This is a genomic window from Shewanella sp. 10N.261.52.F9 (assembly GCF_041471165.1).
Taxonomy (GTDB): Bacteria; Pseudomonadota; Gammaproteobacteria; order Enterobacterales; family Shewanellaceae; genus Shewanella; species Shewanella marinintestina.
Window position 1 is genome coordinate 1 of record NZ_JBFRNX010000023.1, and the last position, 49,545, is coordinate 49,545.

Here is a 49,545-nt window from a genome sequence, read left to right on the forward strand (position 1 = left end):
AATTAAATACTGTTTAAATACACAGCTAAAGTTTCTGTATCACCTATAATATATAGGCTCCGTGTTTTTTATGACACGATAACAGCTTATTATCCTGCGTCTCGGATAAATCCCTGCACTTTATTAATTTACGTCAAAACTAGCAACGTAACTCATTGATGTAAACGAGTTGATCTGCAAGGTTAAGCAAAATTTGAATTTTCCATAGCGCAAAACAGTGCAGAACATTTATAGGGTCTCTTGTTAGCTGAAGGCGAAAAGCTAACTAGCTGATAAGCAATTGCTATTTCAGATGTTAAAAATTTATCGATGCAGTTATTTCACTTTCTAGCATCGATAAACCTACCTGATTTATCAAACTCATTATACCTGTATAGGGTTACAGTTATTTTTGCATCAAAGTTCGGAGCGAATTAGAGACAGATAATAAACTAACCCTATAGCCTTTACTCCGAATCACCAGAATGATGCTTGCCTAATCTAGTGCAGATGCGGCTACGAGCTTCGGTTTCTGGGGTGAAACCGCAGAGCGCATAGGGAAACTTTCAGTTATAAAGAAGTACAGCGTCTCGCTGCCGTATCTGCACATCCGCCCGCGGCGGGCGATTAATAACTCAAGAGCATCAATTTGATACTCACAACCATATAACACCGAGTAAAACAAAAGGTAAATCTGCCTTCATTCCAAGGCTAATCAATTTTGGGGCAAAAGCGTGTTTCAAGCTGGCCTAGTGGATGTCCACAAATGGCACAGATACCGACTTTAGCAACTAAATATCTACTACGTTTAGTCCCTGATAGTGATAGAATCGCCGCTTCAGAATTACCGAGAAACAAGGTATTTATAAAAATGTATATCCATCATGTTAACGGCATCGACTGGCTAGTGATTACAGCTTTTGAAGAACTGAAAACTTTATTTATCGAAGAAGCTGGTGTGATCCCCTTCAGCTTCTCTACCGCCAGCGAATTGAACCTTATTGATCAAGCCAAGCGCACTTATGGATATTTGCCTACACTCAGCGGCGTAATCACTGATACCGGCACCTTTCAAAGCCAAAATAACGAAGAAGATTTGAACCCGCAGCTTGCCTGCATAGTTGAGGGGCGTGGTCGGGTATTTATCTATCACGGCGGCTTTGTGGCTTTTGTGGATGAAGAGCAAACCTTTATTACCCAAATGGGCTGAAAATCACTCAGTAAGTTGAAAGGCATCCATAGCGGTTCATCTGCTAGCGTTTCGCTTTTTAACTTTGATTCGTTGTAATCCATGGCACGCTAATAAACAAAGGTCAACTTATCTCAGGACGAGACTCCTCCAGACACAAAAAAGCCCGATTGCTCGGGCTTTTATTTTATCGTTCAAGGTGCAAAGGTTAATTAACCTTCAATACCTTTGCTCGCTAGGAACTCGTCGTAAGTGCCTTTGAAATCATTCACGCCATTTGGTGTGATTTCAAGGATACGGTTCGCTAGTGATGATACGAATGCACGGTCATGACTGACGAACAATAATGTACCTTCGTACATTTCAAGAGCGTTGTTTAATGACTCGATTGATTCCATATCCATGTGGTTGGTTGGTTCATCAAGTAATAGGATGTTTGGCTTTTGCATAATTAGCTTACCAAACAACATGCGACCCTTCTCACCACCAGAAAGTACTTTTACAGACTTCTTGATGTCGTCAGAACCAAACAGCATACGACCTAAGTAACCACGAACGGATTGGTCGTCATCTTCTGGTTTGCGCCACTGGCTCATCCACTCAAACAATGTCATGTCGTTAGCAAAGTCTGACTCGTGATCCTGTGCGTAATAACCAATCGCTGAGTTTTCAGACCATTGGATGGTACCGCTGTCTTGTGGGATATCGTGTACTAACGTACGTAGCAGCGTAGTTTTACCCACACCGTTATCACCCAAAATAGCGATACGCTCGCCCACTTCAGCAATAATGTTAAGATCTTTAAATAGGTTATGATCAAAACCTTTAGACAAGTCTTCAACCACTAATGCGTTACGGAACAATTTCTTCTCTTGTTCGAAACGAATGAACGGGTTAACACGGCTAGATGCTTTGATTTCGTCCAGTTTGATCTTGTCGATTAGCTTAGCGCGTGATGTTGCTTGCTTAGCTTTCGATGCGTTAGCAGAGAAACGTGCAACGAAGCCTTGAAGCTCAGCAATTTGTGCCTTCTTCTTAGCGTTGTCAGACATCAAACGCTCACGAGACTGCTGTGCAGCCATCATATATTCATCATAGTTACCAGGGAATACACGGATATCACCGTAATCCAAGTCAGCCATATGAGTACAAACAGAGTTCAAGAAATATCTATCGTGCGAGATGATAATCATGGTGCTGTTACGTTGGTTTAGCATCTCTTGTAACCAACGAATGGTGTCGATGTCCAAGTTGTTGGTTGGTTCGTCAAGAAGCAGTACATCTGGATCTGAGAACAATGCCTGAGCCAAAAGTACACGTAACTTAAAGCCTGGCGCGATTTCGCTCATTAAACCAAAGTGTTGTTCAACACCGATGCCTACGCCCATTAGTAATTCGCCAGCGCGAGATTCTGCGGTGTAACCGTCCATCTCAGCGAATTCCATCTCGAGATCAGCAACCTTGATACCGTCTTCTTCAGACATTTCAGGTAGCGAGTAGATACGGTCGCGCTCTTGCTTCACTTTCCAAAGTTCAGCGTGGCCCATAATTACGGTATCAACTACGTTGAACTCTTCGTAACCAAATTGGTTCTGGCTCAACTTACCTAAACGCTCGTTCACGTCTAATGAAACGTTACCAGCTGTAGGCTCTAAATCACCAGCAAGGATCTTCATGAAGGTTGATTTACCACAACCGTTAGCGCCGATCAGACCGTATCTGTTTCCGCCGCCAAACTTAATTGAGATGTTTTCAAACAGTGGCTTAGCGCCAAACTGCATGGTGATATTAGCTGTAGTAATCAAAGTGACAATTCCGCTTTTGGTTATATGATTAACGTCATCATAGATAAAACAAAAACCAGTAAATCAGTACCAAGTTTTACTCGCTACCAACCTACTGGCCGAAGGTTGACGCCATCGAGCGCCAAGCCTGTAAAATTAAGCGCGATACTATAGCATTTTAGCCTAATTTATCAACTGTCAAAGGCGCATTGAGATGACATTTTAGTGAATTAAACGGTATACCCTCGCCAGTCATATACAGAACAGTATAGTTAGCTAAAATTTCTCGTCCGTTTAACAGCCAGTTGAGTATAAATGTTACAGCTTAACCCTACGTAAGCGATTGGCATTCGTCACTACAGTAAGTGAAGATAGTGCCATCGCTGCGCCCGCAACAACTGGGCTTAACAGCATGCCCGTAAAAGGGAACAGTAACCCTGCTGCCACAGGAATACCCAAGGTGTTATAAATAAACGCGCCAAATAAGTTTTGCTTAATGTTACTCATGCTGGCTTTAGCTAACGCTAAGCTGTCATTTATCACCATCAATCGCGATGACAATAAGGTAAAGTCAGCGCTTTCAATGGCTATATCCGTCCCCGAGCCCATAGCAAAGCCCACATCTGCACTGACCAGCGCTGGCGCATCGTTGATACCATCGCCAACCATCGCCACCACCTCACCCGCTTGTTGTAACTCAAGCACCTTAGCTTGCTTTTGCTCTGGTAATACATTGGCAACCACTGTATCAATACCGACATTTTCCGCTACTGCGTTAGCAGTAATTTGGTTATCGCCGGTAAGCATCACCACTTTTAAACCTTTGGCTTTCATGGCGCGAATAGCCTCTGCCGCATCGGTTTTTATTGGATCGGCAATCGCCATTATCGCAACCAACTGTTTATCTACAGCGACAAATATGGGTGTTTTTGCTTGGCTTGCAAGCTCTGCACTTAGCTGCTCGCAATCTGCCGATTCACCAATGTGCAATTGCTGCATTAAACTTAAATTGCCTACGCTGTATTGCTGACCATTAACTTGGCCGCTAATGCCCATGCCTTGGTAATTAGTAAAGTGCTCCGGTTCGACCAATACTAGACCATCATTTTTGGCTCTACTGATAATAGCGCTAGCAAGTGGGTGCTCTGAGTGTTGCTCTAAAGAGGCGACATTCTTAAGCAACTGATTCTTAGCTAATTGGTTTTTTTCCACTAACGCCGACTCGTTTGAAAGCGAATCATTTAACATCGAGTCATCTAACATCAGAATATCGGTTAGCTCTGGCGCACCCTGAGTCACCGTGCCAGTCTTATCAAGTACCACAGTAGTCACTTTACTCGCGGTTTGCAGCGCTTCGCCATTACGCACTAACACGCCTAATTGCGCTGCGCGGCCAACCGATACCATAATCGACATAGGCGTTGCTAAGCCCAATGCACACGGGCAAGCAATAATTAATACGCTAGTTAATACCACTAATGCGTGCGATAGTGCGGGCTCTGGACCAAAGTGATACCAAACCAACGAGCTAATAATTGCAATCATCACCACAACTGGTACAAAGTAGGCTGAGATTTTGTCAGTTAAACGCCCTATCGGCATTTTAGATATTTGCGCTTGCTGCACTAACTCAATAATTTTTGCCAGCTTAGTATCAGTTGCTTTAGCTGTTACCTTGTAAATCAAGCTACCGTTAGCATTAACCGTACCGGCATTGACTTTATCACCTTGCGCTTTAGCAACAGGAACGGGCTCTCCGGTTAACATAGACTCATTAATTAATGTCTGACCGCTTTCAACTTCACCATCGAGCGCAACTCGATCACCTGGGCGTAAACGCAATCTGTCACCTAACTTTAGCTGTTCAATAGCAACTTCTTCATCACCATTGTCAGAAATGCGTATAGCAGTGCTTGCTTGTAGCCCAAGCAGTGCTTGTACTGCTTCACTGGTTTTACCGCGAGCGCGCAGCTCTAATGCATGGCCTAAGTTAATTAAACCTAAAATCATTACGCTGGCTTCAAAATACACATGGCGGGTGTCAGCGGGGAACCACTGCGGCGCCACAACCACCATCATCGAATATATCCATGCTGCACTTGTACCCAGTGCGATTAAAGTATCCATATTGGCGCTTTTGGCTTTAATTGCGCGCCACATACCTTGATAAAAATGGCGACCCGTTAGTAGCATAACCAACAGCGTTATTGCCCCCACGGCGCCCCAAGCCCATTGCTGAGTTTGGTTATTCACCATCATCTCACCGCCTAAAAGGCCCCACAGCATTAAAGGAACACCAAGCCCTAAACCGACTGCAGCTTGGATCATACGAAGGCGATACTCTTTAGCTTCATCCGCAGCTTTTTGCTCCACAGCCACTTTGGCATCAATCACTAACTCACCATCAAAACCAACACTTTTAATGATCTCAATTGCAGTGTCAGTAGCAATATCACCCGACACCAGCACCAACTTATCGGCAAGGTTCACCGTGGCCGATACTGATTTAGCCGATTGACCAAATGCTTTCTCAATCTTAGCTACGCAACTGGCGCAGCCCATTTTAGGTACATACAGATTGAAGTTAGCCATTAGATTTTCCTTAAATAATTGGTTTTACATACCAAACCAAATAGTAAGCGCTCGCCTTGCTACTAACGTTGAGTCAGCCAGCATCCAGACGCTGTGCCTTATTGGTTAAGATATAAAAGGCTTTAACTGTATAAGATAGATTTATGCTAATGTCTCCCATTAGGGGAGAGTCAAACTACAATTAGATTTGATTGAGGAAAATGTGATGAAGATAGGCGAAGTAGCTAAATTAACAGGGCTTTCAGTTAAGAGTATTCGTTATTACCACGATATTGGCTTAGTGGTCGGGCAACGGGGCGATAATGGTTACCGTGAATACACCCAAAAAGCAGTTGAATCATTAGAGTTTATTCAGCACTGCCGCGCCTTAGGTTTCACCTTAGATGATAGTAAGGCGCTACTTGAACTACAAAATAATACCGCTCGTAACGCGGCAGATGTAAAAGCGTTAGCAGAGCATCATTTACAAGACATTGAAACCCGTATAACCCAGTTAAGTACACTCAAGGCACAACTAGGCGCACTAATCCATGACTGCCAAGGCGGCAATCAGCCTAATTGCGCGATTTTAAGCGGTTTAAGTAAGCATACCTGCACGAAATGCTGAACCTGCAAGACCAGCCACTTACCGACGACGCAAGTTTTCAATATTCTCAATCGCTAAAGCCGGCATGCTGCCAGCTGGTGTAAAACCAAAAACTTGTCCATAGAAAGACAACTCTGCCTCCAAAGCCTTTTTCTTACTTTCCGGTGTAACACGATTGGCTGCATCATCATTAAAGGCAAGATAAGCCACCGGTATGCCTTTGCTTTTTGCCGCTTGGTAAATAATCAAAGATTGCTCGGCAGGAATAAGTGAATCTTTTACCCCCTGAATCAACAACAACGGTTCATTAACGCCTTTAAGGTTTGCCATAGCTGAACGCTCGCGGAAATTCTCAGCACTGCCGAGCAAACGCAATAAGTAATATGACTCAAACTTGTGTGAATGGCGTTTAAACTCTTCCATATCACTAATACCAGAATAGCTAACGCCTGCACCAAACGTGCTGTAATTTGCCACAGCAGATAACGCAGTAAAGCCACCTGCACGGTTTCCTCTGATAGCTAGCTTTCGTCCATCTACATCGCCGCGATTAACCAAGAAGCCAGCAGCTCTAACGGCGTCTTCAACGTCTGACTTGCCCCAATTACCATACAAGCTATTGCGGTAGTCTCGGCCAAAACCAGTACTGCCTCGATAATTAACATCAAACACCGCAAAACCGCGGCTAGTCCAATATTGAATATCACGCCTAAATGCGCGGCTTGCTTTAGCAGTAGGACCTGCGTGCATCATCAAGACCAAAGGCGGTTCACTGTTTTGTGGCCCTTGAAAGTTTGGGTTTTGCGGCGAATATAAATAACCATGCGCAGTTTGCTTACTCGCAGTTTTAAAACTGACTCCCTGAGCTCTAGAGATATAATTAGGGTCCATTACCGGTAAGGTTGGCGAATAAACTAACTGGGCTGAGCGGCCTTTTATTTTATAAATACCTTTCTCTGGCGTTTCCTTAGCTCCAACAAATAGCACCTCATTTTGATACTCTGTTACATAGGAAATATCAGCGAAGTCAACAGCGATCCCTTCAGTTACACCGCTATGAGTATCAATGCGAATAAGTTGAGATAAGCCATCATGACTATAGCTTGCGATTAAGCTGTGTTCGTTTTCAAAAGCATAATTAGCTTGGCCTAATTGCCAATCTGCATTGGCGAATTCAGCTTGTTTCTCTAACACTAACTCTGGTTCCAATTGCGGGTCTAAACGATATAGATTCCACCAGTTATTAAAGTCAGCCACAAAATACAGTTGCCCAGTTGGACTAAACAACGGCTGAGTAATTGAACCTTGCTTTGGCATGGCTATTTTTCTTGAGTTAACAATAGCGCCCTTAGCATCTAAATCTGCTAGCCAAAGATCTGTATTATCCCAAGGCATATTCGGATGTTCCCATGATACCCATGCCAATTGAGTTTGATCCGGTGATAATACAGGTTTGCCATAAAAGTCTGCACCACTAACTAAACTCTCGCCTTCGTCCGCATAACTTAAATTAACGCCAACTAAACTGTTTATCGGCTCGCCGTTACCACGATGGTCTTCTCGAACGCAGATTAAGCGTGAGGCTTTAGGGTTAGAGATACAACCAGCATGGCGTGTACCATTAGGCGTTAAAGCAAAAGGGGCTTGATTTGGGGCGATACGATAGAGGATCTGATCAGAAAATTTAGTCGCAAATAAACTATGGCCTATAGCGGCATAAGGAGCGCCGCCATATTCATGCACTCTACTGCGAATATTGAAGTTTGACGAAACAACTTTATTAACACTACCATCAAGGTCTAGACGGTACACGCCCATTTTTCCCTCATTGTTAGCGTTGGATTGCACAAAATAAATACCCTGTGATGTAGCGCGCACATGGCTAATATCATCAGAAAGATCATAAACATCTTCAGGCGTTACCGGAGAGGCCCAACTACCATACTCCGCGATCACTTTCCCATCGATAGGTTTTTGTGGGGCAAGGATTTCATTTTGCTTTGGTGCGTCATCACACCCAACAAGAGTAAGTACACAGACCAAAATGTATATTGCCGACTTAAGCCCTTTCATGACGCCTCTTAAACATGATTTAATCGAGTTGATAACTGACTAATTTTATTATAACTACACTATAAACTTAAGACTTCAATCTGTGCACGCGCTACTTGCGTGACCATTTATTGGTAAACCAGCGAACAACAGCCAATTGCTGATGTTTAGTTAAGCCAAAATAAATACAAACCCAAGGTGATAGTAAAATATACCAAGGGATGGCCGCCGTGCTTCTACCTGTAAACATTAAATAAAAAAAACCAAAATAGATCACCAGCAGGCCGATGCAACCTACAACTAGCATCATTAATCTCGTCGCCTTTTCCAGCTTATCCATTTTGTTCCCATATTCCTTTTATAATGAAGCTATTATGACCTAATGCTAAAGCATTATTCAAACCCTACGTAACATCCATAAAAAAACGGGCAAAAGCCCGTTTTTCATAACCCAATATTCAACCTAATTACAGACGAATACCGCCGTCGATCTCGAATACGCGGCCGTTTACATAATCATTTTCGATAATAAAACGTACTGTAGAAGCAATCTCTCCGGCTTGACCTAAACGTCCAACTGGAACCATTTTTTCTAAACGCTCAAGCGCTTCTGGCTTCATCGCGGCTGTCATTTCAGTTTCAATTACGCCCGGTGCGACTGCTGCGCTACGAATGTTGTAACGCGCTAGCTCTTTGGCCCAACCGACACTCATTGCCGCTACGCCCGCTTTTGACGCAGCATAGTTTGACTGGCCCATATTACCGGCTTTAGCAAGACTCGAAATATTAATAATCACGCCTTGTTGGCCAGTTTCAATCATAGCGGCTGCGGCTTCACGACCACACAAGAATGAACCTGTAAGGTTTACGTTAATCACTGACTGGAATTGGTCAAACGACATACGATCATATACTTGACCTTCTTTTGCTTTAAGCAATAAGCCGTCACGTAAAATGCCTGCATTGTTTACCAAAACATTAACCTGACCAAAATCTTCTTTAATAAATTGGAAAGTGGCAAATACATCTTCTTCATCGGTAATATCAACCGCGTAACCTTGCACTTCGGTCGTTGCGCCAATGTTTGCACAGGCTTTTTCCAACTTCTCTTGGTCAACATCGATAAGTGCTAACTTAGCTCCTGCCGCCGCTAAATCTTCCGCCATCGCGTAACCTAGCCCACCAGCACCGCCAGTAATAACAACAACCTTATCTTTTAAATCCATTGGAACACCCTTTATTTATTCTGTTCTGAATTAGCAAATTGCTCAAAAATACTTGAAAAATCACGCTTACCGTTACCTTGCTTAGCATGATTAACATAAAGACTACGCGCCAGCGCGCCCATCGGTGTACTTGAATTAGATAACAGCGCCGCCTCTTGCGACAAGCCTAAATCCTTCACCATCAAGTCGACCATAAAGCCACCTTGGTAATCATTTGATGACGGCACCGCTCCCATCACATCAGGACACGGATTATATTTATCCAATGTCCAATTGCCACCACTGCTTACCTTCATAATGTCAGATAGCACTTTCGGATCAAGCCCATGATCGATACCCATCTGCAATGACTCTGAGGTGGCGACCATTAATACCGACAGCAGCATATTATTACATATTTTAGCGACTTGCCCAGCACCAGCACCACCTGCATGGAAGATATTACCGCCCATGGCATTTAGTGCGCCTTGCGCTTGCTCAAATGCGTTATCACTGCCGCCACAAATAAAGGTTAACGTTCCCGCTGCGGCGCCTGCAGTGCCGCCCGAAACCGGCGCATCGATAAACTCTAACCCTTTATCTGCTGCATGCTTTGCTACAAAACGCGCACTGTCGGCGTCAATCGTTGAGCAGTCAATCAATAATGTGCCCGGTGCAACGACATCAATTAAGCCTTTGCTCGAGTCATCAGTTACATATAGACCGCGCACATGCTTGCCCGCAGGTAACATAGTCACCACTATGTCTGCACCCGCAGCAGCGCCACATGCACTTGTTGCCGTCAATGCGCCTTGATCGGCAAGTGACTGCATTGCCGCAGGCACTAAATCAAATACTTTTACGGTAAAACCTGCTTTAATCAGGTTGAGCGCCATTGGTCCGCCCATGTTTCCTAAACCAATAAATGCAACTGTACTCATGTTTCACTCCCGCTCACGTTTGTGAGTGTTTTATTCCCTGTTACGGCTAGTACCACTCACCGTTAGCGTTTACTTTGAAGCTAAGCTAAACCTGCTCAACAAATTACACTGTTAGTCCAGGTCTGTTAGTGCAAATCCTTTAGTGGATGCCCATCATCCCAAGGCGATAGCATTAGCGATTGCGCAAAGCCTTCAGGAATTGATGCGACGTCGCTAAACTGCCATTGTGGATTACGGTCTTTATCGATCAGTAAAGCACGCACGCCCTCGCTAAAGTCAGCTTTGGCGCAGCAATTCACACTTAAACCAAGCTCTAACTTAAAACACTCAGCTAAGCTTAAGTCCTGACTTATTTGGGATTGCAAATGCACTAAGTTCAAGCTTATCGGGCTGCCTGTTAGCATGGTCTTTAACGCTTTAGCTAACCAAGGGTTGGCTTCTAACGTGCTTGGCTCAATTTGACTGACATTTACTAACACCTCATTGAGTGAACCTGTCATCAACTCATCTATTAATGGCTGATTTTGCTCAAGTACGCTATCAGAAGCTGGAGCCGCACATGCCGCACTCATGGTACTTAACATGTCACTAAGCAGTTGATGGTTTGCATCTTGGCTAGCGCCCCAAGGCAATAATGTGAGTTGCTCAAATAATGCCGCTTTATCATCGCTATTAAGATAGTGATTACCGATATCCACATACAAAGCGTCGGCTCCAGACATGTTATAGGCCGTCATACCTAAAAACAGACCACTTTTACCTGGCATACGATTTAAGAAATAACTGCCACCAACATCAGGATATAAACCGATAGTCACTTCAGGCATAGCAATACGAGAGCGCTCGGTGACGATACGATGGCTAGCACCAATCATTAGCCCTAAACCGCCGCCCATAACAATGCCATCGCCCCAGACTAAAACTGGTTTACCAAAAGTGTGCAGTAGATAATCTAGCTCATACTCTTGTTTAAAAAACTCTGTGGCAGCAGCGGTGATCTCACCCGGCGTTGTTATTGATGCTTGGTAAATGGCGCGTACATCACCACCGGCGCAAAAGGCTTTTTCACCCGCACCATCAAGCACTACAGCAGCAATGTTGTCATCACGTTGCCAAGCATTAAGTTGAGCCGATAATGCCTGAACCATGTTAAGGTTTAGTGCATTAAGGGCCTTTTCAATGTTCAGTGTCGCAACCCCAACTTGCTTTCCAGAGTCGGAGGTCAGCGTACTAAACAGCACTTGCTCACTGTTTACTTGCATATTCTCGGCACTCATTAGCCATTCTTCCAATTAGCTTTGCGTTTGTTCAAAAAGGCATTCACCCCTTCAGCTTGATCTTCGGTATCAAATAGCTCAACAAACAATTGGCGCTCTAATGGCAACGCCTCGGCTCTTGGCATCGTGCGGCCAGCCTGCACTAATGTTTTACACGCTTTAACGCTGCTTGGGCTTTGATTTGCTACTTTTTCTGCAAGACTCATTGCCGCATTAAAGGCGTTCCCTTGTTCAACCACTTCTTCCACTAAACCGATTTTTTCTGCTTTTTCAGCAGTGATGCGCTCACCGCACAAAATCATACGTTTCGCCCAACCCTCGCCCACTAGCGCAGTTAAGTTTTGTGTGCCACCAGCGCAAGGCAATAAACCAACGGTAGCTTCAGGCAATGCAAGTTGTGCTTGTTCTTCACATATACGTAGGTCACAAGCTAAAGCCACTTCTAAACCACCACCCATGGCGTAGCCATTAATTGCCGCAATTGACACACCTCTGAACGCACTTAAGGTTTCAAAAGCTTCACCAAAATAGCGTGCCATCTCGGCTGCGTTTTGCTTATCACCATCGGCAAATAACTTAAGATCTGCACCGGCTGAGAAAAACTTTTGCCCCTCACCAGTGATCACTAACGCGTAAACATCTTTGTTTTCGTTTAGCGTTAATACCTTATGTTTTAACTCTTGTAGGCTTTGGGCTGTCCAAGTATTGGCTGGCGGGTTATTCATGCTGATCACTGCGGTATTGCCAACGATACGCTCGATTAATAAAGATGGTTGTTGGTTTGACATGGTAACTCCCTATACAAATCTGAAATCATTTAACACTGGCCGACAAAGCCACGTTTAGAATACGTCGATACAGTGCGCTTATAAGATGGCGCCAGCATTTTCATCTAACAAACGGCGCGAAATAATCAAACGCATGATTTCGTTAGTTCCTTCTAAAATTTGGTGTACTCGCACATCACGTACGTGGCGCTCTAATGGATACTCTCGAATGTAGCCGTATCCGCCGTGAATTTGCAGCGCTTCATCACACACTTTAAAGCCGATATCAGTCGCAAAACGTTTAGCCATTGCACAATAAGCCGTAGCCTCTGGATCTTGCTCATCTAACTTAAATGCCGCTAAACGCACCAACTGACGCGCTGCAACCAACTCGGTTGCCATATCGGCAAGTTTAAATTGTAGTGCCTGAAATGCCGCTAAAGGCTTACCAAATTGCTTACGCTCGTTCATATATTGAGTGGCACGTTCAAGCGCTGCTTGCGCAGTTCCAATTGAACAAGTGGCGATGTTAATGCGTCCGCCATCGAGTCCCTTCATAGCAAAGGTAAAACCTTGACCTTCTTCACCGAGTAAATACGCCACTGGAACGCGCACATTTTCAAAGGTGATTTGACGTGTAGGCTGGGCATTCCAACCCATTTTATCTTCTGCTTTACCGTAGATAATGCCTGCGGCATCTGCGGGAACGGCAATCGCTGAAATGCCTTTTGGTCCTGCTTCACCTGTGCGGCACATCACCACTAGCATCTCTGTTGCACCAGCACCTGAGATAAACACTTTAGAGCCAGAGATCACATACTCATCCCCCTCGCGAACGGCTTTGGTTTGCAGCGATGCAGCGTCGCTACCAGCGCCTGGCTCAGTTAAGCAATATGAGGCAAGCTTTTCACCCGTGGTTAGTGACTCTGACCACTCTTGGCGCAATACTTCAGAGCCAAAGCTTGTGATCATCCACGTTGCCATATTGTGGATAGTTAACATCGCTGTTGTTGCGGTGCACCCCATAGATAACTGCTCAAAAATAATCGATGAATCTAAGCGTGATAATCCCATTCCGCCCTCAGATTCTGGTGAATATAGAGAGCAAAAACCAAGCTCACCAGCTTTTTGAATCACATCTTTTGGAAAGTGATGCTCTTCATCCCACTTAGCAGCAAATGGCGCTAGCTCCTCTGTCGCAAACTGCTGAGCCAAATCGGCGAATTGACGTTGGTCTTCATTAAGATTGAAATCCATCTGGGTACTCCTATTTGTTCTGTCTCTTGCCTTAACGCTGTATTGAAAATTAAGGCTCTGGGTCATTTATAGCGCGCCTTTTAAAATAGCCGCTGACCTCTATTCGTTATTGATTCTTATTGAATTAGCTTGTTGTATTAACTTTTGCAGTAATGAAAATCTGCATTTTAATCAGCGTTGCCACCCAACTAGGGTGGCAACAGCCGTGATTACTTGAGGTCAATAGTCATGTTAGGCGCTGACGCCACGGCAATATCAGACTCGAACCAGCGTGCTGTAATGGTTTTGGTTTCAGTGTAAAAACGCACCGCTTGCTTACCGTAAGCATGTTGGTCGCCATAGAAACTACCTTTCCAACCCGTGAACGAGAAGAAAGGTAATGGCACAGGAATTGGCACGTTAATGCCCACTTGGCCCACTTCAATTTCGTGCTGATATTTACGTGCAGCTGCGCCACTGGCGGTAAAGATAGAAGTACCATTGCCGTATGGGCTGTCGTTGACTATCGCAATCGCTTCTTCTAGCGTTTCAGCATTCATGCAGCAAAGCACTGGGCCAAAAATTTCTTCTTTATAAATGCTCATATCGGTTGTGACTTTGTCGAACATGGTTGGACCAACCCAGTTACCCGACTCATATCCTTCAACGGTAAAATCAGTACCATCGAGTAAGCAATCAGCGCCTTCTTGCTTACCTTGAGCAATCAAACTAACAACGCGCTGTTTTGCTGCAGGGCTAATTACCGGACCATAAGCGGCGTCTTTATCGTTCCAAAGACCCGGTTTAACTTTGGCAATAGCTTCTTTTAATTCTGGGATCCACTCTTTTGCGGCGCCAACAAATACCGCTACAGACAGTGCCATACAGCGCTGACCCGCCGCGCCTACCGATGCGCCAACTAGGTTATTAATCACTTGCTGTTTATTAGCGTCTGGCATAATTACGCAGTGATTTTTAGCCCCCGCAAAAGCTTGTACACGCTTTAAGTTATCGGTACCGATTTTGTAGATATACTGACCAACATTCACCGAACCGACAAATGAGATGGCTTTGATATCAGGGTGAGTCAATAAGATATCGACAGCAGTTTTATCACCATGCACCAGTTGCACCACACCTTTTGGCGCGCCCGCTTGTTCGAACAATTCAATTAAACGCTGCGGCGTCATTGGATCTTGCTCTGACGGCTTAAGAACGAATGTGTTACCGCAAGCAATCGCTAACGGGAACATCCAAAGTGGGATCATCGCCGGGAAGTTAAACGGAGTAATACCAGCGCACACTCCAAGTGGCTGAGTATAGCTGTAGGTGTCGATAGAACGCGCTACGTTTTCAACGGTTTCGCCCATCATCATAGATGCGATATTACAAGCGTGCTCTGCCACTTCAATACCACGCCAAACATCCCCTTTTGCATCATCAAATGTTTTACCGGTTTCTTGCGCTAGAATGGTGGCGATTTCGTCATGATGCTCTTTTAAAAGGTGCTGATACTTAAGCATGACACGCGCACGCTCTGAAACAGGCACTTCTTTCCAGCTTTGAAACGCGGTTTTAGCACTAGCTATAGCACTGAGCACTTCAGCTTCGTTCGCGGCATTTACAACGGCAATGGTTTCGTTGTTCGCTGGGTTGGTCACGGCTATTTGCTTGTCGCCTTGGCCCAATATCCATTCGCCATTGATGTAATGCTTCACTTGAGTTGTCATATTGCTTCCTATTTCGGCAAGGCCAGTGATGGCGTTTGCAAAATGATGGACCTGCTTGGCCTGATTTTTATGTGGCTATAACTGCCTCGGCTTGATACAGATCCGGTCTTGTTGATTACTATTACTGTCTTTAACGATTAGCTATTAACCATTACCGTTAGTTAACTAGGTGGTTAAAGCTCAATCGCCATTGCTGTCGCTTCGCCGCCGCCAATACAAAGTGATGCTACGCCGCGCTTAAGCCCACGTGCTTTAAGGGCATAAATCAACGTCACCAGTAAACGAGCACCCGAGCAACCAATAGGATGGCCAAGTGCACATGCGCCGCCATTTACATTAACTTTGTTAGCATCGAGTCCAAGCTCGGAAATCGCGAGCATAGTGACCATGGCAAAGGCTTCATTGATTTCATACAAATCAACGTCTTCTTTAGTCCAGCTCACTTTATCTAACAGTTTGTTCATCGCACCAACTGGCGCAGTGGTAAACATAGAAGGCTCTTGCGCGTGGGTAGTGTGCCCTTTGATTGTGGCCATCACATTTAGACCTAGCTCTGTGGCTTGGGCACGAGTCATTAGCATTAATGCAGCTGCGCCATCTGAAATTGAGCTTGAATTAGCTGCAGTAATGGTACCGTCTTTAGCAAATGCTGGACGTAATGTAGGAATTTTATCTGGGCGTGCATTACCTGGTTGCTCATCGATATCAACCACAACATCACCACGTCGATTAGCTACTGTGACCGGGGTGATTTCATCGCTAAATGCACCGCTATTAATGGCATTATTGGCTTTTTCAAGTGAGCTTAATGCAAAGCTGTCCATCTGCTCGCGTGTCAGGTTAAAGTCATCTGCTGTATTTTGCGCAAACGTACCCATTGCACCGCCGGTGTAGGCATCTTCAAGACCATCGAGGAACATGTGGTCTAGTACTTTACCGTGCCCCATACGCATGCCACCACGCGCTTTATCGAGTAAATACGGTGCTTGGCTCATGCTTTCCATACCACCCGCAACCACAACGTTGGCGCTGCCCGCTTTAATTAAATCGTGGGCTAACATGACGGTTTTCATACCTGAACCACACACCTTATTAACAGTGGTTGCGCCAACCGATAATGGCAACTCTGCACCTAATGTCGCTTGGCGTGCTGGTGCTTGTCCTAAACCTGCTGGGAGTACACACCCCATCAAGACTTCATCTACCTGCTCACCGGCTAGACCACTTTGCTGCATTAAGCCTTTAATTGCTGTCGCAGCGAGTTTTGGTGAAGCAACCGTTGATAACGCGCCCTGGAATCCACCCATTGGTGTGCGCTTTGCGGCAACAATAACAATATCTTGATCTAACTGAACTGAACTCATAATGACTCCGGTAATACGCTAGTTAACCTTTATTAGAATTCATCCAAAGCTGCGCTAGTTGTAGGGTTTAGCGGCTTCGTTTAGTAACGATTCAGAGGTTATCGCCTAGCTAATATAAATGTGATCTTGCTCAATATTTACCACTCTGACGTTTACGCTAACGTAAAGCAAGTGCCCATTGGTCAAATATCTACCAAAGTATGAGCCGAAGTTGTCACTTAAAATTTACAAGTAGCAAATCAAGCAAACAGACTAAAAGCCAAAACTAAAAAGCGTAAACCAGAAAGATTAAGCGGTTTTTTCGTTGTTAGTTTGCCTTAGGTTTAAACATAAATATTTTTAGCTAAAATAAAGAACTTAAAATAGAAACAATAAATATTTATTACACGTAAAATTGCGCACGCTAATTTACTTAAGCCTTACAAAAGCTTTCAATTAAACACAAAATAACCAATATAAGTGCCAGCCTAAACATGGCAAAAAGAACAAATCATCAATTTACAATCAAGTTCAACATAAAAAGTGACCAAACCAGATAGTTATTACATATTAAAATCTTTAAATTACCGTTTTTACAAAATTAAAAACTTAAATCCAGTTTGGTGAACACCATCAAGGAAAAAAACATTTAGAAAAGGCTAAATATGCTCGCCAGAGTTATTTGAATCAAGGGACAGAATATGAATAGCCAAAAGGGAAAACTCTTATATATAGTATCGACAAATCAAGCTTGGAAAGAGGTTGTATTGGCCATTCTTGCTTCAGGATTTGATTCAAAAACAATTGTTGAAACTAAAAATACAGATAACCTTTGGGATCTATCGTCTGAATCTATTGTGATAGTCGATAAATCTAGCTTAGCGCCCCCGCTACTATCAGATATATCCCCACCTCAACGTGGAGGCCACTGGCTTATTGTCAACGCTGGCGCTGCTGATGAGGCAAACATCTCTAGCATTATATCTTTAGGATTCTCAGGATTAATCACCACTGAATTCACTCTAGAGATGCTCACTCGTGCTATACGCACCATCCAGAAAAACCAACTATGGTTTAGCCGTGATGCTATGTCTCTAGCATTAAAGGTTCTAGTACAATCAGCGGATAACTGCCAAAACTCATTAAATGACTTGGGGGCTAAATACACGCTTTCATGTAGAGAGAAACAGGTGTTTTTCCACCTTTTGAATGGCAGCAGTAATAAAGAAATCGCCAATCAACTGCACCTTAGCCCTAGTACAATTAAATGCCATGTATCAAGTATCTTATTAAAGACAGGCAAACGTAGCCGGTCACAAATAAACATGCTTTTAATGGATACAGAAAATAATAACCAAACCAGAATCAATTAACCCCAGTCTAAATTAGTTAATTGACTAAGAACTAACCTAGCTAGGTCTAAATTAGTTCTCCAATAACGATTAACTAGCCCATTGGTCGATACTAATACTACCTCTAAATGTATATCTTTTATTCGTCAAAACATAATTCATAATCCATTGGAGAATAAAATGAAAACTTTAGTTGGTGGTGTAGCGGTAGCTTTACTTTTTTCTGCTGGTGTAGCTGCAAATAATTGGTCAAGCAACCCTGACGAACATCCGGACGGCGCAACACAATTTTATGTAAACCTAACGGGCGAAATTCCACAGCGCTGTTATATGCATTCAACACAAGATCGTTCTATTGAGTTAGATGTAAAAACTCCATATGAAGCAGCAAGTGAGTTCAAATTCCAAGCTTGGTGTAATAACGATAACTCAAAAGGCACGTTAGTCGTTGGCGCACAAGCATTTAAAAATAGCAATGGCGTTGATGTAATCCCTCTTGAAGTCTCATTTAATGGTACTTCTGGCACCATTGACGCGAAAAATAACGCCAATAATAGCCATGCGATTGAAGTCGGTATGAATGTGAGCAATAGCACCGATGGCCGTTTAAGTGCAGACAAAACTCTAAAAATTAAGCCTGTGATTAATGGCTGGGAAAAAGCTGGTGAATACCAAACGTCAATGTACGTAGCGCTTTACCCAAGATAAATAATGATTGTTTTGTTGTGATTTATAGCGACACGGGGCCTTTGGCCCCACTTGAGGACTTATGCGGATTTTCTTCTTTCTAATACTTTTTCTATCCCATCCAATGGCCTATGCCTTTGAACTATTTCCTATGGTGAGTTTTTTTTCACCACAAGGCAGTAAGAGTGAGCAGTTTTTTCAAGTTAATAACACCACAGAGCAAGCTTTACCGTTAGAGGTTTTTGTTAAACAAAGACAAGTCTCAACTGGCGATAGAGAGCAACTTGCCGACACTGAGGATTTCTTTGTCTTTCCTCCACAAGTACTTATTCCACCCAAAAGTACTCAGATGGTCAAAGTAAAATATATCGGCAACTTAGTCGACACCGCCCAATCCTACCGTGTTGTCTTTAGCCAACTACCTATTAAGGATGATGTAGAGCAAAGCAGTATCAAGATGTTATTTCAAATCGGTGCTTTAGTGTTTGTTTCGCCAGATAATGTGTTTAACACAATAAGTGCTGATATTAATTATCAAGGTAATATTCCGACGTCGATGAAGCTTGCTAATACAGGGGACGGCATTGTTATTATTCCGCAGCTGTCGTTTGAAGTAAAAAGCGAGCAGGCTACACACAATTGGAAATGGCAAGATATTCAACACCTCTTGCAACAACAATATTTAGTACCTGGTGAATCGGTTGATATTGCTATGGACACTTTGCTCTCGCCAAAGGACAGCCAAGCAAAGGTGGATATAAAGGAAAACCGGTGACAAGCGTTAGCTCATCACTGCCATTATGGCTAAGTTTTTCAGTTGCATTGCTTCTCCCTATAAAGTCTTTTGCAATGAGCTTCTCGTTACCTCTCGAAATTGAAGGCCGAGAGATTGGAACTATACCGGTAAACCTAAATGGCACTGAAGTCGAATCGGTTTCGTTTAATTCTTTAAAGTCATTGCTTGGCCGTAGAATTACCGATGAGATTTGGCGAAGTTTATCCATACCCAATGAAAACGATAAGCAGATGGTTGCTCTCAGCCTCTTAGCAGAAAAAGGCTTAGATGTAACCTTTAACTCTTCGACTTTAACCTTAGATCTGAAAATTTCGCCTGAAGCTTTTGGCCAATATGACGTCGACTTCAGTGATCAGTTCAACTCCTTTGTCCCCTCAAAAAGTGGCAGTTTTAGCTGGCTTAACAGCATTAATTTTACCCATACTGAAAGCTGGGAGCCAAAGACAAGCAGTCGCTTCTCAACCGCTGACTGGCTGGCACAGATGAACTTTGGTGGCGCAAATGGACTCAATGTGACACTGGCCAACCACCTCGAAGCCTCAGATAACGATACAAATCTCTTACGAGGAGAATGGACCGCTTTTTACGATAGGCCCAGCGCTCCATTTCGAGTCGCAATGGGTGATGTTGAGTCTGGAGCGAGTGCTTCTGGTCACCTTTCAAGTACCAGTTTAGGTGGCTTTTCAATAAAAAGTGATTATGCACAATTACAACCCGATCGGGTTATCGGTCCTAATAATAATCAGGAGTTAATCCTTAAAGAAAGTGCCGAGGTTGAAATCACTGTAAACGGACAAATCATTTTCAGTGGCCGCCAAGAAGCCGGTCGCTTTAACCTCAATAATTTGCCAATGACCAATGGCGCCAATGACATTATCGTAAATGTCACCTATCTATCAGGAAAGACTGAACGATTTGTATTTAGCCAGTTTTATAACAATAAGCTACTAAACGAGGACATGCTCGATTTCGGATTGACCGCAGGTGCGCCCTCAATCTATGCAGAAAATGGTGTCGAGTATTTAGATACTTGGACTGTGATTGGCTTCGCTGAATATGGCGTGTCGTCTTGGTTAACACTTGGCATTAACGGCGCTGTAGCACAGTACGGTCAAATCTTAGGTGCAACGGCCACATTTGGTTCCTCTTGGGGCAACCTTTCTAGCCGCTTATCCTTTAGCAACCTCGAAGATACAGGTATAGGCAATGTGGTCTCCTTTACATTTGAAAGCACTGTTGCTGGTAATTCTAACAACGCACCAAATCTTAGATTAAGTGCTGACTTTTCAGACTCATTTACTTCAACTCCTTGGGATAAAGAAATTTTAGCAACCTCATATGAACGCTATTTAGCCAATTACGTATGGGTGATTAATAACGCATGGGACACCACGATTTCAGGATCGTATTACAAAGATACCCATGACGTTGAACAGAGCAATATGTCAATGACTATGAACTGGAGGCTAGGCGACTGGACTTTAGGCTCTGGTGTTAACTATAACGACAACAACACCTATGAAAATGCAGATATTGAGTACTTTATCACCCTTGATTGGAGACGCTCAAATACCCAAAATAAACCTAATTTAGCTGCAAACTATCATAGTGTGAATAACTATGCTCGGCTAGAGGCAAGTAAAACCAGTAACGATAGAGTCGGTAGTTTTGGCTACAGAGCAAAGGCTGAGTACGAAGATGGGCGCGATAGCCAAAATGCTCAGTTCGATTACACAGCAAACCGCCTCAGAGTCGAAGTTGAAGTAGAGCGAAATAACAGTAACACCAACGCCAATAGCGAGGCATCCTATTCAGCGTCAATAAGAGGAAATACAGCTATTGGCCTTGTTGATGGGCAAGTAGGCTGGGGACGTGCGCAAGACGGACCATTTATTATCTCGAAACTGCATCCCTCATTATCACAACAGCAAGTCATGCTTGGTATAGATCAAAAACATGACTATGAAGCCTCTGGCACTTCAATGATAGGCGCGCTCTTATCACTGGATGTACCTTATATTGACAATGTTATAGATCTTAATGTGCCAGATGCGCCCATTGGTTATGACTGGGGCGAAAGCCGATTAACCGTTTCACCTGGCGCCACGACCGGCCACTTTTTCATGATTGGTTCAAATAGCTCATATACCGCAAAGGGTATATTAAAAGCGAGCAACGGTGAGCCGATATCATACCTGCAAGGCACTATTTCGGGTGAAGGGATCAGCTTACCTTTCTTCACCAATAAATCTGGTCGGTTCTATATCCAAGGTATAGGTCCGGGCGAATATGTCATAACGATTTCGAGTGACAATTTTAAGCCTAGTACTTTGGTCATTGACCAGGTCGATAGTCATTTAATCGAACTAGGTACACTCAACATCACGTGTATTAAGGAGAACTGCGATGAAAGTTTGTAGCTTCAAAAATAAGATCTTAATGCTGGCGATATCTTGCATTGTTTTTGCTAATGTATCGCATGCACAATCTGATGAAGGCTCAGCTATATGTGATGGAAACTGGCATATAGAGTTAAAAACACAATCTGCGACTTCAGAAAAAAAAGGGCAACGCGGAGTGTGGATCCCAGGCACAATTTATCTTGATAGAGCATTAGTATTATGTGCTAAAGAAGTTGTGATAAAACAGCCAAAAGGTGGCGAGCCTCAACTTCGTGGAACTACGTCACTACATAGATATGAGCTAAAAAACACTTCACGCCAGTCAATCGATACAACTGGCAGAAACAACTATGTTTTGCCTGTATTAGGTCAACGAAAAATCAATTTATGGGCCTATATACCAAATGGATATGATTTTTATCCTGGCGCTTATCAAGGCATATTAGATGTTGAACTTAAGAGCGATATCGATACCATTATATCGACGAGTAGCTACTCTTTTAACTATCAAGTTTCCCCTTATGTTCATGCCAAAATAGCCAATAGCAATGATAGTTGGTTACCCGCTACAGGCACGTCTGTGAGAGTGGACCTAGGCAATTTAACCCAACAAAACCGTAAAGAGCTGCCGCTTTTTATTGAGAGCAATAGCTATGTCGGCGTATCAATGTCATCTTTGAACAATGGTCACCTTGTTAACGTCACCAATAAGAAAAACAAGGTACCCTATCAACTCTTGTTTAGAGGCCAACAAGTTAACCTAATTAACGAGGCAGAATTTAACATCAACAATCGCCTTTTAAATGGTCAAAAAATGCCGATATCGTTTCAAAACACCCCAAAGCCTTTTGCAAGAGCCGGTTATTATGAAGATATTATTACCATTAATTTATTCGCTAAGTAGCCCTTTATAGCAAAGGAATGATAAAAGGCGTTGAGCTATCGCTATGTTCAATGCCTTGTAAAAGCGTGAATATATAAAACACTAATAATCAAAATCTTAAACTAGGCTTCAGCGAATAATACACATTAAAAAATGCCAATATTTAACAATTATATTGGCATTTGTTTTATCCGGCATTAGCCCAACGGCTCCTCTATGATTCCCAAGGTGTGATACCACTCATGTCATCAAGATTATAAGGTGTTAGCTGGTAAACATAATAGTTAAGCCAATTACTAACCAGCAAACTACCATGGCTATGCCAACGAGCTATAGGTGCTTTATTTGGGTCGTTATCCGTAAAGTAATTCAGTGGGATTTTAGGGTTTAGCCCTTGAGCTAAATCCCTTAAGAACTCATCTTTTAAGGTCGACTTTTGATATTCAGGGTGGCCCATTACAAACAAGTTTCGATTACTTTTACTTAGCACCATATAGGCACCAGCAGTATCGGATTCAGTTAATACCTGTAATTGTGGATGAGCGCGTAGATTCTCAACATCCATCTCTGCAAAACGCGAATGCGGGGCAAAAAACTCATCATCAAAACCGCGCAATAAAGGATAATGCTCAGTCGTACGTTTATGGGTAAATACACCTGAACGTTTTGTCGTCAGCAATTTTCGATTTAAACCATATAAATGGTACAAAGCAGCGTGAGCAGCCCAACATAAGAAAAGCACAGAGGTGACATGTAACTGTGACCAATCGATAATTTCGCGAATGTGATCCCAATAAGAGACGTCTTCAAACTCGACTTGGCCAAGTGGTGCTCCCGTTATAATCAAGCCGTCATAGTTTTTATGGCGAACTTGTTCAAAGTCGCGATAAAAATTGTTCATGTGATCAATCGATACATGCTTAGATTCTTTATCATGAATACGTAGCAAATCAACATCAACCTGCAGCGGGGTATTACCTAAAAGACGTAGCAGCTGAGTTTCGGTTTCAATCTTGTTAGGCATTAAATTAAGAATTAATACCTTCATAGGACGAATATCTTGATTCGCAGCCCGAGTTTCAGACATAACGAAGATATTCTCAGATTCCAAGATTTCTGCCGCTGGCAGGTTATCGGGAATTTTGACCGGCATAACAACGCGCCTCTTTTCTAATATGACAACCGATCAGAAAGAGGCGCAAAGCATACACTAAGGTGTTGCGGAGTTAGTGCGCCACTTTCTGCACTAAAACTGACATGGGCTTGCTTGAGTCCAAATCAATTCGGTAAGACTGTGTATTAATGAACATCAATTTATCGTCAAGGCTGATACGTGCACCAATGCTGTAGGTATGGCCGTCTTCAAACTGATCTCTGTTAATTAAAAACTGAAAAGGTGTCGGTGTACTGACGTCGTTTCTTTCAAACTCAGCAATCACTTCAGCGGGTGCATCTGCTAACGAAACATCCTGAACTTGCACTGTAATCACTGCATTTTCAGGTAGCATTATGCGCTCCTTGTACCAAACCTCACCTTGGATCTCCACCACTGCATTTGATGTTGCACAACCAGTCAACATGCTTGCTGCTACCGCTAAAGGTAATAAAGGTTTTAACCACTGTTTCATTTTTATGCTCCTAATAATACATCAAGACTTCTAGAAGTCTATATGTCTGAACTTGAAATTTTTGCAGTTAACTATCAAATTTTTAATGCTGCCAAATTATGTTAGTAACTGATTTTATAAAGTTGACGAAATTAACAAAAATTTTAACTACCGTCGGATTAATCGCTCGGGAGTAAAATGCATTCTCACTATCCGTGTCACAGCAACGGACAATTAATCTTGTTCTAATACACTTATCTTTCTATGATAAGTTACCTATTCGAAGTCGAATACCCATATGACACAAGCAACTGCAATAATTGTGGGCGCTAGCTCATTACTTAGCCGTGAAATTGCAAAACAACTTGCAGATGAAGGCGTTGAACTGGCCCTACTAGCACAAGATCCACAATCTCTTACTGAGTTTAGTCAATCCTTGCCAACTAAAGCGCAAGTATTTCCATTGCAAATTGACGACCCACAGGCAGTAATAGCGAGCCTAAATGCCGTTTGGCACTCTTTAGGTGGCGCTCATTTGATCTTAGTGAATACAGGTTTAACTCATTACGATCCTGAACTGCCTTGGCAACCAGAGCAAGATATCATCACAGTTAATGTGCAAGGCTTTTCTGCCGTTTGCAATACGGCTTTTAGGCTATTTCGCGATCAAGGCTATGGCCAACTTGCGGCGATCAACTCTATTGCAGGGCTACGTGGTGGTCCGAGTGTGGCCTATCACGCATCAAAAGCTTTTGCGCAAAACTATCTTGAAGGTCTAAGCATGCACGCCCAGCGTTTAAAGCTGCCGATCACCATTACAGATATTCAATTAGGTATGCTTGATAAAGCTGCTATGCAGCAAAACCGCTTATGGTTGTCGCCACCAGCTGTGGTGGCAAGTCAGGTCATTAAGGCGATGAAAGCCGGTAAACGCAAAGCTTATGTCACTAAGCGTTGGCGGTTAGTTGCTTGGTTAACCAAAGCGCTACCTGAGTTTGTTTATAATACTCGCCACTGGAAAACCAAAGAGCAAAAGAAAGCTGAACGCGCAGCTAAGAAAGAATCTAAATAAGCTTAATTAAAAAGCTTAAGCGTAAAAAAGGAGCCAATAGGCTCCTTTTTTCATGGGTGGGAAATGCCCAACTTAACGAAAAATTAGAATGTATAACCCACGCTCACCATGTAAACCCAAGGGTCGATATCTGTTTCAACCTTTTGAGCATCCCCTAAATAGTTGAACTTAACATCAGTGCTAATCTGCGCATACCAAACAGAAGCATTAACTAACCAACTATCGTTAATTTGATAATCTAGGCCAACTTGCGCTGCAACGCCCCACGAATTCGTCATGCTTAAATCCGTTAATGCACCACCTAAATCGTTTGTAAATTCATTATCAAAGAAGTTAGTGAAGTTAACACCAGCGCCAATGTATGGACGTAGTTTTGAGTTCGCATCGCCAAAATAATACTGAGCAACTAGGGTTGGTGGCAAGTGCTTAGTTTCAGCAATCTTACCCACGCCATCTAATGATACGTCATGGCTGAATGGTGTTGCAGCTAATAGCTCGATACCAATGTTGTCAGTGAGCATATAGCCAAAATTCAAGCCTAACTGAGTGTTGTCACCAACACTGAATTCACCCAAACCTAAAACATCTTGGCTAGATTCATTTGGTGCAACCACTACGGCACCAGCGCGAACAATAATGTCGCCTGCTTGGTGAGCTGATACAGAAGAGGCAAAACCAGTAGTGAGAAGGGCGGTGGCGATCAAGCTAGAAACGATTTTTTTGTTCATCATACTACTCCATTAATACAACACTTAACGCTGTCTTTGTTTTCAATTTCCTTACATTTGCGTGCATCCTGCCAGATATGAGAGCCTGAAAAATTGATCCAAATCAAACTCAACTACGGATACCTACTTAGGTGTAGATTAAACCGATCCAGATCACACTAATTAAACATATATTGATATCGCACCTTTTATATTCGTGACCAATGCACACCTTGATCACTTAACCAGCAAGCTACACATTCTCAAAAGCCAACAATTATTTAACGCAAAGTTGACCTGTGATGAAAGTCGTTGCCTATATTGCAAACCGTATTTAAGGAAGGTTTACTACCGCCACAAAGTCGTCAACGAAGGCAGTTTTAGCTGATAAGACTGATTAAGTAGATCGTCGTCTTACTGACAGTCTATTAAACAGACACTACTCGAGTTTTTAATTAAAACATGACTGTCTGCGTTAGTCTGAAGGTTAAAAATAGACTTTAGCTATAAGACTCGGATAGGTATTAGCCTTGGGAGTGGAGCTTCCTTCTTGAGCTGGTCAGTCTGACTAGTGGCATACTTATACCTATACTTAGCTAGATGGCTGCAAATAAACTCATAAAAGTATGGATTTAACCAGAGAAAAACTGAGCTTATTTGCTTGGGATAGCGATTATCGATGAATCATAGCTAAGGTAGGTAGCTAGATAACTAAACTAGTCACACACAAAAAAGCGGCAATTAAGCGGATTTTTATGTGTTAGATCTAAAACCTATTTTCTGCTTTTGGGTTTCAGTAAGTGAAATCCCATAAATGTAATAATGCTTCCTAGTAAAAGGGACTTCCGATAGACATACCAATGAATGTTTGTGGATCCAAAGAACTCACCTTCCCTGCGACTGGAATCTAACTCAAAGGTTGCCACTGCGTTTATACTTAGGTCGATTTTTCGCTGTCCGGCCTATGAGAGCCATCAATTCAACCTTAAGCAATTCAACCTTAAGCATTGAGGCATATATTGGCTCATTTCAATACATAGCCGATATATCCAACCGCTTATAATATCGAGGAGGAAGCTTAGTCAGACTCTTTTAGTAAAATCGATTAGCTAAAAATATACTAAATGAGTAAAACACATTTACCATCGAAACAAATAGTAGCATGACTTAAGAAATGGTTTTTTTTAGGCGATAAATATATTGAAAACAGCCACAATGGCTGCGACTAAACTCACTAAAGCTTCAACGGTTTTTAAGGCTAATGGTCTACTGCCACTTTCATTGCTAAAGATAAAGAAAATATAGTATTCTTCATTTCGATTGAAAAATTAACACTTAGCTAAAAACCAATTAATTCAATTGCTTATATGTTTTGGCAAACTGTAAATCACCAAACAAATAACTTAAAACAAAGCAAAACTATCGCCACCACAATTAGGCCAAACCAACCAAGAACCCGAGTCACGATTTCCGGCGATTTATGGTTAAAGTGTGGAAATAAAATAGCAGCAAGAGAAACGATAGGAACCAAACCATACAACTGTCCCATATGAGTCGATGTACCATTGGGAAAAGGCGGAATAAACAAGTAAGTAAGCAGATAAAGACTATAAGCCAAAATAGCTAAGTAAGCCTCTCGAGCAGGCGTTTCACTTTTATCAAAGCTAAAGTAACAGCTAAGCAGTGTGATAAATAGAATGACGCTAATCAAGCTAATCTTCTCCATTATAAGTGGGCTAAATGCTATTTTAAATTTAGATTATTTATAAACGTTTACGTTAAGAAAACCTTTTTACAGGCGAGCTGAATTCAGGTTTCTATGAACTACGAGCATTTAAAGAGGCGTTTTACGATACTTATAAATAGCAATACAGAGAAAGATTAAAAGCGATATCAAAAAAGCAATACTCCCAAACACATCTCGATCAAAGGCGTTATAAATCAGGCCTAAAGACATCACTATCGCCCCAATAAAATAATCTCTCGAACTTGATAGTAACTTTGTTTTCATTGGTGATTCCTTTCATCAAAAAAACTATATTAACACCTATGACTTGAAAAGAATTTTAAATACTATTCAAGTCATATAACGGTTTACTTCAAATTACATGCACCAGTTATTAGGCATTCACAATATCCGACTGAATTCCTCAAACTTACTTGATTAAGTTCAATGGGGCATCTTTAGCATATTTATGCGAGATAGGATCGGTGATCACGATAGTATCGCCACGAAGCATATAGTTACCACCATGTAAATCCATCACTCCGTGGTCATCAATGAAGCTCAATACATCGAACAAGGTTTTCAGCAGCGCCGCATGGTCGTCAATCACTTCATCATCTATCACCACTGGCTTACGCTCGTTTGAGCTCATATAAAAATGTGGCCGCGGCGCTTGGATCTGCTCAACAAACTCATCGGCAGATTGCACTTGATCATTAAAAGGCTTTTTGGGGTCAGCAAATGGTAAGGTCATGGTGCGTAATGTCCCCCACAACTTACCAAAATCATCATTATGAAAATGGCTTGGTCGAGTCGGCTCGCTGCCATCATCACTAATATCGTCTAGCCGTTCTATCACATAAAAACGCACGACACGGCCACTGCTGAGCTCAATGGTGTCTTCACGGTGAATAGTGGGGACGTGTGGATTGTCTTGGTTCTCCGGGCGCATACACCAGCGGGCGAATAAGTAGTAACCATCAATTTTACTGCTACATACCTTTACCACTTTATCTGGCTCACCGGGTACTTCATACACTTCGGCGTAGATCCCGGTAGCGATTAAATCAAGATCAGTAAAGCGCTCAAGATATATCGATATATCATCGACTCGGTGGATCTCCTCTGCGGTTGCCAACTCTTTAATTTCTTTTATCGCATCAAGATATGGATCCATCGATTAAACCACCATTTACAGCAAGAACAAATTGAAGAAGTCCCTATGGCAAGCGATAAAAAAGCCGCAAACAAGATCGTAACCGACTTTGTTTTCGATGCTATTTAATTAAAACCGTATGCTCATAAGTTCATCACTAGCCATTATCTCGCAGCTTTGGGTAGGTTTGCAACCATCCCTTTTGCGCCAACCTATGCTCGAACAACGCACGCTTAGCTTTGGGGTTGTGTTGTAATGACAGGTCAAACAAACAATTAAAATCAAACGGAGTATGCAAAACTAATTGCGTTGCCATTCCAGACACTGATGCTGGTATTGGGTTGCTTACTGATGATAAATATACGCCGCTGACTCCAATGGCGGTTTGCTTTTCAGGCCAGTAGCTCATGGCATTAAGGCTAGAGCTATATTGTTGATGACCATTGCGTAAATGCATTCTGGCTTGATTTTTCACTGACCATGGATAGATCGGAGCAATACGCTTTAACTCCGCTTCAATAGCTTTATCACGCTCAATAGATAAATCATTTACATCAAAATAGATAAGGTCGATATCATTGAGCGCTGATTGCAAACCATGTATTTTGTCCCACACTAAATTACGTACAAAACCCGCGGCTAACATCCAATCATTAAGCTTTAGCTGCTCAGCCACAATCAGCGCATCGATTCTGTATTCATCCTCAAGCAGCCACTTTATGATCAATGCTTGAAGCTCTATCTCATCCAGCGAATTGTTATTTTTTACAGCCATAATGAGCCAACTCACCTCGAAATTAATACATAGTGCCAAATAAACAAAAAGGAGCCGAAGCTCCTTTTTGATATTAACATTGCCCTATGGGGCGGGCACTGCTTTCATCAGTACTTCAGTGGTGTATTTTTTATTACTAATTACCGGGAAACGGTCGTAGGTTTGAAAAATAACTTGTCCTTGGTATTGAATCATTGCTACCACACCATAATTGATGCTGTTATCAATAGTGTCCGCTGGTAGTAAAAACTTAAACGGTACTGGCGCCCTAACAATATCAAAGCTTTTTTGCGCAACAATGACCCCTGGTGTATCTAAGTCAATAATCGCAATGGTAATTGCACTTCCTTGAGGTAGCGCTAATCGCTCTAAATAACCTGCTGCGCCATTAACCACCACTGGTGGCTTTTCTTCAACTGTTACACAGGCCGTAAGTACCATTAAACATAAGAGCACTACGCTTTTTTTCATCATTGAAATCATTGCATTGATCCTTTATTCCCACATTAAATTTATGCTGCTTACGCTAAACAGGCGTTAGTCTTTTTTCGTCATTCGAATAAGGCCTTCTTGAGTCGCTGATGCAACTAATTCACCTTGTTGATTAAAGAAATGCCCTTTAACAAACCCTCTACCACCGCTAGCATTAGGGCTTTCAATGCTATAAAGCAGCCATTGACTGAAATCAAATGGACGGTGAAACCACATGGCATGATCAATCGTTGCCATTCGCATGCCCGGTGTCAAAAATGACACGCCGTGAGGCTGCGCTGCAGTCACCAAAAAATTAAAATCTGAAGCATAAGCTAACAAGTAGTCGTGTACGCATAAATTATCAGGCACTTTACCACTGGCACGCATCCACACATGACGTACAGGCTCACTAGGATTCGGTGCTATTGGATCACTTGGATCCACAAGGCGCATCTCAATCGGTGTATCGGCCATAAATTTTTCAAGCACTCGTGATGGCACTTTATCTCTTAGTGTCATAGCAAGTTCTTGCTGATTTAGCAGGCCTTCTGGACCTGGAACATTTGGCATCGTCGCTTGATGCTCATAACCTTCTTCAGCCGTTTGGAACGAGCAGGTCATGTAAAAAATCGGCCGACCTTTTTGAATTGCTTTAACTCTGCGAGCACTAAAACTACCGCCATCACGCATAATTTCAACGTCATACACAATAGGTAGTTTTTCATCACCGGCACGTAAAAAATAAGAGTGTAATGAGTGCACTTTGCGGTCTGGGCTGACAGTCTGTTTCGCAGCGCTTAACGCCTGCCCCATCACTTGGCCACCAAACACATGTCCAAAACCTAAATCTTGGCTTTGACCACGGAAAAGACCCTCTTCAATTTGCTCTAAAGAAAGTAACGCTAGTAAATCATCTAATACTTGGCTCATTGCAACCTAAAACTCAACATATATTGCCCTAAGCTTAACTCAAGACTGTCATAGCTAGCCAGCTTTTAACCACGCAGGATCTGCAACAAATCCTAAAATAATAAATGCATTCTTAAGCGCCTCAGTTTTTGAGTTAAAGGCTTATCTGTTTGTAACTAGTTACTCAATTTGTATATGTCGTTGATTGGCGGATGCCTTTGCCCATGCAAGAACTTGTGCTTCACCGCTATCATGTGCAGTAAATGGCTTAGCATGATACATATCAGGCCAGCGCTCAGTAATCACTTCAGGCGTGCACTCTTCAGCATTAAAACGGCTTGGTGAAAACTCAACTAACGCAGTATGACTAATGCCACCTGCAGCAGCAGATAGATGCTGTCCAGAAGGGCTTTTGCAGCTACATAAGTACAGTGCAGTCGCAACCACTGTGGTTTTGGAAAATAACGGCCGTACGGCCGATGCTAGATGGTTGGCCGTCATCGAAGTTACGGCATGAGGGATAATACTGTTAACGGCAATCCCGTGTTCGCTGCCTTCAAGATGTAGACTATTTACGAGCCCCATTACCGCCATTTTACTCGCACTAAAACTAGTTTCGTACATGTCTCCATATACTGAGCTAGCACTGCTCATCAGTATACGGCCATAGCTTTGACGTTTCATAATCGGCCATACAGCCTTAGTCATATAAAAGGTGCCATTAAGGTCAACATCTAGATGGTGTTTCCAGCTCGACTCACTCATTTGCTCAAACGCACAGGGATGGTGGATCCCAGCATTATTAATCAGGATATCGACCCGTCCCCAGCTTTGGATCACATGCTCAATCATGGCAGTAATATCATCGATACAAGTAACATCCAAGCTAAAAGACTTAAACTCTCCGCCAATCGCCTTTATGGCGTCACCACAAGTTTTTAAACCAGAGTCAGGTTCCAGATTTAACGCAGTATTTAAGCTAACATCCATTGTTTGAGTTGCTTCATTATCAATTAAAACAACTCTCGCTCCTCGCTCAGCTAAGGCTATTGCATAGGCTCTTCCTAAACCCGATGCTGCGCCAGTAACTATTGCGACTTGTCCCTCAAAACGCATAGCTTTAACCTCTAAGAATACCGTTTACCAAAACCGCAAGCTGCAATGTAGCTTCCCTATCTAAAGTAGACAAATCATAGTGTTCAGCTTTAGAAATATAATATTGCATACACTCCTGCCTACCGATGTGCGCTAGCTCAAACTTATTAAACGATAATAATGAAAAATAATTAAGACTTAGAAATTTGTTAACTTGCCCACTTTGTCATCAATAAAATCCACTTTTTAGAAGTTGTTAAATTTGCTATGCTATAGCTAATTCTTTTTATCTTTATGCCATCCTTCTTTGGCGTAAACCTCTGTAAGTAAATTTAAACCATGAATCCTTGGATACTTGCCATACGCCCACGCACCTTGCCTGCGGCGATTGGCCCACTGCTGGTTGGTAATGTACTAGCACTGCAGCTTGAACAGTTCAGCTGGTTCATTGCTGTAACCTCAATGCTTTGCGCACTCTTGTTGCAGATAGCTGTGAACCTTGCAAATGACTACTTTGACTTTAAAAGTGGTGTCGATACTGAAGAGCGCTTAGGCCCTGTTCGCGTAACTCAAAGCGGCATGCTAAGCCCTAACGCTGTGCGAAATGCGATGATACTATGCTTAGTGCTCGCGTTAATGGTTGGCTCATTCTTGATCTATCATGGCGGAATAGTGATTGCCTTTTTAGCTGCGGCAGCAATACTCGGCGCGCTTGGCTATAGTGGTGGCCCCTACCCACTTGCATCTCATGGTTTGGGTGAAGTTGCTGCATTTGTATTTTTTGGCTTAGTTGCCGTTGTTGGTAGCTACTTTTTGCAAGCCGGCGAAACAGCATCAAGTGCATGGCTATTAGGTAGCGCTATCGGCTTTTTAAACGCTGCGATTATGCTGGTTAATAACACCCGCGATATGGAAACGGATATTAAAGCAGGTAAAAAGACGCTGGCAGTACGTATGGGACTCGAACAGTCTCGTATTTTCTACCAGAGTTTTGTGTTCTTGCCATTTGCTATCATTATTGCGGGTTTCTTTATGGGCGCATTGCCTGGTCTGCCAGTCCTGTTAGCTGGCCTAGCCTTTATAATGGCAAGGACATTGAGCCGCGATTTTAATGAGGTAAAAGGCGCAGCCCTAAATCCACTACTTGGGCGCACAGCCAAGTTAACCATGATATTCAGTGCGCTATTTAGTGCCGGTTTATTACTTGATATCTTTATTGGTTAACCCATTTTCGAGCAATAAAAAAGCCTATCAATTGATAGGCTTTTTTATTGACTGTTTTTTACCCTAAAATGGGGTTACACCTTATTTAAACTGCGATCACTGCTCCAGTTTAAGTGGTACTTCTCACCTGCAGGTTTGTCAGTACGCTCAAAAGTATGAGCGCCAAAATAGTCACGCTGACCTTGTAACAGGCTAGCTGGTAGCGTTGCGCTACGATAACTATCGTAATAGGCCAGTGCCGAGCTAATACAAGGTGCAGGGATCCCGCCCATAACCGCAGTCGAAACAGCTATGCGCCAATCATTTTGTTTGTCTGATAACCCTTTAGCAAACGACTCTGCCATCAACAAATTCTCAAGCTTGCTATCTTGCTGGTAAGCCTGAGTAATTGATTGCAAGAAAGTCGCGCGGATAATACAGCCTGCTCGCCAAATCTTGGCGATTTCGGCAAAATCTAATTGCCATGCTTGCTCTTTCGCTTGCATTGCCATCAATTGAAAACCTTGGGCGTAACAAGAGACTTTGGCGCAATACAGTGCATTTTCAAGCTGGTCGATAAAGGCTTGCGGATCACTAAGTTTAAGCGTTTCATTCGGGCCAGATAACAATTGGCTTAATTGTTGTCTTTGGCCTTTTTGAGTACTTATCGCTCGTGCATATACAGCTTCGGCAATTGTTGGCGCAGGGCAGCCTATTTGCAGACTGCTTACCGCCGTCCATAGCCCGGTACCTTTTTGGCCTGCTTTATCTAAGATCATTTCAACCAGTGGCGCCCCAGTTAACGGGTCTGCTTGCTTAAGCACATCGGCACTGATCTCCATCAAATAACTATTTAAGCTACCTTGGTTCCAACGTTCAAATACATCGCCGACTTCTGCTGGGCTTAAACCTAAGCCTTGATTCAATAGTTGGTAGGCTTCGCAAATCAGTTGCATGTCAGCATATTCAATGCCGTTATGTACCATTTTCACATAATGGCCTGAGCCAGCAGGGCCAATATAGGTAGTGCAAGGCTCGCCCTCGATTACAGGATTACCGGGCTCAAAACGCTCAATAGGTAAACCGGTTTTAGCATCAACTTTAGCGGCTATCGCTTGCCAAATCGGCTCGATTCGATTCCAAGCAGTTAAACTGCCACTTGGCATTAAGGATGGGCCAAAACGCGCGCCGACTTCACCACCAGAAACCGCACAGCTAAAGAACAAAAAGTCCTTGTTATAACGCTGTTCACGTTCAACAGTATCGGTCCACAGACTATTACCAGTATCAATCACGATATCATCGCTTTCGATACCCGCTTCAATTAATGATTTACACACACCATCTACCGGTGCGCCAGCAGGTACTGAAAGCAGTAATACACGTGGTTTTTCTAGTTTAGATAACATTTCAGAAAGATTGTTACAGCCTAAAATCCGCGGCTCAGTGACTTGCTTTAGATATTGTTTACGCTCGCGTTCTTCTTGCTGTACAGTGTCTTGCACTTTATGTTCATCAAGATCAAACGCCGCTACTTTATACTGGTTATCCGCTATATTCAGTGCAAGGTTCTTACCCATTACACCTAAGCCGATAACACCGATATCATAAAGCTGATTTTGGTTATTCATGTAGATTAGTTCCGTAGGTCACAGAGAGTTACCCATCTATTATTTTCTATAAGCGACAATAAAAATACTCACTTAATCAGATAATGGGTTTAATTTTGTTAGCGATTATACAGACTTTGGTAACTTAATTACTAGATAAAGGCTAACGATTACGCCAATCGCTTTAATCTAGTTCAAAAACAAAAAAGCTGAAACCTTGATTTCAGCTTTGTACTTTATGCATGGTATTTAGGACCTTGCAGATCGTTCTGCAGAATGGATAATGCAATCACACATGAGCGTCTGCATAACCCATGCGGGTTAGGGTGTTACGCACAATATCTAAGGTCGCAGGATCTTCAATGGTGGCAGGAACATTGTAATTTTGGTTATCGGCAATGTTGCGCATCGTACCGCGCAAAATTTTACCGCTGCGGGTTTTAGGTAACTTTTGTACCGCACTCACTAGCCTAAATGCCGCTACTGGACCGATTTCTTGACGCACTAAATGCATTAATTGTTGATTTAATTCATCGTCATTAAGGGTTACCCCCTTCTTAAGTACCACTAGCCCCAAGGGGACTTGACCCTTTAAAGCATCTTTAACACCAATGACAGCGGCCTCTGCAACCGCTTCATGCTGACACAATACTTCTTCAAATCGACCAGTCGATAATCTGTGTCCTGCAACATTAATAATGTCGTCAATGCGGCTCATAATATATAGGTAACCATCTTCATCTTTATAGCCGGCATCACCTGTGAGGTAGTAGCCCGGATACATAGATAAATAACTGTCTTGATAACGCTGCTCATTTTGCCAAAGCGTTGTTAAAGTGCCCGGTGGCAAAGGTAATTTAATCACTACATTACCTGACTCATTAGCGCTAACTTCATCTCCCATGACATCAACAACATCAATCTGATAACCGGGCACCGCTAATGCAGGCGAGCCAGCTTTAACCTCAACCGGCGCGTAGCCCATCAAGTTCGCGGCCACAGGCCAACCGGTTTCAGTTTGCCACCAATGATCAATCACGGGCTTTTGCAGTTTATCTTCGGACCAGTGCAAGGTATCGGGATCGCAGCGCTCACCGGCCAAAAACACATTCTTCAAACCACTTAGATCGATGCCTTGCAAGTAATCACCATTAGGATCATCACGTTTAATAGCACGAATCGCAGTCGGTGCGGTGAAAAAGCTCTTAACATTATATTTAGCAATAGTACGCCAAAACGCACCAGGGTCGGGCGTACCTATCGGCTTGCCTTCATACATAATACTGGTGGCGCCAACTAATAATGGCCCATACACAATATAAGAGTGACCTACTACCCAGCCCACATCTGATGCAGCCCAAAAAGTATCACCGCAATCGATATCATAAATGTGCTTCATAGACCAAGCGAGTGCGACCGCATGGCCGCCGTTATCTCGCACTACACCTTTAGGTTGACCTGTCGTACCCGAGGTATACAAAATATAGAGTGGATCCGTCGCATCAAGAGGCACACAGTCGATATCTGGCGCGCCAGCAACTGCATGTTGCCAGTCTTGATCTCGCTGGGGTAAAAGCTCTGCTTCAAGCTGACTTCTATTAAGCACTAAACAGTGCTCAACGTTATGACTGGCTTGTAAAAGTGCCTCATCAAGTAACGGCTTGTAAGCCACCACACCTGACGGCTCAATACCGCATGATGCCGATAAAATCAGTTTAGGCTTGGCATCGTTAATTCGGGTTGCTAGTTCATTAGCGGCAAAGCCACCAAACACTACCGAATGAATTGCACCAATGCGCGCACAAGCCAACATGGCAAACGCCGTTTCTGGCACCATGGGCATATAAATGACGACCCTATCACCCTTTTTAACGCCAATGGAATCCATGTATCCAGCCAGTCTGCTTACCTGCGCTAGCAGTTCACGATAAGTGATACCATATTCACAATCCGTTACCGGGCTGACATATTGCAGTGCTATCTGCTCTCCCCTTCCCGCTGCAACATGCCTATCAACAGCGTTATAGCAAGTATTCATCTTGCCACCAGCAAACCAACGATAAAACGGGGCATCACTGTCATCAAGCACGCTGCTCCAAGGTGTTTTCCAGTCGATATTATGTGCGGCCTCTGCCCAAAATACCTCGGGCTGGTTAATCGACTTAGCGTGTAATTGTTTATGCTTTTGTTTCACAATACTGACTCCCTGTTTGCTTGTGCATGGCGATTTATCGCTCTTTTTGCGGGCGTTTTTTATTCTATTAAGGCTTAAGCGCATTATGCTTCGACGATTAAAAAATCCCCATTAGACCTTAGAATAAGTAAGTGCACTTGTCATAAACCTGATAAACCCGAAACGCAAATAATCAATAACCCATTGTTTGAATAGAAATAAATAGGCTGAAAGGTTTAATGAAGTAAGGCTGATATTAGTTATGTATTCGCTTGTGGAAACTGCAATTGACATGAAATTAATGTGAGCAAAGCCGCACAAACTTTACCTTTACGTAAACTTCATATATCGTGCAGTAAATGTAAATAAATATGGTGTTTTTTGATGGCAGAAACTCAGCTTTCACAAACGACTTACTCAATCAGTGATTTATCAAAAGAGTTTGATATAACCACTCGTAGTATTCGTTTCTATGAAGATCAAGGTCTTCTTAAACCTAAGCGCCGTGGTCAAACACGGATCTACAGTCTCAAAGATAGAGTTAGACTGAAACTTATCCTTCGCGGTAAGCGTTTAGGCTTTTCACTGGCTGAAACTCGTCGTTTATTCGAGCTTTACGATGCCGATAAAAATAGCAGTAGTCAATTACACACCATGCTTGAGCTTGTTGAAGAAAAAAAAGTCTCATTGCAGCAGCAAATGGACGATATCAAAGTGGTGTTAATGGAGCTCAATTCTGCCGAGCAACAATGCCGTGATGCACTTGATAACAACCCTTCATAGGTAATAAGCCCAAAGAATTACTAAGCAAAATGAGTTAATAAAAAGCACTTATAAAACAATTGATAAGTATCACGGCAAAGATCAGTGAGCTTAAACCAGACACATTGACAGGACACAAGCAAATGACCCAACTCTACACATCTCTAAACTTCGGCCTTGGTGAAGACGTCGATATGCTGCGTGATGCAGTACAAAGTTTTGCCGCAAACGAGATCGCTCCTTTAGCAGAAAAAACTGACCGAGATAACGCCTTTCCCAATGAGCTTTGGCCGGTGTTAGGAGATATGGGTCTATTGGGCGTAACCGTATCTGAAGAATATGGCGGCGCAGAGATGGGCTACCTAGCCCACGTGGTAGCCATGGAAGAGATCTCGCGTGCTTCAGCATCAATTGGCCTAAGTTACGGCGCTCATTCAAACCTTTGCGTTAACCAAATCAACCGTAACGGTAATAGTGAGCAAAAAGCCAAATACTTGCCAAAGCTGATCACAGGAGAACATATTGGCGCACTCGCCATGAGTGAGCCTAATGCGGGTTCAGATGTGGTATCGATGAAGCTGCATGCGCGCAAAGAGGGTGACAGATACATACTCAACGGCAACAAGATGTGGATCACTAACGGTCCAGATGCGCACACCTACGTGATCTATGCCAAAACCGATTTAGATAAAGGCGCTCACGGCATTACTGCATTTATTGTGGAACGTGGCTTTAAGGGCTTTAGCACCGCACAAAAGCTCGACAAGCTAGGTATGCGTGGTTCAAACACCTGTGAGCTAGTATTTGAAAATTGTGAAGTCCCAGAAGAGAACATTCTTGGCGGCCTAAACAACGGCGTAAAAGTACTGATGAGCGGCCTTGATTACGAGCGTGTTGTCTTGTCTGGTGGCCCACTTGGCATTATGACAGCCTGTATGGATATCGTGGTGCCTTATATTCATGAACGTGAGCAGTTCGGTAAATCAATTGGCCAATTTCAGCTAGTTCAAGGCAAACTTGCCGATATGTACACGGGGATGAACGCGGCAAAATCTTATATCTACAACGTGGCTAAGTCATGCGATCGCGGGGAAACTACCCGTAAAGATGCTGCTGGTGCCATTCTTTACTCAGCAGAGCTTGCAACCAAAATGGCGCTAGATGCGATTCAACTACTTGGCGGAAACGGCTACGTAAATGAATATGCCACAGGCCGTTTACTACGTGATGCCAAGCTCTATGAAATTGGCGCAGGCACCTCAGAAATCCGTCGTATGCTAATCGGCCGCGAACTGTTTAACGAATCAAAATAGCCAGACCAAACAGGTCGACAAACAAGACATGTAAATAGCTAAGCATCAAGGCGGCTTGCTCTACGCCGCCTCACTCTGACAGCTTCAAAAGGATTGAAATTGTGACGCAACTAAGCAGCCGTATTAATGCACGTAGCGATGAATTCAAAGCCAAGTTTGATGACATGGCAACCGTGGTTCAAGACTTAAAACTTAAACTCCATCAAATTGAACAGGGCGGCGGTGAAGTCGCGCGTAACCGTCATCTATCAAGAGGCAAACTGCTGCCCCGTCAGCGGGTTGAAAAGCTGCTAGATCCCGGCTCACCTTTTTTAGAGATCTCTCAATTTGCGGCCTACGAGTTATATGAAGATGTCGTGCCAGCAGCTGGCGTTATCGCTGGTATTGGCCGTGTCAGCGGTGTTGAGTGCATGATTATCGCTAACGATGCTACCGTAAAAGGTGGCACCTACTACCCAGTAACCGTTAAAAAGCATCTGCGCGCACAAGATATTGCTAGCCGTTGTCATTTGCCTTGTATCTATTTGGTCGACTCTGGCGGTGCCAATCTGCCCCGCCAAGATGAAGTGTTCCCAGATAGAGACCATTTCGGGCGGATCTTCTATAACCAAGCGCAGATGTCTGCCAAAGGCATTCCACAAATCGCCGTAGTAATGGGGCTCTGCACCGCAGGTGGTGCATACGTACCAGCGATGGCTGATGAATCGATTATCGTTAAAGAGCAAGGCACCATCTTTTTAGCAGGTCCACCGTTAGTAAAAGCTGCAACCGGTGAAGAAGTGACTGCTGAAGAGCTTGGCGGCGCTGAAGTGCATACTAAAATCTCCGGTGTTGCCGACCATATGGCGCAAAACGATGAACACGCATTAGAGCTTGCTCGCAAAGCCGTGACCCGCCTTAACCATCAAAAACAGATCGCAGCTCAGCTTAGTCCCGTAAAACCACCTAAATTTGATATTAACGAGTTGTACGGCATCGTCGGTACCGATCTTAAAAAACCATTCGATGTAAAAGAAGTGATTGCGCGTTTAGTGGATGACTCGGATTTTGATGAGTTTAAAGCTAACTACGGCAATACCTTAGTTTGCGGTTTTGCTCGCATTCATGGCTACCCAGTTGGCATTGTCGCTAACAACGGCATCTTGTTCTCAGAGTCGGCACAAAAAGGCGCGCACTTTATTGAGCTATGTTGCCAGCGTAAAATCCCGCTGTTGTTCCTGCAAAATATCACCGGCTTTATGGTGGGTAAAAAGTATGAGCATGAAGGCATAGCAAAGCACGGCGCCAAGATGGTGACCGCAGTATCTTGTGCCAATGTGCCTAAATTTACTGTGATTATTGGCGGCAGTTATGGCGCGGGTAACTACGGTATGTGCGGCCGCGCATTCGAACCAACCATGATGTGGATGTGGCCTAATGCTCGCATCTCGGTGATGGGCGGTGAACAAGCCGCTGGTGTATTAGCAACGGTCAAACGTGACGGCCTCGCCCGCAAAGGCGTTGAATGGTCTGAGTCTGATGAGCAAGATTTCCGTAAGCCAATTGTCGAGCAGTATGACAAAGAGGGTCATCCGTACCATGCCAGCGCCCGCTTGTGGGATGACGGCATTATCGACCCAGCGCAAACCCGTGATGTTGTTGGTTTAGCCTTGTCTGCGGCGTTAAATGCGCCAATTGAAGACACTAAGTTTGGTGTGTTCCGTATGTAGTAGCTAAGCGCTACTTCAAATAGAACACCTACTTAGCTAAAACAATGGATCGATAATAATGAATAACCTAGCCACTAGCCAAACAGAACAACTCGCTGAGCAATTACAATTTGTAAACTGCTCCGTCAATAACGGCATAGCGCACATGGTGCTTGATCGCAGCGACAAGCATAACGCCTTTGATGAAGTAATGATAAGCGAGATGATCCAAGTACTGGAGCATTTTGCGATTACCCCTGAGTGCCAAGTATTAGTGCTCAAAGCCAATGGTAAAAACTTCAGCGCTGGCGCCGATCTTAACTGGATGCGCAAACAAGCCAAGATGGATTTTGCGCAAAACTTAACGGATGCCAATGAGCTGGCTAAGCTGATGTCTGTGCTCGATAAATTTCCAAAGCCAACGATAGCCTTAGTTCAAGGGGCTGCCTTTGGCGGTGCTCTCGGGCTGATTTGCTGTAGCGATATCGCTATTGCTAATGAGCGTGCGAGCTTTTGCTTAAGCGAAGTCAAACTTGGGCTTATTCCTGCAGTTATTAGCCCTTATGTGACTCGCGCAATGGGGCAACGCGCAGCGCGTCGTTATATGTTAACCGCTGAGCGCTTTGATGTGCAAAAGGCGCTTGAACTGCAAATTATCCATGAAGTGAATGACGACCTCGACGCTGCAGCGCAACCGATTATAGCCTCATTACTAAGTAACAGCCCACAAGGTATGGCATGGGCTAAATCGCTACTTTCAACGTTAGAAGATGGCGTAATCGATCAAAGCACGTTAGATCACACCAGCGAGCGTATTGCCCGCATCCGCGTATCTGATGAAGGCCAAGAAGGGCTTAATGCTTTTTTTGAAAAGCGCACACCACAATGGCCAACTACGACCGACTTTAACGCGGCAACAAAAAATAATAACCAAAACGCCAGCGTGCAAGGAGCCAAATAATATGTTTACTAAACTGCTAATTGCCAATCGCGGCGAAATTGCTTGCCGCATCATCAGCACCGCAAAAGCTATGGGCGTGCGCACAGTAGCCTTATATTCAGATGCAGATATCAATGCACGCCATGTTGCCATGGCTGATGAAGCCTTTTACTTAGGCGGCAGTGCCCCGGCTGACTCCTACCTTAAAGGCGATTTAATTATTGATATCGCCAAGCAGTCAGGCGCGCAGGCTATTCACCCAGGTTATGGTTTTTTATCTGAAAATGCCGAGTTCGCACTTAAATGCGAGAAAGCTAATATCGCCTTTGTTGGCCCAAGTGCTGCAGCCATTGACTCTATGGGCAGCAAAAGTGCCGCTAAAGAGATTATGGGCGCCGCCAATGTACCGTTAGTTCCTGGATATCACGGCGATGCACAAGAGGATGACTTACTGGTTTCAGAGGCCAATAAAATGGGCTTCCCTTTACTGATAAAAGCGGCCTTTGGCGGCGGTGGTAAAGGTATGCGCATTGTTGAAAGTAGCAATGAAGTACTTACAGCGATTAATTCAGCCAGACGTGAAGCGATTAGCTCTTTTGGTAACGACAAACTCCTGATGGAACGTTACCTGAGACAGCCGCGCCACGTTGAAGTACAAGTCTTTGCCGACAGCCAAGGTAACTGTATTTACTTGTCAGATCGTGACTGCTCGATTCAACGCCGTCACCAAAAAGTGGTTGAAGAAGCCCCTGCACCAGGACTTAGTGACGCTCTTAGAGTAAAGATGGGGGAAGCTGCGGTTGCAGCAGCTAAAGCCATTAATTATGAAGGCGCGGGTACGGTTGAGTTTTTATTAGATAGCGACGACAGCTTCTACTTTATGGAGATGAATACCCGTCTGCAGGTAGAGCACCCCGTCACCGAGCAGGTAACCGGGCAAGATTTGGTTAAATGGCAGCTAATGGTTGCCAGCGGTAGCGAATTGCCGCTTAAACAAAGTGAAGTAAAGATTACTGGCCATGCCTTTGAAGCTCGTATTTACGCTGAAGATCCGCAAAATGACTTTTTACCCGCCAGCGGCAAGCTCGACTTCTTACGTGAGCCTACACAAAGTGAGTTTGTGAGAATTGACTCGGGTGTACGTGAAAATGATGTGATCAGTAATTTTTACGACCCAATGATCTCCAAGCTTATCACTTGGGATGAATCACGTCCTCGCGCACTGCAGCGCTTAGTACACGCTTTAGATGACTATCAGATCAGTGGTCTTAAACACAATATTGAATTCTTAGCCAATATTGCTAAACACACAGCGTTTAAGGATGCCGACTTTAGCACCGACTTTATTGAACGTTATGGCGACTTACTGTTAACGCCGGCAACAGATGCGGCAGACGATACCAATACAGCGTTAAGTTTAGCGGCTCTTTATCAGCTATGCGCCCGTAAAAAACAAGCACAATTAGATGCAAGCATTAGCCATGATCCCTACTCACCTTGGCATCAAAATAGTGGCTTTAGGCTAAATAGCGCCAGCCAGCATCAGGTGGCGCTGTTAGATGACAATCATCAGATTAATCACCTTGATTTAATAGAAACTCAAATCGCAGGTCAGTCTCTATATCAGCTACAGCTTGATGATAGCTTAATCACGCTTTCGGGTGAATTAGTTGCTGAGATGCTGCACGCAGAGATAAGCGTACAAAAGCTTGATGCAGCCCAAACCGAGCAAATTAATAAAGCTAATGGTCATAAGCTCAAGCTTCCAGTTAGCCAAGTGGGCGATGACTTTACCCTATTTATCGACTCAAAAAGCTATCACTACCGCGCACTAGAATCAGAAGTGATTGAAGAGCAAGATAACCTTGAAGATAAGCTCAAAGCACCAATGAACGGCACGATTGTGACGCAACTTGTCGCTGTTGGTGATAGCGTCAAAGCCGGCCAAGGCATTATGGTGATGGAAGCTATGAAAATGGAGTACACAATAGAAAGCCCATTTGACGGCATCGTCAGCGCATTTTTCTTTGAAGCTGGTGAACTGGTGAGTGACGGCATGCTGTTAGCTGAAGTTGAGGCAACAGATACAGTGGCTAAAGAGGAAAGCGCATAAGATGACAAACTCTTACCCTAGAAAGGTTAGCATCTTTGAAGTCGGCGCTCGTGATGGCTTACAAAATGAAAAACCAGTCACCACTCAAGATAAGATTGTATTGATTGAAGACTTAGCCGCTGCCGGTATCAAGCGTATTGAAGCTGCTAGCTTTGTATCACCTAAATGGGTGCCGCAAATGGCAGATTCAGGTGATGTGCTTGCTGGTATTCCGCGTAAAACGGGTAATACCTATAGTGCACTGACACCGAATTTAAAAGGCTTGGAACTTGCGCTTGACGCTGGTGCCGATGAAGTTGCCATTTTTGGTGCAGCCTCTGAAAGTTTTAGCCAAAAAAATATTAACTGCTCAATTGCAGAATCAATTGAGCGCTTTATCCCAGTGATGGAGCTAGCTAAAGCCAGAAACATCCCTGTACGTGGTTATGTTTCTTGCGTGTTAGGTTGCCCTTATGAAGGCGAAATAGCGGTTAGTGAAGTTGCTCGAGTGTCTGAATTACTTTACAAAATGGGCTGCTATGAGATTTCACTTGGCGACACCATAGGCGTTGGCACACCGGCTAATGCCCGTAGAATGGTTGAGACTGTAGCCGAAGTCGTACCAATAGAGAAGCTTGCACTGCATTTTCATGACACCTACGGCCAAGCACTCGCTAACATTCTGGCGTGTTTAGAAACAGGTGTTAGCGTAATTGATTCATCGGTTGCTGGACTTGGTGGCTGCCCCTACGCAAAAGGCGCATCAGGCAATTTAGCCACTGAAGACTTAGTGTATATGCTGCATGGGCTTGGAATAGAAACTGGTATCGATTTAAACAAGCTGGTGAATGCGGGCAACAAGATTAGCCAAGCACTGGGCCGTCAGTCTGGCTCAAAAGTGGCTAGAGCCATCAGCGAATAGATAGCCATCAGCGAATAAAGCGCACTAAGTTAATAAACAGCAGAACTTAAAATCTAGGGCCTAGCATCTAGCATTGACAGAATATGGAGAGAACAATAATGGCAGGACTAAATCAAGGGCTTAATAAAGTAGTCAGTAGTTATGAAGAAGCACTCGCAGGCTTAAGTAACGACATGACCGTTATGGTCGGTGGTTTTGGCTTGTGCGGTATACCTGAAGGCTTAATCGCACAAATGGTCAAAACTGGTGTCACCGGACTTACCGCCATCTCAAATAATGCCGGCGTCGATGACTTTGGTTTAGGTCTGTTATTAAAGAGCCGTCAAATCGATACCATGATCGCCTCATACGTGGGTGAAAACGCTACCTTTGAACAGCAAATGTTATCGGGCGAGCTTAACGTTATCTTGACTCCCCAAGGTACTTTAGCTGAAAAAATTCGTGCAGGTGGCGCTGGTATTCCTGCATTCTTTACTGCAACAGGTTACGGAACCCCCGTTGCAGAAGGTAAAGAAACCCGTGAAATCGACGGGCGTTACTACGTATTAGAGCCAGCACTAAAAGCCGACTTTGCCTTAGTACGTGCATGGAAAGCTGACACTATGGGTAACTTAGTATTTCGTAAAACGGCGGCTAACTTTAACCCTATGATGGCAACCGCAGGCAAGATAACTGTGGTAGAAGCTGAACATATCGTGCAGCCCGGTGAACTGGATCCTGACCATATTCATACGCCTGGCATTTACGTTAATCGCATCATCCAAGGTAAGTTTGAAAAACGTATTGAGCAGCGCACCGTAAAACTAACCACAGCAGACAAAGCATAAGGAGGCAACACCATGGCATTATCAAGAGAACAACTGGCACAACGTGTTGCTAAAGAACTGCAAGATGGCTTTTACGTCAATTTAGGTATTGGTATTCCAACTTTAGTGGCCAACTACATCCCTGAAGGCATTGAAGTGATGCTGCAATCGGAAAATGGTTTATTAGGTATGGGTGAATTTCCTACTGAAGAAACCATCGATGCTGACTTAATCAATGCTGGCAAGCAAACGGTTACTGCGGTTGATGGCGCATCGTTTTTCTCGTCAGCAGAAAGCTTTGCCATGATCCGTGGCGGCCATGTAGATTTAACCGTGCTTGGCGCATTTGAAGTCGATGAGCAAGGCTCAATCGCCTCTTGGATGATCCCAGGCAAATTAATAAAAGGCATGGGCGGCGCAATGGACTTAGTGGCAGGCGCCGACAATATTATTGTCACCATGATGCACGCCGACAAAAAAGGTAACTCTAAGCTGCTACCAAAATGTGAACTACCTTTAACAGGCTTTGGTTGTATCAAACGCGTACTAACCGACTTAGCCTTTATGGAAATTAAAGATGGCGCATTTCATCTTCTAGAACGTGCACCAGGCGTATCGGTAGAAGAAATCGTCTCTAAAACCGCAGGTAAGCTCGTGGTGCCAGAGCATGTGCCAGAGATGACATTTTAGTCTCTAAACGTATTCTAAATAAAAACGCAGCCCTAGAGCTGCGTTTTTATTTATCAGAGCTGATCCATAGAAATCAGCAAAAAAATTAGTCAAAGCTTATTATTAACGCTAACAGGCTAAACAATTCTAACCAGACATCGAGCAATATTAATCTGTATTAGTTAGGTAATACCTCAACCGAGAAACTAACCTTGATTGCCGGCTTAAGCATCAAACACACATGGCAATACTGATTAATCGCCTGTTCAGCGGCTCTTTCTAACTCAGCAACCGAAATCCCCTCTCCTTTAGCTGTAAAGTGCAAATTGACACTTTGATAAAGTCTCGGCTCAGTTTGTGTTAGCGTGTAAGTCAGATGATTATTTAGGCTTTCTAGCTGCGCCTGTTTGTCTTTAAAATACAGCATCACATCGGTAGCACTGCATGAGCCTAGCGCTGATAGCAGCACTTCTGTAGGACAGGGGGCAACTTCATTTTCAGCATCGATAATAATGCTAAACCCGTTGCTAGTAGTCACTTTAAATTGACAATCTTTTTGCCAATCAACTTTGATACTCATGGCTTTCCTTAAATGTGTTACTGATGAATTTAGACAAAAAAACTACTGATTCACTGTTGCGACCGACTTGCTAACCGCAGTATCTGTCTCATTAGTTACAAGTTTAGTCGTATTCACTTCACAGTCATAAGCGTTAGCAATCATTGTCACAGAGCCAGTAAAACCAAGCGGCTTATACAAATAGATAGTATCTGCGTCTAATTTAGCCGCCTTAATGCGCATCTCGTTTAATGTGCCCCAAACCATATCTTTATCAGCATGCAGCCAATAGTCATAGAAATGACCTTGTGAACCAATCACAGTGCCTTTGTGGTCACAGCCAACGAGTGCATCAGTATCATCCCATAACACTTTGACAGTGTTAGATTCAGCGGTTGGAAAGGTAATACAAGCGGAGAGACTAGAGCACATTAGGCCGATAGCGGCCAGTTTTACGAATTTCATGATGGACAATCAAAATTAAAAAGGAGGCGATAATATAGCCTTTATAACTTTAAAGGAATCTATCTAGCTCACATATTCAATTCAAACAACTCTATATAAAGTGACGATAGCGCTCCGAAGTTAACGCCATTCATGAAATACTGGCGTATACCTGATTGGAAAAGCATATTCTACAACATTAATAATCATCACATTTTGCCCTCTCCTAAAACCACTTGTAAGTAAAATGTAAAAAATATCAGCCTTTTGCTTTTGACAACATAGAGCTAGCGACTACATTTTACATATAACTAAACCCTTATTTAAAGGATGAACTCCAAATGAACGCACACAAAATGCCTCTGATTATAGGAGCTTGCATAGGTTTGATGAGCCTAAATGCTACTGCAAACTCCAACCCAGTTGACAATTCCCAATATGAGAAACGATTCCCTAAACAATACCAAAGCTGGCAAAAGACAGCAGAAAGTAAAGAGGTGACGGACGCGTTAGCAGATGATCCAAACTTAGTTATTTTGTGGGCGGGCTACGGCTTTTCTAAAGACTACAATGCCCCACGTGGACACCAATATGTGATTACCGACCTAAGAAATACCCTCCGTACCGGTGCACCAATGACAGAGGATGAAGGCCCTATGCCTATGGCTTGTTGGAGTTGTAAAAGCCCTGATGTGCCACGAGTTATTGAGGAACAAGGTGAAGCTGAATACTTTAAAGGTAAGTGGGCTAAAGGCGGCCCAGAAATCGTGCACGTACTAGGTTGTGCAGATTGCCATAAGCCAGGCACACCAAAACTGAGAATTGCTAGACCCTTCGCTGAACGCGCCTTTGCTTCGTTAGGCACACCATTTGATAAAGCAGATAAAAGCCAAAAACAGAACATGGTCTGTGGTCAGTGCCACGTTGAATACTATTTTGAGAAAAATGAAGAGCATCCAAATTGGGTTAAATTCCCATGGGATGGCGGCACGTCAGTAGAAGCAATGGAAGCCTACTATGACAAGCTGAAGTTTAAAGATTGGACTCATCAATTATCTAAAGCGCCAATGCTAAAAGCGCAGCACCCTGGCTATGAAACTACAGCCAAAGGCTTGCACGGAGATATGGGGGTCTCTTGTACCGACTGCCATATGCCACGCGTCACTAATGCTGAAGGTAAAGAATACACAGATCATAACGTCGGAAGCCCGTTCGATCAGTTTGAATTTACTTGCGCCAACTGTCATGACCAAACTAAAGATCAAATGAAAGCACTGGTTCAAACCAATAAAGACAAGGTCAATACACTAAAGCTACAGGCTGAAGATGAACTAGTTAAAGCTCACTTTGAAGCAGCTGCGGCTTGGAAAGCTGGTGCTAATGAGGAAAAAATGGCTGCAGCTCTTACTGATATTCGTCACGCGCAATGGCGCTGGGACTTTGCAATTGCCTCACACGGCATAGCGGCACATGCACCAGAAGAAGGTATTCGCATCCTTAAAACATCACTTGAGAAATCAGCTGAAGCTCGTAAAAAACTAGCTGAAATTCTTAACTCTCAAGGTGTTGTATCGACAGTCGCGATTCCAGACATCTCGACTAAAGAAAAGGCTCAAGCAGTATTAGGCATGGATATGGATAAGATGCGCGCCGATAAAGCCATCTTTATCGAAAAAGTGGTCCCTAAATGGGAAGCTGAATATAAAGCGAACAACGGAGCTAACTAGCATTATAGGTTAGCGTTAACAGCAAACTGACACAAAACAGAAACCGGGGAATTCCCCGGTTTTTATATGTTTACAGCTAGCTTATGTGATACGCCAATTGTTGGATTTGTCCCATAACGATAAGCATCATGGCTATTTTAGCCTAGAATATAACGAGTACAACCTACCCTATTAGTGGAATTAATAACAATAACTGCCACCAGCCTTAACGCACCGTATCATGCAATCCTTTTGCACCAGTATTTAAACTGGGTATGGATCGAGCTAAGCTAACAATTAGTGGATTGGTTGCTAAACCTGAATCACCTGAATCAC

Annotated in this window: 42 protein-coding genes; 18 read left to right on the forward strand and 24 right to left on the reverse strand. The window is 43.4% G+C overall.

Annotated elements, in window-relative coordinates; genetic code table 11:
- Nucleotides 1-850: 850 nt before the first annotated feature.
- The gene (locus tag AB4298_RS14505; protein ID WP_371987483.1) at nt 851-1,189 is read left to right on the forward strand and encodes a cytosolic protein; all 339 of its coding nucleotides are present in this window, start codon (nt 851-853) and stop codon (nt 1,187-1,189) included.
- 191 nt (nt 1,190-1,380) lie between these two features.
- On the opposite strand, the gene AB4298_RS14510 is transcribed toward AB4298_RS14505, so the two are convergent.
- Both AB4298_RS14510 and AB4298_RS14515 read right to left on the reverse strand, forming a co-directional pair.
- On the reverse strand, nt 1,381-2,973 hold the full coding sequence (locus AB4298_RS14510; RefSeq protein WP_371987260.1) for an ABC-F family ATPase: 1,593 nt from the start codon (nt 2,971-2,973) through the stop codon (nt 1,381-1,383).
- 297 nt (nt 2,974-3,270) lie between these two features.
- Nucleotides 3,271-5,544 (reverse strand): heavy metal translocating P-type ATPase, encoded by a 2,274-nt coding sequence (locus tag AB4298_RS14515; protein ID WP_371987261.1) that lies wholly within the window; start codon nt 5,542-5,544, stop codon nt 3,271-3,273.
- Between the two features lie 205 nt (nt 5,545-5,749).
- Here AB4298_RS14515 and AB4298_RS14520 point away from each other — a divergent pair, with 205 nt between their 5' ends.
- Nucleotides 5,750-6,151: a MerR family DNA-binding protein gene (locus tag AB4298_RS14520; protein ID WP_248999549.1), complete on the forward strand. Its 402-nt coding sequence runs from the start codon at nt 5,750-5,752 to the stop codon at nt 6,149-6,151.
- Nucleotides 6,152-6,169: 18 nt separating this feature from the next.
- Here AB4298_RS14520 and AB4298_RS14525 read toward each other — a convergent pair whose 3' ends face one another.
- From AB4298_RS14525 to AB4298_RS14565, 9 genes are all read right to left on the reverse strand, one after another.
- Nucleotides 6,170-8,203: a S9 family peptidase gene (locus tag AB4298_RS14525; protein ID WP_248999550.1), complete on the reverse strand. Its 2,034-nt coding sequence runs from the start codon at nt 8,201-8,203 to the stop codon at nt 6,170-6,172.
- Nucleotides 8,204-8,294: 91 nt separating this feature from the next.
- Nucleotides 8,295-8,522, reverse strand: coding sequence for a M48 family metalloprotease (locus AB4298_RS14530; RefSeq protein WP_248999551.1), 228 nt, complete (start codon nt 8,520-8,522; stop codon nt 8,295-8,297).
- A 127-nt stretch (nt 8,523-8,649) separates the two neighbouring features.
- Entirely contained in the window at nt 8,650-9,408 is a 759-nt protein-coding gene (locus AB4298_RS14535; RefSeq protein WP_248999552.1) for an SDR family oxidoreductase, read from the reverse strand.
- Between the two features lie 11 nt (nt 9,409-9,419).
- On the reverse strand, nt 9,420-10,328 hold the full coding sequence (gene mmsB / locus AB4298_RS14540; RefSeq protein WP_371987262.1) for a 3-hydroxyisobutyrate dehydrogenase: 909 nt from the start codon (nt 10,326-10,328) through the stop codon (nt 9,420-9,422).
- Between the two features lie 125 nt (nt 10,329-10,453).
- Nucleotides 10,454-11,605 carry an enoyl-CoA hydratase/isomerase family protein gene (locus tag AB4298_RS14545; RefSeq protein WP_371987264.1) on the reverse strand — a complete coding sequence of 384 codons (1,152 nt, stop codon included), beginning with the start codon at nt 11,603-11,605 and terminating at the stop codon, nt 10,454-10,456.
- Nucleotides 11,605-12,393 carry an enoyl-CoA hydratase gene (locus tag AB4298_RS14550; RefSeq protein WP_248999555.1) on the reverse strand — a complete coding sequence of 263 codons (789 nt, stop codon included), beginning with the start codon at nt 12,391-12,393 and terminating at the stop codon, nt 11,605-11,607. The genes AB4298_RS14545 and AB4298_RS14550 overlap by 1 nt, the downstream gene beginning before the upstream one ends.
- A gap of 78 nt (nt 12,394-12,471) precedes the next feature.
- Nucleotides 12,472-13,629 carry an acyl-CoA dehydrogenase family protein gene (locus AB4298_RS14555; RefSeq protein ID WP_371987265.1) on the reverse strand — a complete coding sequence of 386 codons (1,158 nt, stop codon included), beginning with the start codon at nt 13,627-13,629 and terminating at the stop codon, nt 12,472-12,474.
- 209 nt (nt 13,630-13,838) lie between these two features.
- Nucleotides 13,839-15,338 carry a CoA-acylating methylmalonate-semialdehyde dehydrogenase gene (locus tag AB4298_RS14560; RefSeq protein ID WP_371987266.1) on the reverse strand — a complete coding sequence of 500 codons (1,500 nt, stop codon included), beginning with the start codon at nt 15,336-15,338 and terminating at the stop codon, nt 13,839-13,841.
- A gap of 173 nt (nt 15,339-15,511) precedes the next feature.
- A complete protein-coding gene (locus AB4298_RS14565; RefSeq protein WP_371987267.1) occupies nt 15,512-16,702 on the reverse strand; it encodes an acetyl-CoA C-acyltransferase in 1,191 nt (396 codons plus the stop codon).
- Between the two features lie 680 nt (nt 16,703-17,382).
- Here AB4298_RS14565 and AB4298_RS14570 point away from each other — a divergent pair.
- The 5 genes from AB4298_RS14570 to AB4298_RS14590 all read left to right on the forward strand — a co-directional run bounded on the left by AB4298_RS14570 (nt 17,383) and on the right by AB4298_RS14590 (nt 22,822).
- The gene (locus tag AB4298_RS14570; protein WP_248999558.1) at nt 17,383-18,054 is read left to right on the forward strand and encodes a helix-turn-helix transcriptional regulator; all 672 of its coding nucleotides are present in this window, start codon (nt 17,383-17,385) and stop codon (nt 18,052-18,054) included.
- Nucleotides 18,055-18,213: 159 nt separating this feature from the next.
- A complete protein-coding gene (locus AB4298_RS14575; protein WP_248999559.1) occupies nt 18,214-18,741 on the forward strand; it encodes a hypothetical protein in 528 nt (175 codons plus the stop codon).
- Nucleotides 18,742-18,802: 61 nt separating this feature from the next.
- A complete protein-coding gene (locus AB4298_RS14580) occupies nt 18,803-19,495 on the forward strand; it encodes a fimbria/pilus periplasmic chaperone (RefSeq protein WP_248999560.1) in 693 nt (230 codons plus the stop codon).
- Nucleotides 19,492-21,936: a fimbria/pilus outer membrane usher protein gene (locus AB4298_RS14585; RefSeq protein ID WP_371987268.1), complete on the forward strand. Its 2,445-nt coding sequence runs from the start codon at nt 19,492-19,494 to the stop codon at nt 21,934-21,936. Before AB4298_RS14580 ends, AB4298_RS14585 begins: the two co-directional genes overlap by 4 nt.
- Nucleotides 21,923-22,822: a hypothetical protein gene (locus tag AB4298_RS14590; protein ID WP_371987269.1), complete on the forward strand. Its 900-nt coding sequence runs from the start codon at nt 21,923-21,925 to the stop codon at nt 22,820-22,822. The genes AB4298_RS14585 and AB4298_RS14590 overlap by 14 nt, the downstream gene beginning before the upstream one ends.
- A gap of 193 nt (nt 22,823-23,015) precedes the next feature.
- Here the strand turns inward: AB4298_RS14590 and metA are convergent, their stop codons facing one another.
- Both metA and AB4298_RS14600 read right to left on the reverse strand, forming a co-directional pair.
- Nucleotides 23,016-23,954, reverse strand: coding sequence for a homoserine O-acetyltransferase MetA (gene metA, locus AB4298_RS14595; RefSeq protein ID WP_371987270.1), 939 nt, complete (start codon nt 23,952-23,954; stop codon nt 23,016-23,018).
- 73 nt (nt 23,955-24,027) lie between these two features.
- Complete coding sequence (locus tag AB4298_RS14600; RefSeq protein ID WP_248999564.1) at nt 24,028-24,429, reverse strand: YbaY family lipoprotein; 402 nt, start codon at nt 24,427-24,429, stop codon at nt 24,028-24,030.
- Nucleotides 24,430-24,706: 277 nt separating this feature from the next.
- Between AB4298_RS14600 and AB4298_RS14605 the strand changes: the two genes are divergently transcribed.
- Entirely contained in the window at nt 24,707-25,480 is a 774-nt protein-coding gene (locus AB4298_RS14605) for an SDR family NAD(P)-dependent oxidoreductase (RefSeq protein ID WP_371987271.1), read from the forward strand.
- A gap of 83 nt (nt 25,481-25,563) precedes the next feature.
- Here the strand turns inward: AB4298_RS14605 and ompW are convergent, their stop codons facing one another.
- From ompW to AB4298_RS14640, 7 genes are all read right to left on the reverse strand, one after another.
- The gene (gene ompW, locus AB4298_RS14610) at nt 25,564-26,211 is read right to left on the reverse strand and encodes an outer membrane protein OmpW (RefSeq protein WP_248999566.1); all 648 of its coding nucleotides are present in this window, start codon (nt 26,209-26,211) and stop codon (nt 25,564-25,566) included.
- 1,363 nt (nt 26,212-27,574) lie between these two features.
- Entirely contained in the window at nt 27,575-27,898 is a 324-nt protein-coding gene (locus AB4298_RS14615) for a hypothetical protein (RefSeq protein ID WP_248999567.1), read from the reverse strand.
- Between the two features lie 445 nt (nt 27,899-28,343).
- Nucleotides 28,344-29,090, reverse strand: coding sequence for a hypothetical protein (locus AB4298_RS14620; RefSeq protein ID WP_248999568.1), 747 nt, complete (start codon nt 29,088-29,090; stop codon nt 28,344-28,346).
- 136 nt (nt 29,091-29,226) lie between these two features.
- Entirely contained in the window at nt 29,227-29,844 is a 618-nt protein-coding gene (locus AB4298_RS14625; RefSeq protein WP_248999569.1) for a nucleotidyltransferase family protein, read from the reverse strand.
- A gap of 84 nt (nt 29,845-29,928) precedes the next feature.
- Complete coding sequence (locus tag AB4298_RS14630) at nt 29,929-30,327, reverse strand: YbaY family lipoprotein (RefSeq protein ID WP_248999570.1); 399 nt, start codon at nt 30,325-30,327, stop codon at nt 29,929-29,931.
- A gap of 54 nt (nt 30,328-30,381) precedes the next feature.
- On the reverse strand, nt 30,382-31,248 hold the full coding sequence (gene tesB / locus AB4298_RS14635; RefSeq protein WP_248999571.1) for an acyl-CoA thioesterase II: 867 nt from the start codon (nt 31,246-31,248) through the stop codon (nt 30,382-30,384).
- A 159-nt stretch (nt 31,249-31,407) separates the two neighbouring features.
- Nucleotides 31,408-32,343 (reverse strand): SDR family NAD(P)-dependent oxidoreductase, encoded by a 936-nt coding sequence (locus tag AB4298_RS14640; protein WP_248999572.1) that lies wholly within the window; start codon nt 32,341-32,343, stop codon nt 31,408-31,410.
- Between the two features lie 318 nt (nt 32,344-32,661).
- On the opposite strand from AB4298_RS14640, the gene AB4298_RS14645 reads away from it, so the two are divergent.
- Entirely contained in the window at nt 32,662-33,546 is an 885-nt protein-coding gene (locus AB4298_RS14645) for a 1,4-dihydroxy-2-naphthoate polyprenyltransferase (RefSeq protein WP_248999573.1), read from the forward strand.
- A 74-nt stretch (nt 33,547-33,620) separates the two neighbouring features.
- Here the strand turns inward: AB4298_RS14645 and gnd are convergent, their stop codons facing one another.
- On the reverse strand, nt 33,621-35,156 hold the full coding sequence (gnd, locus tag AB4298_RS14650; protein WP_371987273.1) for an NADP-dependent phosphogluconate dehydrogenase: 1,536 nt from the start codon (nt 35,154-35,156) through the stop codon (nt 33,621-33,623).
- 268 nt (nt 35,157-35,424) lie between these two features.
- Complete coding sequence (locus AB4298_RS14655) at nt 35,425-37,413, reverse strand: propionyl-CoA synthetase (RefSeq protein WP_371987274.1); 1,989 nt, start codon at nt 37,411-37,413, stop codon at nt 35,425-35,427.
- 279 nt (nt 37,414-37,692) lie between these two features.
- Between AB4298_RS14655 and AB4298_RS14660 the strand changes: the two genes are divergently transcribed.
- The 8 genes from AB4298_RS14660 to AB4298_RS14695 all read left to right on the forward strand — a co-directional run bounded on the left by AB4298_RS14660 (nt 37,693) and on the right by AB4298_RS14695 (nt 46,521).
- Nucleotides 37,693-38,091 (forward strand): MerR family transcriptional regulator, encoded by a 399-nt coding sequence (locus AB4298_RS14660; RefSeq protein ID WP_248999576.1) that lies wholly within the window; start codon nt 37,693-37,695, stop codon nt 38,089-38,091.
- A 122-nt stretch (nt 38,092-38,213) separates the two neighbouring features.
- On the forward strand, nt 38,214-39,383 hold the full coding sequence (locus AB4298_RS14665) for an isovaleryl-CoA dehydrogenase (protein WP_248999577.1): 1,170 nt from the start codon (nt 38,214-38,216) through the stop codon (nt 39,381-39,383).
- A gap of 101 nt (nt 39,384-39,484) precedes the next feature.
- Nucleotides 39,485-41,092: a carboxyl transferase domain-containing protein gene (locus AB4298_RS14670; RefSeq protein ID WP_371987275.1), complete on the forward strand. Its 1,608-nt coding sequence runs from the start codon at nt 39,485-39,487 to the stop codon at nt 41,090-41,092.
- Nucleotides 41,093-41,150: 58 nt separating this feature from the next.
- Nucleotides 41,151-42,032, forward strand: a complete 882-nt coding sequence (locus AB4298_RS14675) for an enoyl-CoA hydratase-related protein (protein WP_371987276.1) — start codon at nt 41,151-41,153, stop codon at nt 42,030-42,032.
- A 1-nt stretch (nt 42,033) separates the two neighbouring features.
- A complete protein-coding gene (locus AB4298_RS14680) occupies nt 42,034-44,124 on the forward strand; it encodes an ATP-binding protein (protein WP_371987277.1) in 2,091 nt (696 codons plus the stop codon).
- A gap of 1 nt (nt 44,125) precedes the next feature.
- Nucleotides 44,126-45,025, forward strand: a complete 900-nt coding sequence (locus AB4298_RS14685; protein ID WP_371987278.1) for a hydroxymethylglutaryl-CoA lyase — start codon at nt 44,126-44,128, stop codon at nt 45,023-45,025.
- Nucleotides 45,026-45,123: 98 nt separating this feature from the next.
- Nucleotides 45,124-45,852 (forward strand): CoA transferase subunit A, encoded by a 729-nt coding sequence (locus tag AB4298_RS14690; RefSeq protein WP_371987279.1) that lies wholly within the window; start codon nt 45,124-45,126, stop codon nt 45,850-45,852.
- Nucleotides 45,853-45,864: 12 nt separating this feature from the next.
- Nucleotides 45,865-46,521, forward strand: a complete 657-nt coding sequence (locus tag AB4298_RS14695; RefSeq protein ID WP_248999582.1) for a 3-oxoacid CoA-transferase subunit B — start codon at nt 45,865-45,867, stop codon at nt 46,519-46,521.
- 157 nt (nt 46,522-46,678) lie between these two features.
- On the opposite strand, the gene AB4298_RS14700 is transcribed toward AB4298_RS14695, so the two are convergent.
- Together AB4298_RS14700 and AB4298_RS14705 are read right to left on the reverse strand one after the other, a co-directional pair.
- Nucleotides 46,679-47,080: an OsmC family protein gene (locus tag AB4298_RS14700; RefSeq protein ID WP_371987280.1), complete on the reverse strand. Its 402-nt coding sequence runs from the start codon at nt 47,078-47,080 to the stop codon at nt 46,679-46,681.
- A 42-nt stretch (nt 47,081-47,122) separates the two neighbouring features.
- Nucleotides 47,123-47,524: a DUF4156 domain-containing protein gene (locus AB4298_RS14705; protein ID WP_371987282.1), complete on the reverse strand. Its 402-nt coding sequence runs from the start codon at nt 47,522-47,524 to the stop codon at nt 47,123-47,125.
- Between the two features lie 368 nt (nt 47,525-47,892).
- Here AB4298_RS14705 and nrfA point away from each other — a divergent pair, with 368 nt between their 5' ends.
- A complete protein-coding gene (gene nrfA / locus AB4298_RS14710) occupies nt 47,893-49,230 on the forward strand; it encodes an ammonia-forming cytochrome c nitrite reductase (protein ID WP_371987484.1) in 1,338 nt (445 codons plus the stop codon).
- Nucleotides 49,231-49,545: the final 315 nt, after the last annotated feature.

Excerpts from the sequence above, each read along its gene's own strand:
- AB4298_RS14580 (WP_248999560.1), top strand. The coding sequence starts at position 18,803 with ATGCGGATTTTCTTCTTTCTAATACTTTTTCTATCCCATCCAATGGCC.
- AB4298_RS14520 (WP_248999549.1), top strand. The coding sequence starts at position 5,750 with ATGAAGATAGGCGAAGTAGCTAAATTAACAGGGCTTTCAGTTAAGAGT.
- ompW (WP_248999566.1), bottom strand. The coding sequence starts at position 26,211 with ATGATGAACAAAAAAATCGTTTCTAGCTTGATCGCCACCGCCCTTCTC.
- gnd (WP_371987273.1), bottom strand. The coding sequence starts at position 35,156 with ATGAATAACCAAAATCAGCTTTATGATATCGGTGTTATCGGCTTAGGT.
- AB4298_RS14590 (WP_371987269.1), top strand. The coding sequence starts at position 21,923 with ATGAAAGTTTGTAGCTTCAAAAATAAGATCTTAATGCTGGCGATATCT.
- AB4298_RS14620 (WP_248999568.1), bottom strand. The coding sequence starts at position 29,090 with ATGGATCCATATCTTGATGCGATAAAAGAAATTAAAGAGTTGGCAACC.
- AB4298_RS14625 (WP_248999569.1), bottom strand. The coding sequence starts at position 29,844 with ATGGCTGTAAAAAATAACAATTCGCTGGATGAGATAGAGCTTCAAGCA.
- AB4298_RS14565 (WP_371987267.1), bottom strand. The coding sequence starts at position 16,702 with ATGAGTTCAGTTCAGTTAGATCAAGATATTGTTATTGTTGCCGCAAAG.
- AB4298_RS14605 (WP_371987271.1), top strand. The coding sequence starts at position 24,707 with ATGACACAAGCAACTGCAATAATTGTGGGCGCTAGCTCATTACTTAGC.
- mmsB (WP_371987262.1), bottom strand. The coding sequence starts at position 10,328 with ATGAGTACAGTTGCATTTATTGGTTTAGGAAACATGGGCGGACCAATG.
- nrfA (WP_371987484.1), top strand. The coding sequence starts at position 47,893 with ATGAGCCTAAATGCTACTGCAAACTCCAACCCAGTTGACAATTCCCAA.
- AB4298_RS14515 (WP_371987261.1), bottom strand. The coding sequence starts at position 5,544 with ATGGCTAACTTCAATCTGTATGTACCTAAAATGGGCTGCGCCAGTTGC.
- AB4298_RS14575 (WP_248999559.1), top strand. The coding sequence starts at position 18,214 with ATGAAAACTTTAGTTGGTGGTGTAGCGGTAGCTTTACTTTTTTCTGCT.
- AB4298_RS14640 (WP_248999572.1), bottom strand. The coding sequence starts at position 32,343 with ATGCGTTTTGAGGGACAAGTCGCAATAGTTACTGGCGCAGCATCGGGT.
- AB4298_RS14680 (WP_371987277.1), top strand. The coding sequence starts at position 42,034 with ATGTTTACTAAACTGCTAATTGCCAATCGCGGCGAAATTGCTTGCCGC.
- AB4298_RS14530 (WP_248999551.1), bottom strand. The coding sequence starts at position 8,522 with ATGGATAAGCTGGAAAAGGCGACGAGATTAATGATGCTAGTTGTAGGT.
- metA (WP_371987270.1), bottom strand. The coding sequence starts at position 23,954 with ATGCCGGTCAAAATTCCCGATAACCTGCCAGCGGCAGAAATCTTGGAA.
- AB4298_RS14655 (WP_371987274.1), bottom strand. The coding sequence starts at position 37,413 with ATGCGCTTAAGCCTTAATAGAATAAAAAACGCCCGCAAAAAGAGCGAT.
- AB4298_RS14705 (WP_371987282.1), bottom strand. The coding sequence starts at position 47,524 with ATGAAATTCGTAAAACTGGCCGCTATCGGCCTAATGTGCTCTAGTCTC.
- AB4298_RS14570 (WP_248999558.1), top strand. The coding sequence starts at position 17,383 with ATGAATAGCCAAAAGGGAAAACTCTTATATATAGTATCGACAAATCAA.
- AB4298_RS14690 (WP_371987279.1), top strand. The coding sequence starts at position 45,124 with ATGGCAGGACTAAATCAAGGGCTTAATAAAGTAGTCAGTAGTTATGAA.
- AB4298_RS14525 (WP_248999550.1), bottom strand. The coding sequence starts at position 8,203 with ATGAAAGGGCTTAAGTCGGCAATATACATTTTGGTCTGTGTACTTACT.
- AB4298_RS14665 (WP_248999577.1), top strand. The coding sequence starts at position 38,214 with ATGACCCAACTCTACACATCTCTAAACTTCGGCCTTGGTGAAGACGTC.
- AB4298_RS14660 (WP_248999576.1), top strand. The coding sequence starts at position 37,693 with ATGGCAGAAACTCAGCTTTCACAAACGACTTACTCAATCAGTGATTTA.
- AB4298_RS14550 (WP_248999555.1), bottom strand. The coding sequence starts at position 12,393 with ATGTCAAACCAACAACCATCTTTATTAATCGAGCGTATCGTTGGCAAT.
- AB4298_RS14695 (WP_248999582.1), top strand. The coding sequence starts at position 45,865 with ATGGCATTATCAAGAGAACAACTGGCACAACGTGTTGCTAAAGAACTG.
- tesB (WP_248999571.1), bottom strand. The coding sequence starts at position 31,248 with ATGAGCCAAGTATTAGATGATTTACTAGCGTTACTTTCTTTAGAGCAA.
- AB4298_RS14645 (WP_248999573.1), top strand. The coding sequence starts at position 32,662 with ATGAATCCTTGGATACTTGCCATACGCCCACGCACCTTGCCTGCGGCG.
- AB4298_RS14555 (WP_371987265.1), bottom strand. The coding sequence starts at position 13,629 with ATGGATTTCAATCTTAATGAAGACCAACGTCAATTCGCCGATTTGGCT.
- AB4298_RS14675 (WP_371987276.1), top strand. The coding sequence starts at position 41,151 with ATGAATAACCTAGCCACTAGCCAAACAGAACAACTCGCTGAGCAATTA.
- AB4298_RS14700 (WP_371987280.1), bottom strand. The coding sequence starts at position 47,080 with ATGAGTATCAAAGTTGATTGGCAAAAAGATTGTCAATTTAAAGTGACT.
- AB4298_RS14685 (WP_371987278.1), top strand. The coding sequence starts at position 44,126 with ATGACAAACTCTTACCCTAGAAAGGTTAGCATCTTTGAAGTCGGCGCT.
- AB4298_RS14505 (WP_371987483.1), top strand. The coding sequence starts at position 851 with ATGTATATCCATCATGTTAACGGCATCGACTGGCTAGTGATTACAGCT.
- AB4298_RS14630 (WP_248999570.1), bottom strand. The coding sequence starts at position 30,327 with ATGATTTCAATGATGAAAAAAAGCGTAGTGCTCTTATGTTTAATGGTA.
- AB4298_RS14600 (WP_248999564.1), bottom strand. The coding sequence starts at position 24,429 with ATGAAACAGTGGTTAAAACCTTTATTACCTTTAGCGGTAGCAGCAAGC.
- AB4298_RS14535 (WP_248999552.1), bottom strand. The coding sequence starts at position 9,408 with ATGGATTTAAAAGATAAGGTTGTTGTTATTACTGGCGGTGCTGGTGGG.
- AB4298_RS14545 (WP_371987264.1), bottom strand. The coding sequence starts at position 11,605 with ATGAGTGCCGAGAATATGCAAGTAAACAGTGAGCAAGTGCTGTTTAGT.
- AB4298_RS14560 (WP_371987266.1), bottom strand. The coding sequence starts at position 15,338 with ATGACAACTCAAGTGAAGCATTACATCAATGGCGAATGGATATTGGGC.